Origin of the sequence: Arachnia rubra (assembly GCF_019973735.1) — a bacterium.
Classification (GTDB): domain Bacteria; phylum Actinomycetota; class Actinomycetes; order Propionibacteriales; family Propionibacteriaceae; genus Arachnia; species Arachnia rubra.
Map to the genome: position 1 here is coordinate 399,415 of NZ_AP024463.1, position 57,671 is coordinate 457,085.

Below are 57,671 nucleotides of genomic sequence, written 5' to 3' on the forward strand. Positions count from 1 at the left end.
GAGGCACCGTGAAGGATCGTGGTCGACGCTAGAGGCGTGGACATGTGCTCCTCCATGCTGCAGAACGATCAAGGATGCGGTGCTCTGCCCTGACGATAGTATGAGTCGGGCTTAGACGATATCTCGACCATCTGACCTGACCAACACCATAACCACGTGACCAGGAGTGCTAAGGAATGGTCCAACCCAAGCAGGAGGAGGCTACCAAGGCCCCTGAGCTTCCCTCCGGGCAGATTGATATCCAGGTTCCCCCTGACCAGCCCGAGGCCGGGGGCATGGGCAATGTCTTGATGACCGTCGTCCCGATGATGGGCTCGGTCGGCGTTATGGTGTTCATGGCGATCTCGCAGGGGCAGAACACCCGGATGCTGCTCATGGCCGGGGCTATGCTCTTCGCGATGCTGGCGATGGTGGGGTTCAACATCTACCGGCAGATCGGCGGCCACCGCCAGAAGGTCGACACCCTGCGCCGGGAGTACATTGCCTATCTGGGCGAGACCCGCAAGAGCGTGCGCACGGTGACCCGCAAGCAACGCGACTACGTCGGCTGGCATCTGCCCTCGCCGGATTCCCTGGTGCTGATCGCCCAGGAGGGCTCCCGTCTGTGGGAACGGGACATCGACGACAAGATGGCGACGCATGTGCGGCTGGGGGCGTCGTCACAGGACCTGGCGATGGAGCTGGTTGAGCCCGAGCTGGCGCCCCTGGCCAAGCCCGATGTGGTGTGTCTGTCAGCGATGCGGCGTTTCATCGACGCCCACTCGGTGGTCGACGACATGCCGTTGGGAATCATGCTTGGCGACTTCAGTCATATCGAGGTGGCTGGTCCGCAGGAGGCGGCACACGCTCAGGTGCGGGCCATGATCATGCACATGGCGACGCTGAGCTCGCCGCAGGCCCTGCGCATGGCAGTTCTTTGCTCTGAGAAGAACAAAGGCGAGTGGGAGTGGATGAAGTGGCTGCCCCATATCCGTTCCACCGAGGCAGCCGATGCTCTGGGGCCAGCACGTATGGTGACGACAGACCCCGGTGAGCTGATGCAACTGCTGGGGGACAAGTTCACTGGGCGCGGCGTGTTCCGGACACGTTCGGAGGCAACGGAGTGGCCGCATCTGTTCCTGCTCTTGGACGATGTGAGCCTGCCTGCTGACAGCTCTCTGGGGCGGATCGGCGGGGTCGATGGTGTGACGGTGGTGCGGACTATGACGTCGTGGGGTCCGATGACCTCGCGCTCAACACTGCGCATGATCCTGCATCCCGGGACGGATGCTGAGGACCGCGGGCAGATGGAGCTGCTGCTACTGGACCAGCAGCCGATCCTGGTGATCCCGGACGCGATGGCTATTCCCCAGGCGGAGGCTATCGCTCGGCGGATGGCTCCCTGGATGGCGGAGGGACGCCCGGAGTCTGAGGCGCCCGTCGGTAAAGCGGATCCGAAACGTTCTCAGAACCTCATGGAGCTGCTCGGCTGCGGGGATGTCCGCGACTTCGACCCCGACCGGCAGTGGAAGCGGCGCGAAGGCCGCGACCGCCTGAAAGTGCCGTTCGCCGTGACCCCCGAGGGGGTGCCAGTTGTCCTTGACATCAAGGAGTCAGCGCAGCAGGGCATGGGGCCGCATGGGCTGCTGATCGGCGCTACCGGCTCCGGCAAGTCCGAGGTGCTGCGCACCCTGGTCCTGGCGATGTCGATGACGCACTCACCAGAACAGCTGAACTTCGTCCTGGTCGACTTCAAGGGCGGCGCCACCTTCGCTGGCATGGCTGACCTGCCTCACGTCTCGGCCATGATCTCGAACCTGGAGTCGGAGCTCTCGCTGGTGGATCGTATGCAGGAGGCGCTGCGCGGCGAGATGGTGCGGCGTCAGGAGATCCTGCGCCAGGCCGGCAACTACGCCAATGTGACGGATTACGAGGCCGATCGCCTGGCGGGCAAGCATAAGTTCCCGCCCATGCCTGCCCTGTTCATTATTCTCGACGAGTTCTCGGAGCTGCTGAGCGCAAAACCGGAATTCGTCGACCTGTTCGTGGCGATCGGACGTCTGGGGCGTTCGATGTCGATCCATCTACTGCTCTCCTCCCAGCGTCTTGAGTCTGGGCGTCTGAAAGGCCTGGATTCTCATCTGTCGTACCGGCTTGGGCTGCGCACCTTCTCTGCGGGCGAGTCTCGGGACGTCTTAGGCGTACCGGATGCCTATGAGCTGCCGGGCTACCCCGGGGTGGGTTACCTGAAGCCGGGAACTGAGGAGATGATCCGCTTCCGCGCATCTTATGTGGCGGCCCCGCCGCCCGTGCGCAAGGAGAATCCGTCGGACCGGGTGAGGCAGAGCAATGCTCCCATCAAGATCGTTCCCTTCACGACCGATCCCGTGATTCAAGAAGAACCCGAAGAAACCATCGAAGCTGAGGTTTCCCCGGACAGGTCTGGTGACGATGAATGGGCCGATATGACCCAGATGGACATCGCCGTCGCCCGGATGAGGGGCAAGGGGGTCCCGGCCCACCAGGTGTGGCTGCCGCCGCTGGAGGCTCCGGACACGATGGACCTGATGATGAAGGACCTCGCGCCCGACCCGCGTCTGGGCCTGGTGTCGATGTCGTGGCGGCTGCGCGGTCCGCTGCGCATCCCACTGGGCATCGTCGACCTACCGTTGGAGCAGCGCCGTGAGGTGCTGGAATTCGACTTCTCAGGCGCCAACGGTCACTTCGGGGTGGTGGGTGGCCCGCTGACAGGCAAGTCGACCGTCTTGAGGTCGGTGGTGATGGCGTTGAGCCTGGTGCACACCCCGCAGGAGGTGCAGTTCTACATCATCGACCTGGGTGGTGGCACGTTCACGCCCTTCGACGGCGCAGCGCACGTGGCAGGTGTGGCCACCCGCGACCGTCCGGATGTGCTGAATCGCATGCTGGCTGAGATCGAGGGCATCATCGACGATCGCGAGAGGTACTTTCGCGCCAACCGGATCGATTCTATGGACACCTACCGTCAGGCCCGGGCGCAGGGACGTTTCGACGACGGCTACGGCGATGTCTTCCTGGTGGTCGACGGCTGGGCCGTGATGAAGACGGAGCTTGAGGGCATGGATATGCGAATCATGGCGATCATGGCGCGGGCTCTCTCCTTTGGCGTCCACGTCCTGTTGGGGAGTAACCGCTGGGCTGATTTCCGACAGCAGGTCTCGGACGCGCTTGGATCGCGCCTGGAGCTGCGCCTGGGCGATGTCACTGACACCCGGCTCGACCGGAATGTTGCGAAGGCGGTGCCTGCAGAACGTCCTGGACGTGGCCAGGACATGGGGCGCCACCATGTGCTAGTTGCCTTGCCACGGATTGACGGCGACCAGGACCCATCGACCCTGGGGCGGGGCGTGACGACGGCTCTGGAGAGCATCAAGAAGGCAGCACCAGCACCGGGGCCGAAGCTGCGCCTGCTGCCGGTGCGCATCACGGTCAAGGAGCTGCTGAAGCAACCCGAGGCATCCCAGGGCATGGTGTTGGGGGTGGAGGAGGCCCGTCTCAGCCCCTTCCTGTTTCGGCCGCGTCAGGACAGCCACATGTATGTGTTCGGTGATGCCAAGTCGGGCAAGACGACATTCCTGCGGTCGGTCGCCCAGGAAATCACGCGTAACTTCACTCCGAAGCAGGCGCAGGTCTTCGTGGTCGACTATCGGCGTTCGCTGCTGGAGCAGGTTCCGGAGGACTATCTGGCCGCATATATGACGAACGCTGATGAGGTCCGGGAGCAGTTGAGTGGCCTGGCTGAGTTCTTGAGGACGCGCATGCCCGACGACTCCGTGACCCCACAGCAGCTGCGTGACCGTTCCTGGTGGCAGGGCGCTGAGGCATGGGTTCTGGTTGATGACTACGACCTGGTGGCGCTTCAGGGAAACAACCCGGTCTCTTTGCTGCAGCCGTTGATGGGCCAGGCTCAGGACGTTGGCCTGCACGTCTTGGTGGTGCGCCGGATGGGTGGGGCGTCGCGGGCGGCGTTCGAACCGGTGTTGCAGTCGATGCGAGACCTGGGGGCTACCGGCATCATGTTGTCGGGAAACCCAGACGAGGGCAGCGTGATCGGGCGGGTGAAGCCGGTGCGGTCGGTGGCTGGCCGGGCTCAGGTGATTTCACGTGATGACGGCTACTTCCTGGCCCAGCTGGCGTGGTCGGGCCAGCGCTGAGTCCGCTGGCTCATGCCCTGCCGGCTGACTGGAGAAATTTTACGATTCTCCTAGTGCGTCCCAGCCAGACTCGCTAAAGTTTCGCCATCAGAGCCAGTGACGGCAGGAGGAGTGGGCGGTGGGCGACATCGAGTTCAATCGCGAGGCATTGGGCGTGAGTGCGAAGAAAGACTGGAAGGATTCGGAGCAGTTCGCGTGGATCGGCCAGTTCATCACTACCTTGCGAGCAAGCGGGGTGGCCACTGACCTGCCTGTGGGTGACAACGGCGGCGTGGGGGCGCTGCGCAAGGCAGCAGCTCATTTCGTGCTGACGATGAACTCGGTTCTTCAAGAGTATTCCGATGCCTGTGCTGCGCTGGGCTCTGGACAGGAGACCGCCGTCTCAAACTATGACGCAACCGAATCGCAGAATACTGATAATTTCCGTGCGCTCGTGGCGAGGATGGAGGGCTGATCCATGGGTGCTCAGGAGAAGATGCCGTTGCCTGAGGATGTCACCGGCGATATCGAAGAGGTGGCGTCCGGTTGGGCGGCGGTAGGCAAGGCGGTCATGAACACTCAAGTGGCCGCAGACCACACTGATGGGGTGCCTGGCTGGATCGGTGCGGCCGCGGATGCTTATACGGGAGCAATCAAGAAACTTGGTGGGCACGCCAGAACCCTGGGCGGGAGCTTCGCGCCGGCGGTCACGGCGCTTCACACCTGGGAAGCTGCTCTGAAAACGATGATCACGACCACGGTTCCCGAGTTTTGGCGCCGCCACGATGATGCCGTGGATGTCTACAACCGGGGTATTGCCGCCCTCAACGATGAGATCGAAGCGGCACGCCAGAGCGGGGAGGTCTATCCGCAGGATGTGATTGATCAGCGTGAGTCGAGCTTGGTCAGCACTCTTAAGGAGACGTGGGATGGGATCATCTCCGAATACCTGGTGGCTATGGATGGGCTGGACACCAACGCCAATGATGCGGCGAGCAAGATCCAGGGCGTTCTCGACTCGATCGTCGATCCGGCGAAACAGGATTCACGCGACAAGATCGGAGCGTCACTGTTTGACGACATCCCCTTGGTCGATGGCCAGGCGGAGTGGGAACAAGCGCAGCACATGGCTCCTGAGATGGCAAATGCCATGAAGGATCCCGACCTCACACCGGAGAAGCTGAAGGCTTTTCACGAGAAATACGGCAGCTTGTTGTCCAATCCTTTCATGGCGAATGCGCTGGTCGAAAAGATCTCCCCACAGCAGATGGTGGGGTTCGGACTGAGAGCGTCTTCCGCGGGCATGTCTATAGGAAACCCTCAGCTTGGCGATGAGGTCAACCGCCAGGTTGGGGCGGCGATAGTGCTTGCAACTGGCGGAATGAATCCTGATCAAGTCAACGCCCACGATCAGGCCTGCTTTGAGACAGTCAGGAAGGGTCTGGTGACTGACGAGGGACACAGCATCTCAGAACAGACCAGAAACTTTGCCGAAGATCTCAAAAAGGCGGGGCGTGCCACCTACAATCCGTGGGAACTCTCGAAATCCTCGGTTCCCTATAACGTTCCAGTTGAGGGCTATGATATATTGTCTCAGCTCATAGGCGAGGCGGGGAGAGCAAATCCGAATCTTGCTCTTGGATCGGGGTTCTTCGACGTTCCTGACGGAGGCCGTTCCATAGCCCAAGACATGGTTGCCTGGGACGCAGAGAAGAGAGTTCGTAATATCGATGCCTATTCTGATGCCGTCTCGATTTTCGCCAGCGATAACAAGATGTGTGATCCTACGCATGCCATGTATACCTTGATGGACAGGCCCGAGAGTCTTGAATCGAATGGTGATCTGGACCCCGTGCTGAAGGCCGCCGACAGGAGTCGCCTCGACAGCGTCCAGAATTTCTTGAATTCCGACACCTCGGCTGGCATGGTCGATACGAATCAGGACGGAATCATAGATGGGCGCGATGAGTCGGTTAATATGACCCGCTACCTCACCGGAGGGCGGTCGCCAGCTATTCCGCCGAGTATGTACTATGGCTTCCAGGATGGGGGCGAGCAATTCGGCAAGGTCATCCAACAGGCCTCAGTTCCAGAGCCCTATGCTCCGGACAACTATGATGAATGGCGGCCGCGAGACAAGAGAGCCACGAATATCGCAGCCAACTTCATGTTCGGGTATCAGGACGGTCTCGACATTCAGCACTATCAAAACGACCAGATCGACGGCCAAGACGTGTTTGGCTACCGTAATCCTCGTTTGCGCTCGTGGGCTGGCCTCATCATGGCGCCACATCTTGAGGGGATCACCGCATCGATGGGTGATGGTAGCATGCCAGAGACTGGTGTAGGTGGCGGCGTCAATGATAATCACTGGATTACTCTGGGTTCAGAAATGCAGCATCGTTTGCTGGGAAAGAATGGCTTCTTTACCGATCTGGCTTTCGACAATCCGGCTGTCAATGACAATGGCACCCCGCATGACCACAGCGACGACTACTATGAGGGCGGGCGTGCCCCTGCCCTCGATAATCTCATGGTGCAGGCGCAGCGAGAGTATGGCCAGACGCTACATGAAGCCGTCGCAGGCAGGGGTAATCTTAGTGTAAAGAATGTCGCGGACCGCTGGGCGCCCCTGTTGGAGGCCTTGTTCACTGCGCCCGCGGATGCCAATGGCCAAGTCCAGGCTGCGATAAGAGCCCACAATGAAAGCTGGCAGAAACTCCTCAGTGCAGGCATTGGGGCGATTCCCTTCGGTGGGATCGTCAAAGATGCAACAGCTGAATATTTCATTGATCAGGTGAAATCAAACGGTACTGCGCCGACGCTAGAGGCGTTTTTCCCCACTGGTGATATCGATGAAAAAAGTCTTGTCGATAAGAAGGATCTAGTTAAGGAATACATGACAAATGCCCTGTATCAAGAGATAACTGAACAGGGTGATTTCTCGGGTGCCGTGCAGTCGCCCCAGGATTACTCATCAAAGTTAGAAAACAACGAGCAGAAGTTTGTGCGTGAGAGTGATAATTCGCTTATGTCGTATTCAGAAATGTCCCCAGCTGCTCGTAAGCAGTTCCGGTTGTATTTGATGGAGATGGGGTCCGGCCTGAAGAATTCTGGTGATTTCATGGAAATCAGAGATGCCGTCGAACGCGCTACCACGTTGCATGGTGATGCCCGCACTCTCACGGAATGAGTATTATTGTGCTGCTCTCTTGCCGTCAGCAAATTCTAAAGACTTGGCGACACTGCCTATCGTGTTTTGCCGTCTCCCTCGCTCTTGCCATCCTAGTTTCTTGTAGCCCAGGGGATAATGGAGTTACGCCATCACCTTCGGTGGTTGTTACTGCTGTTTCGAAGACTGCTGATAGTTTTCGTATTACGCCTCCTGAAGGGTGGGTGGTTGTTCCTGTGAAGTCGTATGAGGCTAATGATTATATAGCTTCTGCGAATGGTGATCCTGGTTTTTCTGCGGCCTCCTTGAGGGTTCAGCACTGGTCCCTAGAAGCTCTTAGAGTTACCCTTGGTAGGGGAGAAGAAAAGCCTGTGATAATTGATGTTAATGGCTATCGTGATGAGGGGATGGCAAGCGCGCGAATGGTTGAAAGAATCAGTGATGTTGCGGTCTTGCCGGATCGTATGATTGCAGGTGAGCACGCTGTTGGATATAGCAGAATTGTCACTGATGATGGTGTTCCTGAAAGATATGATACCTGGCTGGTCGGGCGTCATGATGGGTTGTGGCGGTTTACTTTGAATTCTGCGCCTGGTGAGAGTGCGGTTCCGTCTGAGGCTACGGCTGCTCTTGATACTGTTGCCTGGGGGCCGCCGGAGCCTTCCGCCTCTCCGAGCGCTACGGAATCATGATATCTCTTCAGCGAGCTTTGTCGGCAGCGTTGCTGGCTGCTGCTCTGTTGGTGGGGTGTTCTTCGAAAGACCCCAGTGCGGAGTCTTCGCCCTCGGTGGTTATTACTGCTGTTTCGGAGACTGCTGATAGTTTCCATATTACGCCACCTGAGGGGTGGGTGGTTATTCCTGTGAAGTCGTATGAGGCTATGGATTATATAGCTTCTGCGAATGGTGATTCTAGGTTTTCTGCCGCGTCTTTGCGGATTCAGCACTGGTGGCCAGAAGCTCTTAGAGTTGCTCTTGGAAGGTACTCGGAGAAGCCGTTAGTTATTGATATGTATGGCTATCGAGATAGTGATATAGCGAGTGCGAAAACGGTCGATAATATTAGTGATATTGAGGTCTTGCCGGATCGTATGATTGGGGGCGATCGTGCCGTTGGGTATAGTTATTTGCAGGAAAAGGATGGTGTTGGTCAGCGTTATGAGGATTGGTTTGTTGGCCGGCATGATGGGGTGTGGCATTTTGTTTTGAATTCTGCGCCTGGTGAGACTGTGGTTCCGTCTGAGGCTAGGGCTGCTCTTGATACTGTTGCCTGGGGGCCGCCTGGGAGCGCTACTCCTACAGTTAGGGAGAGCTGATTCGTGCTCTGGAGGGAGCCTGCGTTGTGGGAATGATGGGGTAGCGGTCGTTGTGACCCGGCGGGCTGGTAAAATGATGTATTGAGTCATCTGCCTGCATAAATGGAGTAAATATGACGATCACCTGGGGCGATGTTCAGCGGTGGGATCCGGAGAATCTCAACTCGGCTTCTCGTAAGCTGCGCGAACTGCGACAGGGGCTGATGGCTGAGGCCGACGATACCGATGGTGCCAAGAAGCGGATTCGTTCCACGGGGGCGGCGGTGAAGGCTATGAAGACTTCACTGGGATCTCTGAATGCAAATCTCGACCAGCTGGTGAACGACATTTCAGAGCTCATGATGGCCACCGCCGCTGCCGCGGAGGGGGTCTGGGATGTGAAGACCAAGGTTGCCGAATGCACGTCGTTCGCAGCGGAACATACCTACCTGAAAATAGATGCAGAAGGGAGCGTTACCTATAGCATAGTTTCATCGGGTTCTTCAGCATTTGGGAAAGACCCGGCGGAAGCAAATCGTGTTGCGAGTGCAAATGCCAGTGAGGATTTTGACAGGTACCGTAAATCTGAAGAGCTCAAGGCGCTGATCAAGGCCGCTATCGACCGTGCCGGTGAGGTCGATGACGCCTATGACAAGCGGTTGAAGGCCGTAGGCGATGGCACCTACAGGTCCTCGGAGACTGCCTCCAGTCAATCCCAGGGGCTGCCGGACCTGCCGCAGAAAGGCTGGTCGGCCACCGAGGTGGCTGCTTGGTGGAATGCTCTCACCGATGATGAGCGTAAAAAGATCATTGAGAAGCACCCAGAGGCTATCGGCAACCTCGATGGCATCTCAATGGCAGCCCGCGACCAGGCGAACCGCAGACTCATCGATGGTGAGCTGGAATCAGCGCAAAAGCATCGAGCTGAGGTTCAGAGGAAATACGATGATCAGCAGGCAAAAATCGATGAAGAATTTGAGAAACATAATGGGTATACTACATATAGTTCATTTTCTGTAAAAGAGGTCAATCCTTATGCGGATGAGTTGAAGCATGCTGACCAGAAGGTGAGGGATCTCCAGAAGATCCATGATCTCATAGGGCAGAAGGAGAACGGTGCTCCGAAGTATCACCTCCTCACATTGGATGCATCTGGTGAGAAGGACGTCAGGGCTGCCATTGCGACGGGCGATGTCGACAAGGCAGCCAATGTCGCCACGATGGTGCCGGGAGTCAGTACGACGGTCCGAAACGATATGGACAGCATGCTCGGTAACGCCGAAAAGCTGCGTACCCATGCCGGTGCCGATAGCACGGCCGCAGTGGCGTGGCTCGGCTATGACGCGCCTCCTGCTGCTCCGATTCTTGGCGATACTAGCGATCAAAATGGTTCTGTGGGTGACATTATAACGACGGGTAGGGCCGATGAGGGTGCTCGTTCTCTCAATGGGTTCCATGAGGGGATTCAGGCGTATCGGCAGTCGCAGGGAACTGACCCGCATCTGACCACCGTCGACCATTCCTATGGTTCTCTCACCGCTGGTACGGCTGCGTTGAGCACCAAGACTGGTGTGGTCGATGACATGGTGCTCTACGGCTCGCCGGGTGGCCGGGCCGACGATGTGCATGAATACAACGTTCCAGAAGGACACGTCTACGCCTCCGCCAATAAAGGGGATTTTGTGGCTGGTCTGGGTCCTGATTCTTCCTTCGGTCATAACCCGGTTAAATTGCCTGGCGTCAAGAATATCTCTTCCGATGAGCGCGGACATAGTGACTATTGGGACAATCCGGAATTCGTCGAGGATGTCTCCCAGATTACTGCTGGCGAGAATCCCGAGACTAATCGTCCCGACAACCAGGCGGCGGCAGCCGGGGCTAAGAAGACTGCTGCAGAGTGATTCCAGGCTGGTCCCGAGGACTTCTGCCTGGAACGTCACTACATTGATAATCGCCCGGGAAGGCCTGCCACCAGGGGCAGTATCAGGACTGCCAGAGTGGCCGGCTCCCGGGCGATATCACCTTGAGGCCGGTGCGATTACCAGCTGTCGTTATCACCCGTCTCCATGGGGCGCAGCGAAGAGACATCACCTGCACCAAACAGTGAGGGATCGACGGGGGCAGCCGCAGCCTCGTCATCGATTCGGACCACCTGGTACCCCACCAGGTCACGGGATTTCTTGTCGCCCTTCTTTGAGTTCCTGGCACCCGCGGCACCGTATCCATAACCGCCAGCACCATAGCCAGCGGCGCCGTATCCATAGCCGCCGGCACCGTAGCCGTCAGACATGCCAGCCCCTCCAGGCCGCAAGGTGGAGCCGGCCATGCTGGAGTTGGCCACCCCAGCAGAGGACGAGCCTGCGACCCCTGTGGTTGGTAGGCCAGCGGTACTTCCGATCGCCTGGGTAGCCAAGCCGCCCGCTCCTCGGGCAGCCAGAGTGCCTACCCCAAGAATGCCCCCGATCACTCCACCGGCTTTCACGCCGGTTGCTGCTCCGCCAAGAGCTGGATGGGAGAAGTCGGCACGCCAGCGAGGATCGTCGGGGTTCGTGACGTCAGGGGGAAGGTAGCCCCCCACCGGGCCATCAGGGGTCATACGAGCGCCGATGGGGTACTTGAGCGCGTCCCGAGGCCACTGCGCATCCTTGAAGGACTGGCTGTGCAGCGGATTGAGAGCCCTGCGCAGTATGCCGTCGGATCCAGAGCGGATCTTACTCGCTATATTCTTGGCCTTCTTGGCGACGATCGGTATAGCCCCGGCGGCTACAGCTGAGGCCAGTCCAGGAGCGCCCGCGTGGCCAGCGCCTGACGAGGGGGACGGCGACCCATTGTGGGAATAGGGGGAATTGGAACCGCCGCTTCCTCCAGCACCGCCACCAGAGCCTCCGCTGTCACTGTCTTTGTCTCCTTTGGCGATATCGAGCGCAGCTGCTTTGTGGAGAGCCGCATTCATCTTCGTCAAAGCTGCATTGGCTTGCTGCTCACGTTCTGCGTTTCTATTGTTTGCAACCCCAGTCAGGTATTCCTCCGTCGGCAATGTTATGCCAGCCCAGCTGACCGTTTCGTTGAAGGACTGCAGGGCTGACTCTGCGGGGGATAGCAGAGCTGGCGAAAGTGAGCCGAAGCTATTTTTGGCCTCGGCCATGGCCCGACAGGCTTCTTCGTGGTTGCTGCGTAGCGTCGTGAGGTTCTGCTCTTGAAGCTCAAAACCTGCGATATAACTACTGAGCTTTTCGCCTATAGCCGACTTTATCTGGCCGGTGATTCCGGGATTCTCCTTGACCTTGGCTACTAATTCTTTTGCCGTTTCAAGGTGCGATCGGAGCTTCTCGAGATCGCTTGCGCCGGAATCCTCGTGATTCAGGTGCGCTACTGCTTCTAGCCTCGCGTAGAAGGGACTGTCGGGCATTGGTCAGTTTTCTTTCTCAGATCCGTTGGATGGGTTGGGATATGCTAGATCGCTATTAGAAGGGTTGGTCTGTGAATTAAGATGATTCATCCGCTGGGGGTACGGCTGGCGTGGATGCGTCCAACTTTTTCTGCAGCGCGAGCTGGGCGGACACGATGTCGTCCTCATCGGCTTCCAATGAGTCGGCACTGGCTTTCAAGGCTTCGACGAATGCCCCGAGACGCTGGTTCAGTGCCGTGACCTCACCGTGTACGGCCTGCAGGTTCTTCTCATATTGCGCCTTATATGCCACGGCGCCTTCCTCCACGCCCCATCTGGTTTCGCTCTGGGAGGTGGCCATCGTATTGAGCCCTCCGGCGGCCTGGCTGGTCTCGGCGGTTGCTTCCTGGCTCACAACCCTCTGCGACTCCTGGGTTTGAGCGCGATCATATTCAAGATCGGACATCGAGTGCTCCTGCTGGGGTGAAACGGGTCATGGACCATGATAGAGGCTGGTGGTGTCGCTGCCGAGGTCCTTCGGCCCTCTGGCCTGTACGGCGGGGCTTACGGCGCGCTCTGCTAGCCGGGGTTGGGGCCTGCGACGCTGTATGGGTTGATCGCCCCAGGGTCTGGTGTGCCGTTAGCCGGGATCAATCACCGGGCCTTCCTGTCTCGCCCTGCCCGCGTCGGCGCCTGCGTTGGGGGCAGCCTGCTTTCTTGGAGGGCGGAGGACTGGGCAGTGGTCTGCTGAGCGCACACCTGGTCGTGGTGCACATCAGCTCTTCACCTCTGCTGCATAAGGTGGGGCAGGGTCGCGGGGATTTGGTCGGGCTGGGTGCTACTGCGGTGATCTGAGGCAGTGAGGCTTAGTCAGAATGTGTTTCTGTAGAATTCGAGTGCGGCTACTGTGGTGATTGTTTCTGGGAATGTTGTGAAGGGTCTGCGGTAGTCGGTGTGGAGAATTCTCCAGGTTTTGAGGTTGGCGATGACTCGTTCGATCATGTAGCGTATCGCGTTTACTGACTTGTTGAACCTTTTTTCTTCTTCTGTGTGTTGTTGTTTCGGTTGGGTTCGGATGGGGGTGATCATGCCGAGTCCGATGTATCCTTTGTCGCCGATGAGTTGCCCGGTGGTGATGTGGTCGAGTAGGCCGGTTTCTTTGAGTGCGTGTGCGTCATGGGTGCGGCCGGGCATCGGGTCGGAGATGAAGGCGAGCCGTCCTGTCAGGTCGCATGCAACCTGGACGTTGACGCCGGTGGTTTTGTGTTTGCCGGAGTACAGTTCTGGCATGGTGCGCCATGACCAGGTCGGCAGTAGGGTGCCATCGACGATGAGTGGTTCGCTGACATCGAGGTCGTCGACCGTGGGGGTGCAGTCCTGCAGGGCCTGTCCCAGGATGGGCATCCAGGATGCGATGGTTCGAGAGATCGTTTTCTGGGAGACGTGGAACTGGTCGGCAATCGATGCTTGTGTGCGGTTGGATCGCAGATAGATCAAGGCCACAACAACACACTTGTACAGTCCTAGTGTGGGTTTCCGTCCTGCTCGGGAGGCTGGTGCCTCGCGGAGGTCATGGATGCGTGCGACAAGGTCGGTGATCTGTTCGCTGCTAAGACCTGTGCTAGAGTACATGGGAAGGCTCAACTTTCGATTGACTGTGTTGGTACTATCAATTATTCAGGAAGTTGAGCCTTCCTCGCGCATACCGACACGCACAACACGTCAATTAACTATTGCAGCCACCGATTCTGACTAAGCCTCAGTAGCAAATGATGTGTTTTTGAATATGAAAATAGTATCGGGAGTGTATTTTCAATAATCAAAAGTCGTTATTCCCTGAAATTGGCGTGGAGGTGCAGCTATTTCCTCTTTGGAAGGATATAGTCTAAGGTGACATCTATATGAGGGCGTTATTCATGTGGGTTATTTGGGTTTCTGAAGTGACCCTTTTTGTAGGGCATCGACTGCTCCATGGGAGAATAGGTGTTGCAAACTATCCGTATCTCTCGAAGAAGCAGCCGATGCGTTATCAGTCTACTACAGGTCTTCCCGCTCATGTGATCTATGAGATCGTGACCCGTGTCCATGACGTCGCCCAGGGTCGGGGACTCGACTTTAGCCGCCACAAGATTAAACTCTACCGGCAGGTGGTGATCTCTTTGATGCTCTTGCGTCAGAACATATCCCAGATGGTGATCGCTGACATGTTCGGGGTGTCCCAGTCCACGATCTGCAGGATCTGGCGCAGGATCACCGAGATCCTGGAGACGGTGCTGGTGTTCACCAGTGGCGGAGTGGAGGAGGCGATCGCTCAGGGACAGCTCCTGCTGGTCGACGGCACCTACGTTCCGACCGGGAACCGCCCAGCAAGCGGGCAGGGCGCTGCGAACTACTCCGGGAAACGTAAAGTCCAATGTGTGAACATCCAGATCGCGGCCACCTGCCGGGGCGACCTCGTGGCGGTGTCCGAGCCGTTCCCAGGAGCTCGTCATGATGCCAGGGTGATCCAGGAGTGTGGGTGGAGTGACCTTTTTTCTGAGACAGAGGCCACATGGGTTGCTGACAGTGCTTACACTGGAGTGCTATGGGTTTTGTGGACACTGTTGAAAAATGGGATTTCTAGGCTGCTTTCTGGTGTTGGCTCCATTCTTGGTGGACGTGGTTGGGGGTTCGGTACCCTAACGCCGAGTGAAGTCGTTTCTGATTGTAGCAGTTGCTCGATCCAGGCTGTCACATCCTTTATAGCATGTTTCCGTGTTGGGTAGATCTTCCGGTTCACTACCTCCTTCTTGCAGGTGGCATTAAATGATTCCGCTGCGGCATTGTCGTAACACGACCCAGTTCTACCTACCGAGGCGCGGATGCCATATGTGTTCATGATTTCCGCGTAATCAGCTGAGGTGTATTGCGAACCACGATCCGAATGGAAGACAGTCTCGCCCACGATAGGGGGTTGATTTCTGACTGCCATGTGTAAAGCCTCGGCAACAAGCCGGGTGCGCATATTCCCGGCGATCGCGTAACCGATGATCTTTTTCGAGTAGCAATCCATGACGGTTGCTAGATAAGTGAATCCTTCCCAGGTGGGGATGTAGGTGATATCGCCTACCCATTTCTGCCCTGGTTTGTTGGCGGTAAAATTCCTTTTCACCAGATCCGGGCGGTGGTGAAGATCCTGGGCCGGGATGGTGGTACGGACCCGTTTCCGGGGCTGACAGGCAACCAAGCCAGCCCGGTGCATGAGCTGGCGCACCAGATCTAGGCTCGCGTGGACGCCCCGTTCAACCAGAGCTGCGTGGATACGCCGATACCCGTACGTTTGGTCAGACTCGTGGAAGAAATGCGTAATCAAAATAGTGAGTTCTTCCCGGCGTTTCTGCGTCTCGGATAAACCCTGATTCCGCCACCTGTAATAGCCAGAACGAGACACTCTGGCCCAGCGGCACATCAGATACACAGGATAGCTGCCTTCCTCGCGGAGGTATATAAACATATTTCGCTGCTACCGGGATTCCTGCGCGAAGAAGGCCGCCGCTTTATCTCAAAAACTCGATCTCCATCTTCGCTTCACCCAGCCTCGGCCTGCAAGCGCTTGTTCTCCGCCACCTGATCCGACGAGGCTTCTACCATACCTGAATCGGGATGCTGCTTCCGCCATATCCTCACCCAGTTACCCACAGTTCGCCGGCTCCAGATTGTAGGACTTCGCCACTTCCGCTATCGGCCGAGACCCCTCAAGAACCTCCGCAACGATTTGTTCTTTAAACTCTTTACTAAATTTCGAAGCCGGCATAGTACAGATTTTACCTCACATGTTCGAATAAACTCAGGTTTTTCACCACTGTCCACGAAACGCCGGGCACTCCACACCGCGACCACCGCGATAACTCCGGTCAAGAAATCCCCCAATCAACCCCGAAGTGGCTGGGAGAAAAGATTCAACAAAACAATCGCCAGTCTCCGCGCCGGAATCGAGCACTGCATCGCTCACCTGAAGAACTGGAAGATCCTCGCCAAAGGCTACCATGGACGCCTCGAAGAACTCCCCGCCATCATCCGCATCGTCACCCAACTCGAACTACTACGAACCCGATAACAAAAACCCACATGAATAACGCCCTGAGAGGGGTGGTATCCATGTCCGTATTGAAATCTAAAGCGACTTCGTTGAAGGTCTCCAGGCGGTCTCTCCTCGCGGGGGCTGCGGCAGTGCCCCTGCTGGCTTTCGGCGCCGCGGAGACAGCACATGCCTTTGGCGCTTCCCATGGTCTCACGCCGATTGACGGGTCACCGTGGCAGCGCCCAGAGCTCCGATCGATCGACTTCCGGTTCAAGACCGAAGATGTCGAGATTTTCGATCCGTCGGTGCGGGTCACCCTGCTGGAGAGCTACGATTCCTCCCCGGACCGCCGGTACCCCCGTCCTGTTGCTGCTGCATGGGGGCATGGGAGACTTCTTGGACTAGAGCGACAAGGGAAACGTCATCGAGGCGACCAAAGGCCAGGACGTGATTGTCGTCATGCCTGATGGCGGGGTGGGCTCCTTCTTCATGGACATACATGCCGACTATAAGCCTTACAAGGCTGCTTGGGAGACCTTCATCATGAAACACGTGATGCCCTACGTCCATGAGAACTTCCGCACTGACTCAACCCGGATGGCAATCGCAGGTGCCTCCATCGGCGGGTGGGGGGCGCTGAGTCTTGGTAGGCGTTACCTTGGCCTTTTCAGATCGATCAGCTCCTACTCCGGTCCTGCTGGTTTCCATGATAGTAAGGTTAGTCCCGATGCGTTCGCTGTCGGCTCCCTGATCTACATAGCCCCTTTGGCTGACTCCGTCAAGAATCGAGATAAGGTGAATGTTCCGGGGGCCATCTTCGGATCTTACCCAACTGAGAAACTCACGGAAATGTATGACCCCATTTATAATTCTTCCGTGTATCGCGAAAGGCGTCTATTTTTCCGCTGTGGAAGCGGAAGTCTGCTCGACGTCTTCGCGCCGGTGTCTGAGGAAAGAGATCGGCTTGTCAGCAAAGTAGAAAGACTGCGGAGCCCTCGGGGTTATGGTGGCTACGGAAACGGAAATGGTGGCCAAATCGTCAAGCGTCTTCAAGAATCCCCAGTGCATGCGACAAACGACATGCTTGCCGCCAAGCTGATCAGCCAAGATATAAAACACGACTACAAGCTCCTTCCCGACCGCGCCAACGGCTGGGATCTGTGGAAAGAGTGCTTCGCTGAGGACCTGCCCGGGATCATGCAGTCGCTGAACTCCTGACCAAGTGAGCAGCATGCAGGTTGAAGGGCTGGGCAGTGCTTACCCCGCACAGCGTTTGGGCATCAGCCTGGAGTCGGTGGCGTTGACCGCCCTGGCCTCAGGTGATGCCTGCTGGGGAGGGTGAGCCTGCCCGGCTCATCTGGCCTTCCGGGGCCTGGCGTGATAAAAGGCGACTTATTTTCCAAGTTCAACGTAATTTAAAAACGTCGTATATTTGTCGCAATTTCAATAATCAAATTAAAAATTAATTTCTGGGGTTGATATTTGAGTGGGTGAGTTTTTAAGGTATTGCCTACCTTTCGTCTACGGCGTCGCCGATTCTTTTCTGAGGGGCTGGCGTCAGGATGTCGTTATCAGTAAGGAGTGAGTTTCGTGTCCACTGTGATATCTAAAGCAGCTTCGTTGAAGGTCTCCAGGCGGTCTCTCCTCGCGGGGGCTGCGGCAGTGCCCCTGCTGGCTTTCGGCGCTGCGGAGACAGCACATGCCTTCGGCGCCTCTCACGGTCTCACGCCGATTGACGGGTCGCCGTGGCAGCATCCGGAGCTCCGGTCGATCGACTTCCGGTTCAGGGCCCAAGGGGTTCAGGTCTTCGACCCGTCGGTGCGAGTCACCCTGCCGGAGAGCTACGATTCCTCCCCGGACCGCCGGTACCCCGTGCTGTTGCTGCTGCATGGCGGTAGGGGAATGTTCCTGGACTGGAGCAGGGAGGGAAACGTCATCGAGGCGACGAAGGGCCAGGACCTCATCGTCGTCATGCCCGACGGTGGTGGAGGGTCGTTCTACAGCAACGCTAATTACCCGCTTCCTGGGCGTGAGGCGGCCTGGGAGACCTTCATCATGGAGCGTGTGCTGCCCTACGTCCATGAGAACTTCCGCACCGATCCGTCCCGCATGGCCATCGCGGGTCTGTCCATGGGCGGCTGGGGAGCGCTCGCCCTCGGGCAGCGCTACTACGGGCACTTCCGCTCGATCAGCGCCTACTCCGGTCCTTCCGACTGTCGACCGGGTTCTCCAGGGGGAGGAGCCGTCAGGGCCGTCATCTGGATGGGGCCTGTGGCGGATGCCCTCAATGGGTACTGGCGGACCTCGAATCTTCCCGGCTCCACATGGGGAAACGAGGTATATCCGGAGATCGCCAAGGGGTATAACCCCATGGAGAACATTGAGAAATATCGTGGGAAGCGTCTCTTCATCCGGTCGGGGGATGGGACTATCCTCAGTACTTTCGCACCATTGCCCAGTGATCAGGACCGAATTCTGGATGAGCTGAAGAGGCGAGCTCGTTCGTTCATCGATAATTTCGGTGCAGATATCCAGGAAGCAACTGTGCACACGACGAATGAACGCTTCTCAAACGCCCTGACCAGTGCCGGTATAGATCACGACTACAAGTTCCTTCCCGACCGGACGCACGAGTGGGGTCTGTGGAAAGAGTGCTTCGCTGAGGACCTGCCCGGGATGATGCAGTCGCTGAACTCCTGACGTGGCGTCGCGTACGGATCCGCACTTCGCATCCGGGCGTGCCGCATGACGATGGGGCTCCCACCTGACCCAGGTGGGAGCCCCATCTCGCGTTGTGACGCGGCTATCTGTTCTTGCGTTCGTCGATGATGATCGCGATCACGATGATGGCGCCCTTGACGACCATCTGCCAGAACGCCGAGACGTTCATCAGGCTCAGGCCGTTGTTGATCACACCGATGATCAGCGTGCCGACTATGACGCCCCAGACGGTGCCGATGCCGCCGTTGAACGACGTGCCGCCGATGACGGTGGCGGTGATCACGTCCAGCTCCAGCATGTTGCCCAGGGTCGGGCTGCCGGACCCGGTGCGGGCGGTGAGGATGACGCCTGCCAGGCCAGCCAGCAGGCCGATCAGGGCGTAGATCTTGAACTGCGTCTTCGGCACCGAGATGCCGGAGACCTTCGCGGCCATCTCGTTGCCGCCGATGGCGTAGACGTGGCGGCCGAAGCGGGTGCGGTTGAGCACCAGCCACATGACGATGGCGACGAAGGCCAGCAGCAGGATGGGCATGACGCCCTCGCCAAGCTCATTGAACTTGGGGGCGGTGTTGCTGATCGGCCGGCCATCGTTGTAGATGTTCGCGAAGCCACGTGCGGCGGTCATCATGCCGAGGGTGGCGACGAACGGCGGGATCCTGAAGACCGCGATCAGGCTGCCGACGACGGCGCCAACGAGGGTGCCCATCGCCAGGCCCGCCACCACGGCCAGGGCGATCGGCAGGGAGGGCAGGTTCGGGAAGAACGCACTGGGGCCGGGGACCTGCGCCAGGGAGGCCGACACGATGGCGCACAGCGCCACCGTCGAGCCGACCGATAGGTCGATTCCCTTGGTGATGATGGCAGCCATCATCCCGAGGCCGATGATGCCGATCGGCGCTACCTGCACCACGACATTCAACAGGTTCTGCGTCTGCAGGAACCGGCCCTCGGTGATGATGCTCACCACGATCACAAAGGCGAGCAGGATCAGGACTATCGAGTACTTCCTCAGGGCTTCCCCGAAGTCGAGGCTCGGACGGGCGGTGGTGGCGGTTTCAGACATTGGGGTTTCCTTCGCTCGCGACGACTCCGTCGCCGCCGGTGGCCAGATGCATGACGGACTCCTGGTTGGCCTCCTCGCGGGACAGCTCACCAGAGATGCGGCCCTCATGCATGACTAGGATGCGGTCACTCATGCCGAGCACCTCGGGCAGCTCGGAGGAGACCATGATGATCGCCTTGCCCTGCCGGGCCAGCAGCGACATGAGCCGGTGGATCTCGGACTTCGCGCCGACGTCGATGCCGCGGGTGGGCTCGTCGATCAGCAGCACATCCGGAACCGTCAGCAGCCAACGTGAGATCAGAGCCTTCTGCTGGTTACCGCCGGACAGATTCTTGATGAGTTGGTTCAGCGACGGGGTCTTGATGCGCAGCTTCTCGCGCTGCTCCTGCGAGTCCTTGCGCATCTCGCTGACCTTGAGGAAGCCGCCCGGGCTGTAGCGGGGCAACGCCGCGACCGTGATGTTGTCGCCAACCGACAGCACCCCCATGATGCCGTTCAGCTTGCGGTCCTCGGTCAGCAGGGCCAGGTTCGCCTGGATAGCGTCGGCGGGCTGCCTGATCCTCAGCGACTTACCGTCGAGGATGATCTCGCCGGAATCGGCCTTCTCGATTCCGAAGATGGTCTCCAGGACCTCTGTGCGCCCAGCGCCCATCAACCCCGCGATGCCGAGGATCTCGCCCCGGCGCAGGTCAAAGCTGACGTCCTTGACCACGCTGCCGCGCGTGAGGTTGCGCACTGACAGCACCACGTCGCCGATCTCGGCCTCCAGCTTCGGGAACAGGTCCGTCAGCTCCCGGCCGACCATCAGCTTGATCAGCTTGTCCCGGTCGAGGTCCTTGGCCGCATAGGAACCGACGTGTTTGCCGTCGCGGAAGATCGTGATGTCGTCGGAGATCTTGAAGACCTCGTCCATCTTGTGGGTGATGTAGATGATCGCGACGCCGAAATCGGTCAGCCGCTTGATCATCCTGTGGAGGTGCTCCACCTCGCGTTCCGGGATCGCCGAGGTGGGCTCGTCCATGATGATGATCTTGGCGTCGTAGCTGATGGCCTTCGCGATCTCGACCATCTGCTGCTTGGCGATCGACAGGGTCTTCATCTGAGCCCTGGGATCGATGTCGATGTCCCACTCCTTGAAGAGCTCACGGGTTTTGCGGATCATGATCCGGGGGTCCAGCAGCCCCAGGGGGCCGCGGGGCTCGCGGCCCAGCCAGATGTTCTCCGCCACCATCATCTCAGGCACCGGCGATAGCTCCTGGTGGATCATCGAGATGCCGTGCTCCAGGCCGTCCTTGGTGTCCTTGAAGTTCATCTCCTCACCGGCCAGCTCCACCGAGCCGGAGTCCGGCTGGTACATGCCGATCAGGCATTTCATCAGCGTGGACTTGCCCGCGCCGTTCTCTCCCATCAGGGAGTGCACCGTGCCGCTGCGGACGTTCAGGTCGACCTCGTCAAGCGCCACGACTCCCGGGAAGGTCTTGCGGATGTTGCTCATCCGCAGAATTACCTCTTGCATTGGTTCTCCTGTGAACGGGATAGCGGAGTCGCTCCCGGTCGCTCAATCCTCATCGATTCTGGAATTCGGCCATGTTCTCGGGCGTGACCAGCTGGTAGGGCACGTTGATGACTCCCGGGACCTCCTCACCGTTGACCAGCCGGATGGCGGTGTCCACACCGGCTTTCCCCTGGCCCTTGGCGTCCTGGAAGACCGTTATGTCGAGTTTCCCGGCGCTCATCGCGCCGAGGGCATCGGGTGTGGCGTCGACGCCTCCGATGTGCACCTGGTCCAGCTTGCCTGCGTTCGTGAAAGCCTGGATGGCGCCCAGGGCCATCTCGTCGTTGTTGGAGCAGATGATGTCGATCTGCTGACCGGACTGCAGCCAGTTCTCGGTGATGGCCAGGCCCTTGTCGCGCATCCACAGCCCGGTCTGCTCGGAGACCACCTTCATCTCGGGATGCTCGGCGACGATCTCCTTACAGCCCTGGGTGCGCAGCTGGGCGGCCTCCTGCGTGGCGTCGCCCTGGAGGATCGCGACGTTGCCCTTGTAGTCGGTGAGCTTGGCGAGGGCCTCCATCTCCATCCGGCCGGCGATCAGCGAGTCGGACCCGACGTAGGGGACGCCAGTGGGCAGCTGCTGCGGGCGGCGGTTGACGTATACCAGTGGAATGCCCGCCTCTTTGGCTCGCTGGGTGATCGGGGCGGTGGTGGCGGTGTCCTGGGGCAGCACGATGAGGGCGTCGACGCCGGAGGAGATCATGTTCTCGATCTGGCTGAGCTGCACCTCCGCCTTCTCCTGCGCTGAGTCGGTGCTCACCTCGACCCCGGCCTCCTTGCCGCGGGCCTTGATGGCGTTTTCGACGTTCTGGAGGAACTGGTCGAGCACGGGGAAACTAGCCCCGATCTTCAGCTTCTTCCCATTCTTCGGCTTGACGACCTCCGAAGGCTGGTAGTCCTGCGTGGTGACGGCTCCGGGCTCTCCGTCCGCACCGGCGACTCCGTCGGTCGTCATGCCACATCCGGTCAGGACGAGCACTGCGCCCATGGCCAGCGCGGCGAGCTTGGGTACTGGCTTCATTCCTTCTCACTTCCTCGTGTCGGAGGCCCCGGCGGGACCTGGGGAAGTCGCCTCCCTGCGACCTGACGATACTGTCGCAAAGAAGGTGGAAATGTCAATACAAATAGCCAGAGAGTCCTGCGGGGCGAGACGAGACCCGCGTCCTGACCGCGCATCGTGAGCTGGTGTGCGGGGATGCTCCCACCTCTCCAGGTCTATGGGCAGGCCGGGAGGCCTCGCGGCGGCGGTGGCGCCGGGTGGAGCCACCGAGCCGTATGCCAGCGGGCCGGGGCGGCCGGCCAGTAGGCAGTGGGCGGATGTGGTGCCCGGGGCCTCACTCGTAGGGGAGGTAGCCGTTGCGGTGGATCTCCTCCAGGTCCATGCGGGCCCGAATGATCCTGGCTGTCTCGTCGTCGATCTGGCGCTCACGCACCAGCTGCCCCAGGATCTCCCGTTTCCGGGCGATCACCGCCAGATGGAGGCGTTCCAGGGCGGCGACCTCGGAAAGCCCCTCCGCCTCGTCGTCGTCATCGCCGGCGTTCATGTGTGCGGCGATGGTGTCGATGCGGTCGGCCATCTCCTCCGCGACCCAGGGGGAGACACCAGCTTGCTCCGCCAGATCGGGCAGCTCCGGACGCACGACCGCGAGGATCGCCAGGCGCGCCTCGGTGATTCGCTGCTCCTCGGACAGCTCCTTCTCCTCCTGGTCTCCGGCATGGCCGCCGCGCGCCGCCCAGGCGATGACCTTGGGCAGCAGCGGTCCTTGCACCGCGATGCCGATGATGATCGCCAGGGCCGCGATCAGCACCACCTCGTCGCGGTAGGGGAACGGCGAGCCGTCGTTCATGGTCAGGGGGATCGACAGCGCGATCGCCAGCGAGACCGCGCCCCGGAACGCCGAAACCCCGCTCACAAGCCGCGCCCGGTAGGACATCCGGCGCTGCCGCTGCTCGGGCCTGCGGTCGAGGGAGCGGATGATCATCACCGTGAGCTGCAGGAAGAGGAAACGCGAGACCACTAGGGTCACCGCGACGGCGACGGCTATACCTGCCAGCGCTAGGAGCTCTGCGGGCTGGAAACGGAAGACCAGCGACTGTGTCTCGACGCCGATCAGCAGGAACAGCGCCCCGTTCAGCAGGCTGGTCGCCAGCGGCCAGGCGTGCTCCGCCTGGGTGCGGGACTCCGGGGTGCTCAGCCGGTTCGAGAAGGCCGAGATGATCAGGCCGGCCACCACCACCGCCAGGACTCCCGAGGCGTGGATCTGCTCCGCCGTCAGGTAGGCCGCGTAGGGCGTGACGATGAGGGCCATGTTGAGGACGATAGGGTCGCGCAGCCTCGACAACACCGGGTAGGCGACAGCCGCCATCAGGATCCCCACCAGGATGCCGCCCAGGAACGAGACCAGCGCCATCCGGGTGATGTCCCAGGGGGTGTAGTGCCCGCCGAGCGCTATGCCGACGGCGATGGCGTAGACCACCAAGGCGGTGCCGTCGTTGGTCAGGCTCTCCGCTTTGAGCAGCATGAACTGGCGTTGCGGCAGGCCCTTCGCCAAGGCCGCCGCCGCGGTAGCGTCGGGCGGGGCGACGGCTGCGCCGAGGATCAGCGCCGCCGCCCACGGGATGCCCAGCGACGAGGCGATCCAGGCGACGGCGAAGGCGGTGGCCACCACGAATACCGTCGAGGTGATCAGGATGCCGCGCAGGTCGCGGCGGATGGCGTTCTTCGACGTCGTGAGACTCTCCCAGAACAGCAGCGCCGGGAGGAAGAGCATCAGCACCACCTCGTGCGGCATCCCCAGGTGTTCCAGACCGGGGATGAAGGCCACGAGGAAACCCAGCAGCACCTGGGTCAGAGGCACGGGGAGCCGGAGAATGGGAGCCAGGGCATTGCCAGCCACCACCGCGGCACCGACGCTGACCACGACGATGAGACCTTCCATGGGGTTCCTTTCCGGGGCTCTCGATGCGGGCGAGAAAAGCCAGCCACAATGATTATCCCGGATGACGCAACCCGGACCGTCCCCGACAACACGGTCAGGTCCCTGGAAACGTGAACAACCCCTGCCCGCCAGCGTCCTCACACCATGAAAACCCCTCCGGGCAGTGCCCGGAGGGGCTGGTCTTTGACGACCGGTGGGTCGCTGACCCTACTTCGGGTCCTTCCAGAGGCCCTGTTTCACGATTTTGAGAGTGGCGTCGTCACAGACTCCGGTCGCAGGTAGACCGTTGTCAGTCTGCATTTCAGCGGTCTTTGCGAAAGTATCCGGACCTGCATAGCCGTCGGCTTCACACCCAGGGACTCTCTCTTGAACATGCAAAACCCTGTCGAACAGAGCCTGCTGGGTTTCTGGTCCAGCGATGCCGTCCTCTTCGAGCCCCGCGCGGTACTGCATCCACCGGACTGCCTCCGTTGTCTGGGCGCCGTAGATGCCGTCATCCGAGCCAATCGGCAGGAACCCGAAGTAGATCAGGTCCCGTTGGATCCAATAGGTGGAAAGCTCCTCGGCCTTGGCCTGAGGGGCATTGCTCACTGCGAGGGCGACGCCGAGCGCGCCCAGGGGCGCCATAGTCAGTACGCTACGGCGGCTCAGTCCATGAGAGGTCATGGTTTCTTCCTTTCCGTATGTAACTGAGAGACCCCGCCGGTGGAGATGGTCCGGCCCTTGCCGGTGTCGTGGGCATTCTCCTGTGTGGATTGTCCTTAACGCACTCCTTGGTGCATCCTCCTGGCCCGCCCCTGCCGTGGCGGCGACTGGACGTCACCTGCTCGGACCGGCACTCCTGGCGGCGGAATCTCCAAGAGCAATTTGCTCTCGCAAACACATTACCTCTTGGTGAGCTCGTTTTCCAGGCGTTCACGCATCCTCACGTGGATGGCGTCGGCGTCCTCCTCCCAGCCGAAGACGCACACCGACAGCGGACCGTCGTAGTCGGTCTCCCGCAGGTAGCCGAAGACCTCGTCCCACGGCACCTCGCCGTTGCCGATCTCGTTGTGCTGGTGGATGCGGGCATCAACGCCGGGCGGGTTGATGATGTACCGGTTGCCGACGTTCGCCAGGTGATTCCACACGTCCGCTATGTGGACGTGCTTCAGGCGCGGCCCGGCGTACTCCATCAGCGCCCGCGGGTTTCCCTGGCCCTGGGAGAGGTGGAACAGGTGCGGCAGGCAGAACTCGTAGTTCAGCCACGGCTTGTTCACCCCGCGCACCACCTGCACGGCCCGGTCGTTCGTCTCGACGAAGTCGTACGGGTGGGCCTCGATGGTGCACTCGATGCCGCGTTTCTCGAAGTCCGGGATCAGCTCCTCGATGGACTTGTAGAACTGGTGCTCCGACTTGAGGGGCTCGTTCGGGTCGCCCGAGAACTCGGTGGCGATCAGCGGCACCTCCAGCTCTTCGGCGATCTCCAGCAGCCGCCGGAAGTTGCGCACCTGCGCCTGGCGTTCCTGCTCGTCGGGTGAGGACCAGTTGAACACCGGGTTGAAGGTCCAGATCTTCACGCCGGAGGCGGCCATGGCGTTCTTGACCTTCGCGACCTCTGCGTCGTCGACCTTGGGGTAGTGGTGCCACTCGTGGAAGTCGGCGCGCGGCGACAGCTCGATGTACTCGTAGCCGAGATCGGCGGCCTTGAAGCATTCCTCGGCGACGCTGAGGTGGGGGTGGTACATCGACGGATCCAGCAGGATTTTCACCATGGGGGTTCCTCCTCAGGCGTAGAACGCGGGTTTGGGCATCATCTCGACCGCCACCTCGCCGTCGGCCTCGAGGGCCTTGACGCCGGCGTCGCAGACACAGGCAGCTGCGTAGCCGTCCCACGCGGTGGAGCCGGTGTGACGGTCCTGCGAGACGGCGGTGATCCACTCCTGCACCTCACGCACGAAAGCCTGGCCGAAGCGCTGGTTGTGGTCCATGGTCAGCCGGTTGCGGCGACCCTGCAGGTCGGCGCGCTGCACCAGCTCCTGGTCGCTGAGCCGCACTGCACCGTTCTCGCCGACCAGTTCGCACTGGATGTCGTAGCCGTACTGGCAGTTGACGAAGATCTCGTCGTCGACGCGCACCCCGGAGGTGGTGGTGAGGATCAGCACCAGCGGGTCCTGCAGGTGTGGGAAACGGTTCGTGGTCTTCTTCGGCTTGTCGACGCGGGCCGAGACGAACTCCTCGCCGAGCAGCCAGCGCATGGTGTCGATTTCGTGGATGGCGGTGTCGTTGATCGCCATGTCCCAGGTGTAGCTTTCCGGCACCGTCGGGTTGCGGTGCGCGTTGTGGACCATGAGGGCCTCGCCGATCTCGCCGGCATCGAGGATGGCCTTCATCTCCCGGTAGGAGGCATCGAAGCGACGCATGAAACCGACGGTGACGAGCTTCTTGCCCGCCTTCTGCTCGGCCTCCATGATGCGCGCACAGGCCTCGGCGGTGGGGGCGAGGGGTTTCTCGCAGAAGACGTACGTGCCGGCCTCGACGGCTGCGATCACGTCGGGTTCGTGGGCGGGCCCGAAGCTGCAGATCATGACGGCGTCGACGTCGTTCGAGGCGATGAGTTCCGCGGCGCTCGGGAATACTGTTGCGCCGATCCGGTCGGCGACCTTCCGGGCGTTTTCGGCGTTGAGGTCGGTGACGGCCACTACCCGACCGCCCGCGATGACGCTGTGGATGCGTTCGATGTGCGCCTGCCCCATCCCGCCGGGGCCGATCATTCCGATGCGCAGGGTCATGGTGTCGCTCACTTCACTCCGAGGCCGATGGAGGCCAGGTATTCGCGGACTTTGATGGCGTTGGGCAGCGGGTAGGACGGGTCACAGCCATACATGTCCTGCTCGCAGATGACGTAGAGCTCCTTGTCGAGATCGGCGAGGGCCTCGACGAGGCTCGGCATGTCGGGTTCACCCTCCGGTGGCGGCACGGAGCAGCCCGCCTTGACGGCCTTCACGAACGGCCAGTCCTCGTCGTGGGCTTGTTTGACAAGCTTCGGGTCCATGGCCTTGATGTGGACGTAGGAGATGCGCTCCGGGTAGTCGCGGATCAGGGCGGTGTTGTCGGCCATGCCGTAGACGATGTGGCCGGTGTCCAGGCAGAACCCGACGTACTCGGGGTCGGTGGCCTGGAAGATGCGGTCGATGTCCTCGCGGGTCTCGATGTGGGAGTCGCCGTGCGGGTGGAGGACCATCGTGAGGCCGTAGTCCTCCTTCATCATGCGGCCGAGCCGGTTGGCGTTGTTGATGTACAGATCCCAGGCCTCGCCGTCGAGGTGACGCACATCGGTGAACTCGCCGGTGTGCTCGTCGCGGAACATCGGTGGCAGGTGCACCACGTACTCGGCGCCGACGGCGGCGTGGGTCTCACCGATGGCGCGGAAGGTGCGCTCCGTGTCGGCCCAGGCCTCGGCCTTGTGGAGGACGCCCCAACCAGTGCCGGCGACGACGCGGAAACCTCGCTTGCCCATTTCCTCGGCCAGGCGCGTGGGGTCGGTGGGGAAGTAGCCGAAGGGACCGGTCTCCATCACGGAGAAACCAGCCTCGGCCATCTCGTCGAGGGCTTTCTCCCACGGAATTTGCGCCGGATCCTCGGGGAACCAGACGCCCCACTGGTCAGGACAGACGCCGATGGTCAGCTTGTTGTATCGGGGTTCGGGGTTGCGGGACTTGTCGGCCATGGAGGTCCTTTCTGGCGCGTCGTTGGGCGCCTCCAGACTAGGTTTCAGGCAAATGTCCTGTCAATTGGTTTTGCATTCTCTATTTCGTTAATGAAACTGATTCCCAGGGCTGATTTTTGGGGACTGTCTACGGTCTGGGGCAGGTGATATGTTCGAACAAGTGTGCCACCGCTGAGGGTGGCCCAGACCTGGGAGAAGTGGATGAGCAAGCAGATCGGCGTTGGGGTCATCAGCCTCGGATGGATGGGCAGGCTGCATGCGCGCAGCTACCGCGCCCTGGCCGAGCGGTACCAGGGACTGGAGGCTGACGTGCAGCTCGTTGCCGCCTGCGACCCCGTCGAGGCGGCCCGCGACGAGGCTGTCGCCGCTCTCGGCTTCGAGCGCGCCTACGCCGACTACCGTGAGCTCCTGGCGGACCCAGACGTCGATGTGGTGAGCATCTGCTCCCCGAACTTCCTGCATCACGAGATCGCCCTGGCCGCCATCGCCGCCGGGAAGCCGTTCTGGATCGAGAAGCCAATGGGGGTCTCGGCGGCGCAGTCGCGGGAGATTGCCGAGGCCGCGGAGGCCGCCGGGCTGATCACGGCCGTCGGCTTCAACTACCGGCACACCCCCGCCATCGAGCGCGCCCGGCAGCTCATCCGCGACGGCCGGATCGGGCGCGTCACCAACGTGCGGTGCTGGCTGATCGCAGACTACGGGTCGTCGCCGGAGGGGCCGCTGACCTGGCGGCACAGCCGCGACAAGGGCGGATCCGGCGTCATTGGCGACCTCCTCAGCCACGGCGCCGACCTGGTGCAGTACCTCGCCGGCCGCATCGAGGCCGTCACCGCGACGTCGGCGCAGTTCATCCCCGAGCGCCCCATCCCCACCAAAGCCGGCATCGGACACACCGGCTGGGAGGTCTCCGACGAGCTCGGCGCCGTCGAGAACGAAGACTGGGTGGCGGTCCTGGCGCGTCTTGAGGGTGGGGCGGTCGCGACCCTGGAGGCCAGCCGCGTCGCCGTCGGCCCGCGCGCCGAGTACATCGTCGAGGTCTACGGCACGAACGGGTCGCTCAGGTGGAACTTCGAGCACCTCAACGACCTTCTCGTCTGCGCCGGCCGGGACCAGGAGTTCCAGGGGTACACGCGGGTCATGGCGGGCCCCGACTTCCCCGCGTTCAGTATCTTCCAGCCCGGTGCGGGCACGTCCATGGGCTTCGACGACATGAAGACCGTCGAGGCGGCCCAGTTCATCGAGTCGGTGCTGACGGGCAGGCAGCTCGCCCCATCGGTGGCCGACGGCTGGGCCGCCGCGGAGATCGACGAGGCCGCCGTCGCCTCAGCGGCTGACGGCCAGTGGCACGACGTCCCCGTCGTCACAGGCCGCACGACCTGGCAGGCCTGACAGGCCCGACGGCATCCCGGCGTGGCGGGGCTTGTGACCCCTCAGCGCAGCAGGTATAGCGACGAGACGATGGTCAGCGCGATGATGACGCGGTTGAACCACTTCTGGTCGAGGTGGCGAACTGTGACGCGGCCCAGCCATGCGCCGGATAGCGTCACCGGGACTAGGAGCAGCAGCGGTGTCAGCATGTCGGTGGCAAGCAGCCCGAGGCCGAGCGAGAACGGCAGCTTCGCGATGTTGACCAGGAAGAAGAACCAGGCCTGGGTGCCCAGGAATCGCATCATGTCGAAACGGGCCGCCAGGAAGTACAGCGTCATCACGGGGCCCCCCGAGTTCGCGGCCATCGTCGTGAAGCCGCCCAGGGCACCGTAACCGGCCTGCGCCCAGGGTCCCTGGGCAGCGGCGGAGTCCAGGCCGCGGCGCATGCCCCACAGTGTCAGGGCGGTCAGGGCCAGCAGGATGACGCCGATCGTGCGGCGCATGGTGGTGTTGTCCGCGAAGGCCAGGAAGGCGGCACCCAGCACCACGCCGGCCAGCACCGCAGGTAGGAGGTGTCTGAGGGTGGTGAAGTCGCAGTCCCTGCGATAGGCCCAGATCGCGACGAGGTCGCCGGCCAGCAGCAGCACCAGCAGCGCCGCCGTCGACTCCCGGGCGGGCAGCACGGTGGCATAGGCGGCGACGGCGAGTGTCGCCAACCCGGGCAGTGCCGTCTTTGCGACTCCGACGAGCAGCGCCCCGACCGTCAGGACACCCCAGGCGACGGCGGGCAACTCGATCACCGGGTCAGCCTACTGGGGGCGTGTCACACTGCTGGCGGAGGGTTCGCTGTCGCGTGGCTGGCGTCTTTGCCGGCGGCGGTCCAGGCGTCGGAAGAGTCAGGAAAGGGCGCTGTGAATGTCGGTATGGGTGAAGTCGTCTCCTTTGAACAGCAGCGGCTCGCCCGTCACCTTCGCGGCCGCATAGCTGAAGCAGTCCCCGAAGTTGAGCTTGGCCGGCGAGCCGGAGCCACGTCCGAAACGCTCCTGAGCGCGGATCGCCTCGTAGAGATGCTCAGCATTGATGTCGAGGACTTCGAACCCCATGTCAGCCACGAAATCCTCTGCCAGCCCTGGATCGGCGCGGCTGACAATCGCCATCTCCAAGACAGAAGCCGCTGATATTCGGACATGAGAGGCTGCCGCGATGGTCTTCAAAAACTCTTCGGCCTCCGGTTCGTGTCGCATCACTGCGATGGCCGCTGAAGTGTCGATGATCATTTGGGGAGGCCGTTCTCGTCATAAATGTCGTCATCCGTGAGCCACAGATGTTTGGTCTTGGCTGCTCGTGCCTGGATCTTCTTGATGGCTGCCAGCCGGTTGATGCGCCGCTGTTCCTGCTCGGTCAGCTGCTGTTCGACAGCCTCCCGCACGACCTCCACCGCGGTGGTGCCGCGCTGCTCGGCCAGGGTGTCGATCATCAGCTGCACCCGTGGGTCGTCGATGATGAGTGTTGTCATGGGCCAAGTCTAGTTCGTGGCCCTACCTCCGGTTTGCTGGCCTTGTGTGCGTTTGCCTGTGCTGTGAGGCCAGCAAACAGCGATAAGGCCAGCAGAGTGTGGGAGTGGCGGGAGGTAGTCGCCAGCCCGGGCAGCGCCGTCTTTGCCACTCCGGCGAGCTGTTCCGACAAGCAATGCTGTGCCCCGGCAGTAGCACTGCCCGCACGGTGGGATTGATCTCGATCATCGCGACTTCGAAGAATTCTTAGGTACCGCTAGCCCGGGACGCCTGGCTGCCGAGACGGACTCATTTCGCTCTGACAAGGCATAATGTGGTGAAAACGGCTGCCAAGGTGCGTCGGGCTGACCCGTCGTCGTGCCCATGATGTCCCAAAGGCTGACGGAATCCTGAGGTAAACCTGAGAATCCCGCGAAAGCTTGAGCCGCGCCCATGGAAGGGTTGGGCCGCGAAGGAGGGCCGAGGCTCTCGGCCCAGGAAACTTGACAAGGAGGTCTGATGAGACGATTACTTGCAGCATTAGCGGCCGCGTGCCTCATGGCGTGCGCACCTCTTACCGCCCGGGCGGACTCCATCCCCACCGTCAAGGATGTCAAAGCCCTCATGGCCTCGAAAGGCCTGAGCGGCAAGGTCCGCACGCAGGGGAATGCCACCGCGGACGATGGTGCTGGGACCGTCTGGGAAATCGTTGGCAGCAAGCCGGATAGCGCTGACGGCAACATGGGTGTCCCGACGGCCAACGGAAAGTGGGCCATCCCCGTGGGGATCGCCGACAGCCCAACCGTCGCGAAAGTGAGCTTTACCCTCGACGTCGCCAAGCGTGCCCGCACGTTCGTCGACGCCGGTCGTTCCTTGATCTGGGATCCCCAGCGTAAGACCCCCTTAACAACGAACATAATCGTCCATAAAGAATACAAAGCACCCTACGCGCTGACCTGCTCGTCGTTCGTATAGCCCCGTTAAAACAAAACCTGCTGTCCTGAATAAGCCAAACCCCCGCCGCATGGGCCTGAAAATCAGATAAACATTTAGATTTTGTTAAATGTGAGCTATATCAATGGTCATGAACGGCTGGGACTACAAGCACACCACCTACGTCGATGACAAGAATACCCGCGTCGGCGACTACGTCGACTTCGGCAAAGGTCGCACCCAGGTGGGGCAGGCATACGAGGTCGCGGCGTGGCTGTTCAAGCAGAACCGTGCCTGGACCGATCCCGGCAAGGGCGACTGGCAGCCCGGCGATCTACTGTTCTGGTCGCATCCGGACCCGGAGGGTGCCGGCACCACCGGCGTTTACTTCGCCAACGTCCACCACGTGGCCCTCTACATCGGCGACAACAAGGTCGTTCACTCGTGGGGCGTCGCATCCGGCGCCGGCGTCGTCGAGGAGCCCGTCACGGATCTCATGCGCGACAAGGTGACCCTCGTCGGCCGTCCCAATTGGTTTGACTTTACCGGCAACGCCGACGGCGGCAGTAAGACCCCTGCGTCAAGCGCCGAGTCCCCCTCGGAGTCGACTTCAGCCGAGCTATCGAACGTTGCCTCGAAGCCCGCGGAGAGCGCCCCATCGTCTACGCCGTCCGACTCGGCCTCCGCCTCCGAGGAAGGTTCGGCCAGCGCATTGCCAGGCGGCGAAGCCCTCGCCAGTGTGGCGGCGACCCTGACGTCCTCAGAGACGCCCATCGACCTGGCACTCGCCACAGCGGCATAGGAGGCTGCGCTCTAGTGGGTGTATAAAACGCTGATTTTCGCAGCACTCCGTATTTTGCAGCGCTCCGTCGCCGGCACCCTCGGGATGCCGGCGACGCTGGGTGTGGTGGCCGGATGCCGGTCGGCGCTGCGGAAGCTGCCGGGCACGGCCGATCCCGCGTCACCGGCCCTGGGTCGTCGGCGGGGAAAGCCCCACAGCGACTGGCCCGCCGAGACGGCCCCGCACAGCCACCCCGCCCGCCATGCTCCTACGGGGACCGGAGACGGCCCGGCGCGCGGGTCCGGCAGGATCTGGTCAGCCGGCGTTGAAGGTGACCACCGGCTGGTTGGTGAAACGAGAGTAGTGGCCCTGGAACAGGGCGTCGATCTTGTCGAGCTGCCCGTTGCGGTGCTTCAGGATGTGGAAGGCCGCCTGGCCGCGTTCCTCGTCGGTGGGGTTCTGGGTGTACAGCTCGGGACGGTGCAGCATGATCACGATGTCGGCGTCCTGCTCCAGCGAGCCCGACTCGCGCAGGTCGGCGAGCTGTGGCACCCCGTCCTTGCGCTGCTCGGTGTTGCGGCTGAGCTGCGACAGCGCGATCACCGGCACCTCCAACTCCTTGGCCAGCAGCTTGATCTGGCGTGAGAACTCCGAGACCTCCAGCTGGCGGGACTCCACCTTCTTGCCTGACGTCATCAGCTGGATGTAGTCGATGCAGATCAGCTGAAGGTTGTTGCGCTGCTTCAGGCGACGCGCCTTCGCACGGATCTCCATCATCGTCAGGTTGGGGGAGTCGTCGATGAAGAATGGCTTCCCCGACAGCGTCACGGAGCGGTCGGTGATGCGCTGCCAGTCGTTCTCGTCCATGCGGCCGCCGCGGATCTTCTGCAGCGGCACCGATGCCTCCGCGCTCAGCACCTTCATCACGATCTCCGTGCGGCTCATCTCCAGGGAGAAGAAGACTGTCGCGAGGTCGTGGTGGATGGCCGCGGCGCGGCAGACGTCAAGGGCGAACGTGGACTTCCCGACCCCTGGCCGGGCGGCGACGATGACCATCTGGCCGGGGTGGAGGCCGTTCGTCAGGGTGTCGAGGTCGGTGAAGCCCGTCGGCACCCCGGACAGGGCATCGCCGGAGTTCGCTATCGCCTCCATCTCGTCGAAGGTCGGCTCCATCAGCTCGTTCAGCGACTTGTAGTCCTCGCTGGTCTTGGAGCCCGTGACCTCGAAGAGCGTCTGCTGGGCTTCGTCGACGATCTTGTCGACGTCGCCCTGCCCCTGGTAGCCGAGCTGCGCTATCCGGATCGACGCGTTCACCAGGCGCCGCAGGATCGCCTTCTCGCGCACGATCTCCGCGTAGTAGGAGGCGTTGGCTGCGATGGAGATGGTGGCCAGCAGGTCGTGGAGGTAGACGGCCCCGCCGACGCGCTGGAGGTCGCCGGTGCGGCTGAGCTCAGCGGCGACGGTGATGGGATCGGCTGGTTCGCCGCGGCCGTAGAGGCTGATGATCGACTCGAAGACAGTCTCGTGCCGGGGCTGGTAGAAGTCGCTGCCGCGCAGCACTTCGACCACGTCGGAAATCGCGTCCTTGCTCATCAGCATGGCGCCGAGGACGCTCTGCTCGGCCTGGAGGTCCTGCGGGGGAGTGCGGCCCACAGACTCCTCGGCGTATGCCTCCGAGGTGTAATCCTCCAATTCCTCCAACATGCCTTACCCTTCCTGCCCCCAACCGGGCTAATCAATGTAATCCCGGGCGACGACATCACCGGGAAGGGTTTGTGGAAAACTTCTGTGGAGAGCTGTGGACAGGCGGTGTGTAAGCGACGATGTCCCGCCCCAGAAGTAGAGGAAAACCCTCAGGATCGTTATTTAATCGTTATAAACCCATGGTCAGGACGGTTCTGGTGCCGCTTTTCCCATCTCGTCCCGGGGGCTGTGGATAAAAATGAGGCGGCAAAGGTTAATGGTGAGAATCCGCGCCGGGCGCCATGGGTAAGCCCCAGCCCGGGCGGCCGGTTCCACCGCGTGAGGCGTCTCCGCCGCCTGTGTCATCGCAGCTCTTACCCCATGGACTTCGCCGGCATGCGGCGGTGTTTGTGGGGGCGCGCCCGGGCTGCCGAGGAGTCACTCTTGTTGAATCTATTACCCCTGGGGGGTATTGTCCTGGTCGTGGAAAAGGATCACGAGGGCTGCCATGCGCAGTACGGCTACACCTCCGACAAACAGGCCTATCTGCGGCGTCTGCGCTTGATAGAGGGGCAGACCCGGGGCATCGCCCGCATGATGGAACAGGACGAGTACTGCATCGACATCATGACCCAGATCTCCGCCGTCACCAGCGCCCTCAAGGCAGTCTCGATGGCCCTTCTCAAAGACCACCTGGAGCATTGCGTCGCCGCCGCCGTCAGGGAGGGCGGGGACGCGGCCCAGGAGAAATTCGACGAGGCCATGACCGCGATCTCCCGGCTGGCCCGCTGAGGCCCGCCGCGCCGGTTCATCGTCAACCCGCTCCCGGCGGGAAGCGGGGAAAGCGCCGGGCCCTGCGGCCAGGCCAGAATCCAGAAAGGAAAACCATGAAGACCACCTACGCCGTCAGCGGAATGACCTGCGGGCACTGCGCCTCCCACGTCACCGAGGAGGTGCAGGCAATCAATGGCGTCGATGGGGTCACCGTCGACTGGGATTCCGGCCAGATGGTCATCGACTCCAGCGACCGCATCCCCTTCGACGCGATCGCCGAGGCTGTTGCCGAGGCCGGCGACTACACGGTCACCGAGGCCTGAGAGGACTCCTGTTGACGGGGGCTCAACGCCGGGAAGCACGGCAGGAAGGAGGCGTTCATGACCAGCGTGAGCGTCGCTGAGCGGACGCCGGACACGTCCGCCAAGGGGACCAAGGGGTCGGTGTCCGTCTCCCTCGACCTGACGGGCATGACGTGCGCCTCCTGCGCCAACCGCATCGAGAAGAAGCTGAACAAGGTCGACGGGGTGCGCGCGAGCGTCAACTATGCGACGGAACGGGCCAGCGTCCAGGCACCCAGGGGCACCACCGCCGAAGACCTGATCGCGGTGGTCGAGGCCGCGGGCTACGGGGCGCGTGAGACCACCGTCGAGCCGCGGGAGGAACGCGCCGACGTGCTCCTGCCGCGGGTGCAGCTGGCCTTCACGCTAGCGGTTCCTGTGATCGTGGTGTCGATGGTGCCGGTCCTGCAGTTCCCCGGCTGGCAGTGGCTGGCGCTGCTCCTGACCACCATCGTCGTGTTCTGGTGCGGGCGCAGCTTCCACAAGGCGGCGCTCACCAACATGCGCCACGGCGCCACCACCATGGATACCCTGGTCAGCCTCGGCACCTCGGTGGCGTGGCTGTGGTCGGTGGTGGCGATGTTCTTCGGGCATGCCGGCGTCATCGGCATGACCCACGGGTTCACGCTGACGCTCGACCACGCGGACCCGATGGGCAGCGTCTACTTCGAGGCCGCCGCCGGCATCGTCGCATTCCTGCTGCTGGGACGCTGGATCGAGGCCCGTTCCAAGAGAGAAGCCGGTTCGGCCGTCAAGGCGCTGCTGGAGGTGGGAGCCAAGGAGGCGACGATCCTGCGCGACGGCGCGGAGGTCGCGATCCCCGCGGGTGAGCTGTCGCTGAACGACCTGATCGTGGTGCGTCCCGGGGAGAAGGTGGCCGCCGACGGGGTGGTCACAGAGGGCAGCTCCGCCGTTGACGCCGCCATCATCACGGGGGAGTCGCTGCCCGTCGAGGTCGGGCCTGGATCCACCGTGGTGGGCGGGTCCGTCAACACCACGGGCCGCCTCGTGGTCAAGGCGACGGCGGTAGGCTCGGCCACGCAGGTGGCGCAGATCGCGCGCCTGGTGGAGGAGGCCCAGACCGGCAAGGCGCAGGCCCAGCGTCTCGCCGACCGGATCACGGAGTTCTTCGTCCCCGCTGTGCTGGTCCTGGCCATGATCACCTTCATGGTGCAGCTGCTGGTGGGCTCCGGAGCCACCTTTGCGCTCACCGCCGGGATCGCGGTGCTCATCATCGCCTGCCCGTGCGCGCTCGGGCTCGCGACCCCGTCGGCGCTGCTAGTGGGAACGGGGCGCGGCGCTGAGCTGGGCGTGATCATCCGCGGTGCCCAGGCCCTGGAGAAAGCCCGCTCCGTCCAGGCCGTGGTGCTGGACAAGACGGGAACGCTCACCACCGGGAAGATGTCGGTGCTCTCGGCCGAGCCGGCTGACGGCGCCAGCGAGGCCGAGCTGCTGCGGGTTACCGCCGCGGTGGAGGCCGGGTCTGAGCATCCCATCGCCCGTGCCATCGTGGAGCGCGGTGCGTCGGTGCCTGCCGCGGAACAGTTCGAAGCGCTCCCGGGCATCGGGGCGCGTGCCCTGCTGGACGGTGTGCCGGTGGCCGTGGGGTCCCGGCGACTGCTTGCTGACCAGGGGATCGAGACCGCCAGTGAGCCGACGCCACTCGGCAGCGAGGTGTTCGTGGTCCGTGACGGCGCGCTGCTGGGGCGGATCGTGGTCGGCGACCAGCTCAAGCCCGGCGCTGTGGAGGCCGTCGCTGCCTTGAAGGAACTGGGCTTGCGGCCGGTGCTGCTCACCGGTGACTCGCAGGCCGTGGCCGAGACGGTCGCGGCGCAGGTGGGCATCGAGCAGGTGCATGCTGAGGTGCTGCCCCAGGGCAAGGCGGCCGTGATCTCCGGGTTGCAGGCCGAGGGGATGCGCGTCGCCATGGTCGGTGACGGGGTGAACGACGCCGCGGCGCTGGCCATCTCCGACCTGGGGATCGCCATAGGCGCCGGGACCGATGCGGCCATGGCCGCCAGCGACCTCACCCTCATGCGGGAGGACCTGATGGGGGTGGTGGACGCCGTCCGGCTCTCCCGCGCCACGGACCGCACCATTCGGGGGAATCTCCTGTGGGCCTTCCTCTACAACGTCGCAGCCATCCCGGTGGCTGCCCTCGGGCTGCTGACCCCGATGATCGCCGGCGCGGCCATGGCGTGCTCCAGCGTGTTCGTAGTGCTGAATTCTCTCAGGCTGCGTAACTTCAGTTAGCCCTGCAGCCACTGGTTCACTTCGGCTCCCTGGGGCTCCTCCCGGGAACCCCAGGGCAGGAGCCGATGCCGTCGTGACCTGGGGTTTTGCTCAATAGGAAGGTTCATGTCGCGGACCTCTTGCCCAGCAGGGGTGGATCGTGGCTACAATCTACAGTGCGCAGTCCTGAGAATCTCTCAGGATTCGTTTGGAATTCGACCGCCGCTGGGTTAGGCTGATCCAGCCGGTATGACCGGAAAGTCCTCTACCAGGAAGAGATCAATGGCCAAGAAACATGTGGTGATTGCCGCAGTGGCAGGCGGCGTTGCACTCACGATCGCTGGTGGCGTCGCGGTGGCGGTAGCCATGCACAAGAACGAAGTGACGCTGTCGGTCGATGGGGTGCCCCATACCGTTTCAGTTCGTGAAGACACCGTCGGAAAGGTCCTTGAGGTCGACGGGATCACCATCGGCGAGCACGACGTGGTGAGCCCTGCGGTCGACACCAAGGTGACCAACGGCATGGAGGTCAGCGTCCTCTACGGCCGCCAGCTGCAGCTCACCGTCGACGGCGAGGCCAGCAGCCCATGGACCACGGCCCGCACCGTCGAGGACGCGCTCACGCAGCTCAACCTCAACGATCCCGCGTCGAAGCTCTCCACCGATCGCTCGACCGCCATCGGCCGCGACGGGCTCACGTTCAGCATCGACACCCCCAAGACGGTGACGGTGGATGTCGCGGGCACTCCCACCGAGCTCCGGGTGGCTGGCAACGTCGGTGACGCGCTGACGGCAGCGCAGGTGACCCCCGATGAGGATGACATCGTCACGCCGGCGGCGGACACTGCCCTGGCCGACGGTCTTGGCATCAGCTACACCAACGTCGAGCAGCGCACCACCACCAAGGAGGTCTCGGTTCCCTTCGAGAAGAAGGAGGAGAAGTCCGAGGAGCTTGAGAAGGGCAAGACCAAGGTCTCCCAGGAGGGCTCTGAGGGCGTCAAGACCGAGACCTACGCCGAGGTCTACCACAACGGCACCCTGGTCTCCTCCACTCTGCAGAGCGAAGAGGTCACCAAGGAGCCCGTCACCGAGGTGACCAAGGTCGGCACCAAGGAGGCCAAGTCCGATTCCTCCTCATCCGACTCCTCCGCCAAGTCGGGTTCTGAGTCTGATTCGAAGAAGTCCAAGTCGGATTCCGGCTCTGGCTCGGACAGCAGCAGCCTCAGTCCCGCGACCGGAAACTCCTGCCCGGCCTCCTACTACTGGGAAGGCCAGAAGACCGCCTCCGGTGAGCAGTTCAACCCGAATGACCTCACCGCGGCCCACAAGACTCTCCCGCTCGGCAGCAAGGTCAAGGTGACCAACCCGAGCAATGGCAAGACCGTCGTCGTGCGTATCAACGACCGTGGTCCCTACGCTGGCAACCGCTGCCTCGACCTGTCCAAGGCCGCCATGGAAGCGATCGGCGGCACCTCCGCCGGCGTCATCACCGTCAACTACGAGACTGTCTGACAACTAAAACGTGGCTTTTCAGCCCTTCCTCAATTCCCGCCACCCCCTGCGCCATGACAGCGCGGGGGGTTGGTGGTTCTAGGGGATTTACGCTTGTTTCCCAGGCAGTGCAAGAGATTTTTCTATTTCCCAGGCACCTTCCAGCGCGCCCCGCTACGGTGGTATCGCCGTAGCCGACGGGAGTGGATGATGGGCGACATCGAGTTCAATCGTGAAGCTGTTGGTGTGAGCGCTAAGAAAGACTGGGCGGACGCGAACGAGTTCGCCCGTATCGGTTCCTTCATGGCCTCATTGACGACCTTCTCAGCTTCAGTGGATCTGCCAGAAGGGGACAACAGCGGTGTGACTTCGCTGCGCAGCTGCCTGGGGGAGTTCAGAGAGGTGATGCGCTGGGCGGTGCTGGAGCATTCGGACGCATGCGGTGTGCTGGGCTCTGGGCAGGAGGAAGTGATCTCGAATTTTGATGCAGCGGAGTATCAAGTCACCGAAAACTTCCGTGACCTCGTGTCGAGAATGGAAGGATGAGCCATGTCAGGCGAAGATAAAATGCCATTGCCGCCGGACGTTCGAGCTGATGCTGAGCAACTGGCTGCTGATTTTGAGACGGTCGGTAAGGCGATAGCGAATACTCAGGTTGCCAAGAACCCAGCGGATGGGGTTCCAGGGTGGATAGGGGATTCCGCAGACGTCTATACCGGGTCTATCCAAAAGCTCGGCGTGCATGCCCGGTCACTGGCTGAAAGCTTTGCCCCCGCTGTCGGCGCGCTTCGTACCTGGGCTGAGAACGTCGGTGTGATGATCTCGGTGACTGTGCCTGATCTTTGGGCTCGCTACGACCAGATCCAATCGAATTACACTCACAACATAGCCGATCTGGAAGCTGAAGTGGATGCCAGGCGTCAGGAAGGTCAGACAATCCCGGAACACCAGGTCCAGGAGCGGCAGAAGGCCTTGGCAGAGCTACGCGACGCCGAGCAGGCCGGTGTCCTGTCCGAGTATAAACAGGCCATGGACGGTCTGGATGATGTCGCCCAGGAAGCAGCCAACACGGTCAGGGCTACTCAGGACTCGGTGGTAGATCCTTCGAAGAAGGGATCCCGGGACGAGGTTGGTAGTTCGCTGTTTGATGATATACCGGTGGTTGACGGGCAGGCTGAGTGGGAACAGGTCCAGAAAATCGCCCCTGATGCTGCGAAGCTCATCAAAGAATCCCCACCCTCGATGGACAAGGTCCGGGAGTTTCAGGAGAAATACGGGAACCTGTGTTCAAACCCGTTCTTTGCACAGGCTCTCGCTCAGCAGACGACACCTGAAGAGATGACTCGTTTTCTGGCGTTCGCAGAGGCCTCTAGGGGCCAGTTGGGCGATGATGCCTCCTTGAACTCCCTGTGCTCCTCACTGGGATCCGCAATGGTTCTGTCCACAGGTGGTGTCAATGCCGATCCTGCGATGGCCCAGACGCAGGAAGCGTTCTCAGCTTCCCGCGCTGGGCTGGCCACCGACACTGGCGGCTCTGTCGAGGACCTGATCAAGACCCGGCTCAATGAATGGAAGGGCGTCGGGAATACCCTCCTGAACGCGGATGGCAGCGCTGCTGATCCCCGACTGGGCTACCAGGGTGGACAGATGGGTCAGCATTACGGCTACGAATACCTGGCGACGATGCTCTCTGGATCTGCCAACTCAAATCAGAACCTGGCGCTTGGCCCAGAGTTCTTCGATGGCCCAGATTCCCTGGCCCAGGATATCGTCTCATTCGATCATGCACATGGACATGAGATCAGTCGTACAGGTGGTTACGGGAATTGGGGGCCAAAGCTGCCGCCAGGTGGTGACCGGAATGGTACCGACCCTGTCGAGTCGATGTTCAAGCTGATGGATGAGCCTGCGGCTTTCTCGGACGGCAGTCTCACGAAGGACTCGCCATCATGGGATGCGTTGTCTGCTCAGAATTCGCGGCGCTTTGACGCGGCGCAGAAATTCCTGGCTTCTGACACAAACTTTGAGGCTTAGTCAGAATCGGTGGCTGCAATAGTTAATTGACGTGTTGTGCGTGTCGGTATGCGCGAGGAAGGCTCAACTTCCTGAATAATTGATAGTACCAACACAGTCAATCGAAAGTTGAGCCTTCCCATGTACTCTAGCACAGGTCTTAGCAGCGAACAGATCACCGACCTTGTCGCACGCATCCATGACCTCCGCGAGGCACCAGCCTCCCGAGCAGGACGGAAACCCACACTAGGACTGTACAAGTGTGTTGTTGTGGCCTTGATCTATCTGCGATCCAACCGCACACAAGCATCGATTGCCGACCAGTTCCACGTCTCCCAGAAAACGATCTCTCGAACCATCGCATCCTGGATGCCCATCCTGGGACAGGCCCTGCAGGACTGCACCCCCACGGTCGACGACCTCGATGTCAGCGAACCACTCATCGTCGATGGCACCCTACTGCCGACCTGGTCATGGCGCACCATGCCAGAACTGTACTCCGGCAAACACAAAACCACCGGCGTCAACGTCCAGGTTGCATGCGACCTGACAGGACGGCTCGCCTTCATCTCCGACCCGATGCCCGGCCGCACCCATGACGCACACGCACTCAAAGAAACCGGCCTACTCGACCACATCACCACCGGGCAACTCATCGGCGACAAAGGATACATCGGACTCGGCATGATCACCCCCATCCGAACCCAACCGAAACAACAACACACAGAAGAAGAAAAAAGGTTCAACAAGTCAGTAAACGCGATACGCTACATGATCGAACGAGTCATCGCCAACCTCAAAACCTGGAGAATTCTCCACACCGACTACCGCAGACCCTTCACAACATTCCCAGAAACAATCACCACAGTAGCCGCACTCGAATTCTACAGAAACACATTCTGACTAAGCCTCTTTGGCATCGATCCCGCCAGCGAGGCCAGGCGTGTGCCGCCCTTCACAGACCACGGCCCGATGAACATGACACGCTACCTCACGGGATTCCGTGGGGATGAGCTTTACAGCGGTACGCAGGACGAGGGTAACAGCCTGGGGCGGGTTATCGCTCAAGCCTCCATAGCCGAGCCGATGCCCCAGGGCATCGACCACAGTTCTCCAGAATATCAGGCCTGGAAAGCGCGTTCTGAACGATCAGCGAACATCGCTGCGAACTTCCTGGTCGGCTATCAGGAAGGTCTCGAAGTGGACAACGAACTGATCAATGGCGAAGATCCCTTCGGGAAACGGCATGCCGCGATGCGGAACTGGGTCGGCACGATCTTGGCACCGCATATTGAGGGGATCGCCAACTCCTTGGATCTTCCGGGTGGAGAAAATTTCTCCCTACGTGACCCGCAGCTCAACGATGGCTATCTGATTAATCTTGGCCCTGATCTGGTAAACCGGATAATTGGTAAGAATGGCCTGTTCACTGACCTCGCATTTGATAGGCCGGTCGATATCAACGCAACCCCAGACGACCCGACAGATGACCAGACGGCTGCCGGCCGTGATCCTGCCATCAATACCCTGCTCGCGGCGGCCAATGCCGGATATCACGATGACATGAGGACGGCCCTCTCTGCTGGTGATATGAATGCTCTGGATCAGGTACAGACCAAGTGGGCTCCGTTACTCAACGACCTCACAGTTGCCCCGGCAGGGGCGTCCGAGCAGGTTGGGGCGGCCATCGATGAGAGCAACGCCAGATGGAAATCGCTGATCTCCAAGGGCATTGGGATGCTGCCCTTCGACAAGATCATCGGGGATGGGCATGACATGCAGAAATGGCTCGTCGCCCAGGCCAAAGACGTCGGCCTGCCGCTATCCCTGGAGGCCATGCTGAGTGAGGAACATGCGGCGGCGGCCAACAGGGATGGGCTGGAGGCTCACAATGGTCTGGAAAAGTCGATGCGGGATTCGATCTACCAAGCCATATCCGAGGGAAATTACTGGGGTAATGATCCAGCGCGAACACCTCAGGAATTCCTCGCAGAGACTAGTAAGGAGGATTCCTTCCTAGATGACAATGGCAATGTCATACCGTACGACAAAATGACCGCTGAGCAAGCTGGAAGATTCAGGGATTACGTCCAGAGCGAGGGCGGCCTGGGAGGCGTCTACAAACCGGTGCTGGAGAAGCCCGGGCCGGCTCTGGAGTATGCCGAGCATCGGCGTAAGGTGGCTCTCGGTGAGAAATGATGCTTCTGTAGGGAAAGTCTGTGGTGTCTCAAGTTGTGAGTTGTCTGTTTGGAGGCGGTTTCTTGTCTTTCTGGTAGGTGTGTCTATTGTTCTGGGCGTGTCGGGTTGTGCTGACTCTCCTAGTGACCCTGAGCCGACTGTGACGTGGAGTGAGCGTGAAACGCCGGATATTGTGACCATTGCTGTGCCTAAGGGGTGGTTTCTGGTGGAGCGGAAAGATAAACCCAATCAATATGATTTGGAGATTGCCAACAATCGCGGCAATCTGGATGCTGAGGGGATTACTATCTTTAATCAGAAGCCTTCTATTGCTGGTTTCCATGGCCCGGATATTGATATGAGGGCGAAGCGTGATCAGTGGATGGCGGATGATGTCAAGGTCAACCGAGTGAGGGATCCTGAGCCGATAGGCCCCAGGATAATTGGCGGCTCCCAGGCTTGGGGATATTCGGGAATGTTCACCTTCAACGACAAGAAGACTTACCCGTCCCAGCGTTGGATAATTTGGCGTGAGGATGGCAAGTGGAGTATCTATGTCACGGGGTTTGAGAATACTTCCACGGTTCCGGAGGAGTTGATTGCTGCTCTCGATACCGTCTCATTCTTTCCGCCAAACCCCCGTATCTCCTCAGGTAGCGCCACTCCGAGCCCCAGCGCTAGCGAGAGCTGATGGTGCAGGGGGTTGGTGGTTCTAGGGATTCTTCGGTAGGGCCGCTACCCATCCGGGGGGCGGTTTGCTGGCCTTGGTGATGATGTGCTGGCCTTATGTACGTTTGCCTGTGTTGTGAGGCCAGCAGATGGCAATAAGGCCAGCAAAAAGAGGACAGGGCCAGCAAACGTGAGATAGGACCAGCAGGCGGGCTCAGCTGGCCAGCAGGCCGGGGGCTGGACGGCGGCCCAGCTCCTGGTAGATGCGGAGCATCGCGTCGGCCTGCGACTTCACCGTCCACTGGCCTGCCAGGCGGCGTGACGTGGCAGAGGCTCGGGCCCGCCACTCCGCGTCGGGCAGCTTTTCGATGATCCGCAGGATGGCGGCGGCCAGTGACGCCGGGGTTGGGCTCGCCAGCTCGGCGTTCACGCCCGGCTCCAGCACCAGCTGCAGACCCGGGTCCACCGAGACGATGGGCAGGCCCGCCAGCGCGGCCTCATGCAGGACGAGGGCCTGGGTGTCGGTCTGGCTGGGGAAGGCGTACAGGTCGCTCATCTCGTAGAACGCTCCCAGCGACTCGCGTCTCTGCTCGCCCGGCAGCAGGATGTGGCCGTGGCGCCTACCCGCGTCGAGGACCTTCGCGATCTTCGGGTAGCGCTGCCAGTCGCCAACCACCATGAGCTGCGCGTCCGGACGCTGCGCGACGACGAGCTCGAAGGCCTCACATAGCAGCGGCAGCCCCTTCTCCGGGGCGATCCGGCCGACGTAGGTCACCAGCGGGCCCGGACCGCGTGGCACCGGTGGGGGACCCGACGGCAGCGGATCGACGCCGTTCGGGACCACGATCAGGTTCGCCTCCGGCGCCAGGGCACGGCAGCGCTCCGCGGTCTTCGGCGACGGTGACGTCACCAGGTCCGCGGAGTCCAGCATCTTCTTGCACAGCCCCAGCAGCGTCGCCGTGGAGCGGCCGCGGTCCGCAAACCGGACCGCCGCGTCGCGCAGGTCGTGGGAATTGAGGATCTCCCCGTGCGTCAGTCGTGCGAACGCCTGCACCACCCCACGCAGCAGCGGCAGAACGGCGGCGTAGTGGTCGGCGTAGGCGTCAAAGTCGGTGTGCCAGGTCATCAGCATCGGCTTGTCCAGCCGCTTGGCGGCCCAGGTCCCCAGGACGCCGACCGTGCCCAGCCCATGCACGTGAATGACGTCGGGGTCGAGCTCTCCGACCTTCTCGATGGTGCGTTCGAAATGCCGGCCACTCGCGACCCGCGTGGGCATGTTCGGCACCCGGACCGAAGGCAGCCGCACCTCCACGCGCCCTTCCCGGCCCAGGTGTGGGTTCGGCCCCTTCGCCTTCGGCGCGACGACCACGACCTCGTGGCCGGCGTCGAGAAGGTTCCCCTCCAGCTGCTGGACAGCGAACATCAGACCGTTGCTGCCGGGGCCGTAGTTGTCCGTGAACTGGGCGACCTTCAGGCAACGCGGTGAATGCTCAGACTCTTCAGTCACGTCGACACTCTAGCCGAATTGCACCCTGGGCGAGACTTCCCCTGGAACCAAAGGAAATACTCGATCAATGCCATCCGCCGCCCGCGCTATGGCAGTTCGGCAATTGTCTTCACGTGGATTCCAGGTGCAGGCGGCGCTGACAGGCATCGACGACAGCGGGGTCGTGGCTGATCACCAGCACCGCCCGCCCCTCGGAGGCATGCCACACGTCGGCCATCAGCGCCTCGGCGGTGGCCTGGTCGAGGTGCTCGGTCGGCTCGTCGAGGATCCACAGGTCGCGGTCCGCCACCAGCAGCCGAGCCAGCGCCAGCCGCCGCCGCTCCCCGCCGGACAGGGTGCCGCCGTCCTCACCGACGAGCCGGTCCGGGTCCAGCGGCAGGCCAGCCCGCTCCAGGGCGTTGCGCACCTGCTCGCTGGTGGCGTCCTTGTTGCCGATCCGCACGTTCTCGGCCACGGAGGTCGCGAAGATGTGGGCGTCCTGGGCCAGGTAGCCGACGCGCCCGCCCCGCCGTACCGTGCCCTCCCGCGGCGGGATCAGGCCCATAGCGGTGGCGGCCAGGGTCGTCTTGCCGGCGCCGGAGGCCCCAGTGCATGCCACCTGCTCCCCGGGCCGCACCGTCAGGTCCAGCCCGGACTGGATCACCGGCCCGCCGGGCCAGCCGATCGACACCGCATCGAGCTCTAGGCCGGGGCTGGCCTCGCCGTCGGGGACCACATCGCCTGTCCCGACCGGCTCGGCGTCAAGCACCTCCAGCACCCGCTCCAGGGAGGAGCTGGCCCGGGTCCACGTCTGCGCCGCCGACACGAACGTGGCCAGCACCTCGTGCAGCGCCAGGGGCACCAGCGCCAGGACCGCTAGGAAGGTGGGGTGCATGGTGCCCGCGGCGACGGCGGGGCCGCCGATCGCCAGCCCCGCGACCACCGCGATCCCGGCAGCGACCACCTGCGCCGCCGTCGCGATGCCCCGCACCCACGCGCCGTGCGCCTCCTGCTGCCGTAGCCGTTCGTCGACGTCCAGCAGCTGGTCTAGAGCCTCGCGGTCAGCTCCGTAGGCAACTAGGTCGGGGGCGGTGCGGGCCAGCTCACGGACCACGTCCGCCAGCTCTCCCCGGGTCGGCGCGGCCGCGCGGTCGGCGCTCAGGGTGGCGCGCTGCGCGGCCAGCGGCACGGCCACCCCGGCCAGGAGGACCGTCACGAACAGCGCCAGAGCGGCCCACGGCGAGATGACGGCGAGCCCTGCGGAGGTCCCGGTGATCACCAGCAGCCCCGAGGCGATCGGGAGCAGCACCCGTACCAACACGTCGGTGACGGCCTCGGTGTCGGCGACGACCCGGGTCAGCAGGTCGCCGCGCCGGGCGCCTATCAGGGTGGTGCGGGCCAGCGACTCGTAGGTGCGCAGCCGCAGCCCCGACTGCATGCGCAGCGCGACGTCGTGCCCCACGAGACGTTCTACGTAGCGGAACACACCCCGCGAGATGGCGAAGGTCCGCACCCCCACGGCCGGGGCCTGGAGGTACAGCACCGGCGGCAACAGCGCCGCGAAGCTGATCAGCCACGCCGACAGGCCCATCAGCGCCACCGACGACGCGGACGCCAGGAAGGCCAGCAGAACCGCCAGCCCGAGGCGCAGGCCGCCCCGTGGAATGGCCCGGACCAGGCCCGTCAGCAGCCCCCTCACAGCGTGACCACCTCGTCGGCGGCCGCCAGGACGGCGTTGCGGTGGGTGACCACCAGCGCACTCGCGCCCGAGTCGCGGACGGCCCGGATCACGGCCGCCTCGGTGTCGGCGTCGAGACCCGCGGTCGGCTCGTCTAGCACCAGCAGCCGCGCGCCGCCCTGCCGGATCCTCAGCAGCGCCCGGGCCAGGGCCACGCGTCGCCGCTCGCCCCCGGACAACCCCTCGCCGTCGTCGCCGACAGGCTTGCCGGGCGGGAAATCCGCGCCGGCGTCACGCAGGGCCGCCTCGACCTGCTCAGGGGAGGCGCCGGGGCTGCCGAGGGCCACGTTGTCGTCGACGGTGCCCGCGACCATCCCAGGATTCTGACCCACCCAGGCGGTGCGGGACCGCCACTGGGCGGCATCCATCGACGCCAGGTCCTGCCCGTCGACCAGGACCCTCCCCGTATCGGGTCGTTGGAAGCCCATCACCAGGCTAAGGGCCGTCGATTTGCCGCCGCCTGACGGTCCGGTCAGCGCCACCACGCGTCCCTCAGGCACCTCCAGCGACAGCCCGGACAAGGCTGGGCTGGTGGCACCGGGCCAGGTGAAGCCGACGTCGTCGAGGGCCAGCCGCGACCCCGCCGGTAGGGCGCTGCCGCCGGATGACGCGCCCAGTTCGATGAGATCGAGGGCCGCCTGCGCGGCCGCCACCCCGTCAGCGGAGTCGTGGAAGTGGACGCCCACCTGCCGCACCGGCAGGAAAGCCTCCGGAGCCAGGATCAGCACGAACAGCGCAGCCTCGAACGGCATCTCGCCGCCCGCCAGGCGGAATCCCACCGTCACCGCGACGAGCGCCACCGACAGCGATGCCAGCAGCTCCAGCGCGAACGACGACAGGAAGGCGGTGTAGAGCACCTTGATGGTCTGCCCCCGGAACTGCTCCTCCGTGATCTTCAGGCCCCGGCGCTGAGCATAGGCCCGCGCGAAGGCCTGGAGGGTGGGCAGCCCCTGGATGAGGTCGGCGAAGTGATTGGCGAGCTTATCGGCCCGGGTGAAGGCCCGCCGCGTCGCGGCCTGCGTGGTCCAGCCGATGAGCGCCATGAACACCGGGACCAGCGGCAGGGTGAACGCGACGATGAGGGCGCTGGGCCAGTCGGCCAGCAGCAGCACCCCGCCGACCAGGAGCGGCACCGTCGCCGCCAAGCCAAGCTGCGGCAGGTACTTGGAGAAGTAGCCATCCAGGGCATCGAGGCCGGTGGTGGCCGCCTTCGTCAGCGTCGCCGACGACGCCACCGGCCGGGTGAGGTGCGCGGCGAGCACGTCACGCCGCAGCCGCGACTTGACCGCCGCCGCTGAACGATGGGCCAGCACCGAGTTCACCCAGGCCAGCAGGCCGCGCGCTGCGAAGACCGCGAACAGCAGCGCCAGCATGGCCCCCCAGTCGTCAGGCAGCGCCCGGTAGGTGAAAACGATCGCGACCCCACGGGCCAGCAGCCAGGCCTGGGCGATCACCAGGACTGAGGTCAGGATGCCGACAACAACCGAGGCGACCAGGTAGTTCCTGGTCGCCTCGGCGCGTTTCAGGAGCCTGGGCTCCACGGGTCCAGCCATGCGGTTCAGGCTAGCGTCAGTAGACGATCTGGTCTGGGATGTTCTTGGTGCTAATGCGCTTGCTGAAAACCCAGTAGCTCCACGCCTGGTAGGCCAGCACGATGGGGACGAAGATCACCGCCGCCCAGGTCATGATCGTCAGGGTCGTCTCCGAGCTCGCCGCCGTGATGATGTTCAGCCGGTCCTTCACCGGCAGCGAGTTGTCCTGCGCGAAGCCTAGGTTGCCGTACATCCGCACGAGCAGGCCCGAGATCAGCGCGACGATGGAGACCCCGCACAGGACGAACCCCCAGCCCTCCCGGTGCAGCTGGGTGGTGGCGACGAGCGACGCAGCCAACGCCACGACCGCCAATACGGCCGTAATCCAGCCGGGGATGGTGAGGTCCGCGAACTCGGAGACCGCCGGCCAGAACAGATTCTGGCAGACCACGAACAGCGTCAGGATGGCGGCGACCGGCCAGCCCCAGGACCGCACGAAACCGCGGGCGTGCTCGTGGACCTCGCCGCGTGACTTCAGTGTCAGGAAGGTGGCGCCGTGGATCAGGAACAGGGTGACGAACAGCACCCCGCCCAGCAGGGCGAATGGCCCGAACAGGCCGATGAGGCTGCCGTTCCACCACTTCCCGTCGTTGGCCAGTCCGATCGCGAAGTTCGCGAACCCCACTCCGAGCACCAGCGTGGCGGTGAAGGATCCGTAGGTCGCGAAGACGTCGAACATGCGGCGCCACTTGGCGTCGGGATGCTTGGAGCGGTACTCGAAGGCGACGCCGCGCAGGATCAGGCCCACGAGCGCCAGCAGCAGCGGCAGGTAGAGCGCGGAGAACATGGTGGAGTACCAGGCCGGGAAGGCGGCGAAGGTGGCGCCGCCGGCGGTCAGCAGCCAGACCTCGTTGCCGTCCCAGGTGGGGCCGATGGTGTTGACCATCACGCGGCGCTCCTTGTCATCGCGGCCGAGGATGGGCAGCAGCATCGCAACCCCGAAGTCGAAACCTTCCAGGAAGAAGAAGCCGACCCACAGCACGGCGATCAGCAGGAACCAGACGACGTTCAGCGCCGGCACAGCGGTTTCAAGCAGCGGCATTCGGCTCTCCTCAGTACGCGAAGGACATGGGGGCGTCGGGGTCCTCTGAGACCTTGGGCTCGGCCACCTTGGGCAGCCCCTTGGCCGTGTAGTGGAAGAACAACCCCACCTCGATCACTGCGAGGAGACCGTACAGCAGCGTGTAGACGATCAGCGAGAGCAACACCTCGCCGGCGCTGACGGTGGGGGAGATCCCCGCCTGGGTGGGCATGACCCCCGCCACCAGCCACGGCTGGCGGCCCATCTCCGTGAAGATCCACCCGAATGAGATCCCGAACAGCGGCAGCAGCGGCATGGCGGCCATCAGCGTCGTCCACAGTTTCGACGCCTTCGGTGTGCGGCCGCCGCGGATCACCCACAGCACATAGACCCCGATCAGCAGGCCCAGCCCGCCGAAGGCCATCATCATGCGGAACGACCAGTAGGTGGCGTTCACATTCGGGATCGGGTCGATATGGCCGTATTTTTCCGCCAGCTGCTGCGCGTACTCGCCCTGGATGTTCGTCTGCGACCCGTTCTGCATCGAGTAGCCATGCTCGGCGTACTGCTCACGGATCGTGTCGATGCCCTTGATCTGCGGCACCCCGGCGATGAACGACAGGACCAGGGGGATCTTGATCTCGACGATGGTGCCGGTCTGGTCGGCGTTGGGGATCGTCAGCAGCGAGAAGTCGCCGGTGTCCTCGAAGGCACCCTCAGCGGCGGCGATCTTCGACGGCTGAAGCTGTGTGATGGCTTTGGCCTGTGCGTCGCCAGTGTAGAAGGTGAGCGCGGAGCCGGCGATCAGGACCCAGGCGCCGAACTTCGTCGCCCACCGGTAGGCGCCCGCGTCCTCCTCGGAGACATCCGGCTTCGCCAGGTGCCAGGCGGAGATGCCCGCCACCAGGCCACCCGCCACCATGTAGGAGGCGAAGATGACGTGTGGCAGCGCTGACATCAGCAGCGGGTTGCTCAGCACCTCCAGGAATCCGCCTACGCCGTCGAGCTCGGCGCGGTTCAGCTCCGTGTTGAACTTGGTGCCCACCGGGTTCTGCATCCAGGAGTTCGCCGCCAGGATGAAGATCGACGACAGCATGGTGCCGATGGCCGCGGCGTAGATGCAGGCCAGGTGGATCTTCTTCGGCAGCTTGTCCCAGCCGAAGATCCACAGGCCTAGGAAGGTCGACTCGAGGAAGAAGGCGATCAGGGCCTCCAGCGCCAGGGGCGCGCCGAAGACGTCGCCGACGAAGCGGGAGTACTCCGACCAGTTCATGCCGAACTGGAACTCCTGGACGATGCCCGTCACCACCCCCAGCGCGAAGTTGATCAGGAACAGCTTCCCGAAGAACTTCGTCAGCCTCAGGTACCTCTCCTTGCCCGTGCGCACCCAGATTGTCTGGATAACCGCGACGAGCATAGACATCGCGATCGTGATCGGCACGAAGAGGAAGTGGTAGACGGTGGTAACCCCGAACTGCCACCTTGCTATTGCGACCGGATCCATGGGCGGAACCTACTACGCGGTAATACCCTATTTCAAGATGCCGACAAAATGTCCCGATGAATTGTTGAATACAATGCCGACATGGTGCGTGGTGAGCTGGAGCAGCGTGTGATGGTGCTGTTGTGGCAGGCCGGCGAGCCCCTGTCCGTCGTCGACGTGCAGGGGCTGCTGGCGCGTGACCGGGACCTGGCCTACACCACCGTCATGACAGTGCTGGACCGCCTGGCTAAGAAAGGCCTTGCCAAACGGGAAATGAAGCGCCGGGCCTGGCATTACGAGCCTGCTGACCCGCAGGCCGTGGTGCTGGCGCGCGACATGGCGGGCCTGCTGAGTGACGTCCCCGCCGAGGTGCGCCGGGAGGCGCTGAGGCTGCTGGATGAGACCCTGCTCCGGGAAGCCACGGAATCTGAAGCCCACTGAGGTCCAATCGGCCAAGCCGGCTAGCCAGATATGCCGCGGGAAAGGATCCGTCCAGATTATTGGGACAAAAGTCATCCCCGCGTCTCATAAAATTCCTCGCAATCGTTGTTAACTTTTGTTAAGAACTACAATCTGTAGTAGATGAATACGACAATTCGTAGTAGCGCTTCCCCATTTTCCGGGAATATTCCCGGACGCCGGCCGGGCAGAGAGAACCGCTCCCGCAGGAGGCTGCCGGGAGCGGTCAGCTGGTCTCGTGACTGGTCTCTGGTCAGGCGTCGCGTGAGTTCGACGAGATGCCCGGCTTGCCGTCGTGGACGATCTTGCCCGGATTCAGGTTGCGGCCCGGGTCGACGCCCTCGAACAGCGTCCGCTGGATGAACACGCCGGCGGGGGAGATGTCCTGGTCCATCCAGGGGGAGTGCTCCTCGCCGACGCCGTGGTGGTGTGACACCGTGCCGTGGCAGTCGATGAACGACTGCTGGATCGCGCGTTTGACGCTGTCATAGGTGTCCATGGCGCCGTCGGAGGCGTCGGCGATGGCGAACGTGAAGTACTGGCAGGCGCCCGAGTGGTAGGAGTGCGATAGGTGACAGAACACCACGCCCCTGACGCCCCGCTCATCGAAGACCTGCTGCGCGGCGGCGACGGTCTTGCTGTGGATCTCGGCCGCGTAGCGCCACGGGGTGGAGGTCTCGGAGACGTCGCAGATCATGCCGTGGTCCAGCATGAAGTCGCGGATGTAGGGGGTGTCGTACTTCTTCTGGTCGTAGAGGCTGCCGGGCCCCTTGCCGACGCCCAGCCCACCGTTGGCCCGCACGATCTTGCCGACCAGGCCCTTCTCGTAGGTGACATGGTTGTGCGATCCCTCGAAGCCGACGAAGGCCATCGCGATCTTCTCAAGATCCCAGCCCTTGGCCAGCATCACCTTCTCGATGCCCTTGCTGAGCAGCGACGACAGCTTCGAGGACTGCTTGCCGTTGGCCATGATGTACTTCGTCTCGATGGCGTCCGAGACCCGCGCCATCATGACGGCGGCGTCGGAGGAGACGATCTGCTCGCAGGCCTTCAGGCCGTTCTCGTAGGTGGGGAAGAAGTAGGCCTGGATCTCCCGCACCTCCGGGATGCGGTGCACGTTCACCCACGCCGACGTGATGATTCCCAGCCGGCCCTCCGAGCCCAGCACCATCTCCCGGACACTCGGCCCGGACGACGTCGACGGCAGGGGACGCAGCGACAGGATCTGGCCGGGCATCACCATGCGCAGGCCCCGGCAGATGTCGGCGATGTCGCCGTACTTGTCGGACTGCATCCCCGAGCTGCGGGTTGCGATCCAGCCGCCGAGCGTCGACCACACGAACGAGTCGGGGTGGTGGCCCATCGTCCAGCCGCGGGCCTGGAGCTGCGCCTCCATGTCGGGCCCGAACACCCCCGCCTGGATGTGCGCCAGGGAGGAATGCTCATCGATGGCGATGACCTGGTTCATCCGTCCCAGGTTCACCGACACCACCTGCCGCTGCTCACCGGGCTCGGCCTCCAGCGCCGCGACGATGTTGGAGCCGCCGCCGAACGGGATCACGACGGCGTCGGCCGCGACCACGGCGTCGACGATCCGCGCCACCTCGTCCTCGGTGGCGGGGTAGACCACCACGTCGGGCAGTCTGCCGAAGTCGCCGGCGCGCACCCGCATCAGGTCACGCACACCCTTGCCGAAGCCATGCGTGACGCGGGTCTCGTCGTCGGCCTGCACGTAGGTGGCGCCGGAGATCGCGACCAGGGAGTCACGCAGCGCCGCCTCCAGCCGCGATGGCGGGATCTCCAGGTCCGACAGCCTGGGCAGAGGTCTCACGGGCTCGTTGATGTCGACGCCGACCAGGTTCTTCACGAAGGGCGCGAACTTCGGCTTGTCGTCGTGGTGGTACGACTTGCCCTCTTCACCCCAGCCCCACCATTTGTGCTGCTTGACGCCTTCGATCATTGCTCCTCCTGCTGATCGGCGTGGGCCTTGGCCTCCTCGGCCAAGGTAGTGATCTCGGTCTTAGTCGCCTTCTCAAGGGCGACAGTACGGGCATATTCGTCGAGGGTTTTGGCCCCGTAGGCGCGGGCCGTGGTGTCGTGGAGCTCCAGTATCCGGCGTCTCATCCGCTCGTTGAACTCGTGGGCGATCTCGCCAGGCAGCGGCAGCATCGGACGGCCGATGACGACGTGCACCACCGGACGGCCCTTGGGAAGGTGCTTCTGGGTGCTCGGCCAGGCGGCGTGGGCGCCGATCAGCGCGATCGGGATGGCAGGCACCTTCCGGGTGATGCACAGCGCCGCCACGCCCGGCCTGAACGGGCCCATCGCGCCGGTGCGGGACCGCGACCCCTCGGGGTAGATCAGCAGCGGCACCCCGGCGTCCAGGAGCGCGGCGGACATGCCCCGGACGTTGCGCTTCTTCGGCCCCTCGGTTTCCTTCCCCTTGCTCCGGTCGATGGGATAGCCGTTGAAGAACAACGACATCGGCCCGGCCTTCCACCATTTGTCATAGAAGTAGTCGAGTGCCGCGCCAGCCGCCAGATACTTCGAGATCCGGTTCGGCAGTGCCCCGTAGATCAGGGGGGTATCCAGGTGGGAGGAGTGGTTCGCGAAGACCACGCACGGCGCCTCCAGGCCTTCGAGGTTCGCCTTGCCGTGGACGTGGACACGTAGCAATCGCCACATCGTCGGCTTCAGCAGCAGCATCTGGGCCGCCTGGCGGGTCAATGCGTTCAGTTTGGAGGCGTGCTTACCCGGTTTCGGGACCTTCGCCATGTCTCAGCGCTTCCTTCTGCTAGCGGATAGCTTGTGGGAGAACCAGCGGATGAAGCTGCGGGGCCCGTGGTCTGCGACGAACAGCGCGATCTTCCACTTCAGCGTCGGCACCGATTCGATGCGGCCCCGCGCGACGTCGGCCAGGCACTGCCTGACCAGGACGTCCGCATCGATCCACACGACCGGGGGCAGGTTGGTGGCCTTAATTCCGGCGCGCTGGTGGAACTCGGTGCGCACCCAGCCGGGCAGCAGTGTCGTCACCTGGACCCCCGTGCCCTTCAGCTCCAGGGCCAGCCCGGTGGACCAGGTGCGGGTCCAGGCCTTGATGGCGGAGTAGTTGCCCGTGAAGATCGCCCCCGACGTGGAGGCGACGTTGATGATCCGGCCCCGGCCACGCGCCTTCATGGCCCGGCCCGCAGCCCCGCCGAGGATCAGCATCGCCAGGCACATCACGTCCAGGGCCCGTTCATGGCTCTCGATCAGGGAGGCGTCGAGCAGCGACGCGTGCAGCCCGAATCCTGCGTTGTTGATCAGGACATCGACCGGATCGGCATCCGCCTCCAGGCGCGCCGCGACCTGCAGCACCTCGTCACGGACGGAAAGGTCGGCGGGCAGCACATCCACCGCGACGCCATGCACCTGGGACAGCTCGGCGGCGGTGGCCTCCAGGCGTTCCCGGTCCCGGGCGACGAGCACCAAGTCGTTTCCACGGGAGGCCAGCTCCTTGGCGAAGGCGTTGCCGATGCCGGCGGTCGCTCCCGTGATCAATGCTCGTGCCATGGGGGCAACGCTATCCCCCCTTGCCAAGTGGTGGAAAGTACACCACCGGCGTCGTCGGGATCCAACAAAACCGGGGGATCGGGCTTGTGGCTTTCCCTGCCAGAGAGCCACTTCGTGCGCTGAAATGTCTCAAACGGGTCTGTCCGGTAAAACGGTGTGTGGGGTCCGGTGGTTTTCATTAGTGAGTGGTTCTTTTGAACCGTCTGGTGAAGGTGATCGCGAACGTGTTCAGCGCGGACTTCGCACCTCGCTACCCAGCGTGTCCGTCCTCCGCCGGTGGGGTCAAGGGACCGGGTAGCCAAGTAGAGGCATTTGAGCGCCGCTTGCTCGTTCGGGAAGTGCCCGCGCGCACTCACGGCCCTGCGGTAACGGACGTTGATCGGCACAGGTCGCGTTGGTGGTGCAGATCACCCGGCGGATCACGGGCGTCGTATTCCAGGAACGGCACGATACTGCGCCCAACTATTGCGCCAGAGCTGGATGATCGCCGGATATCGGTTCCCCACTCGGCCGCGAACTCGGCGAAACGGTCCTTCGTCGCGGCCTCGGACGGGGCCGTGTAGACCGGTTTGAGCGAGCGAACGATCGCATCCCGATGCTGCCGGCCGGCGTAACGGAAGCTGTTGCGGATCAGGATGGGCGATGCACTGCTGCACGACCGTCTTCTCCCAGGTGGTGCTGATCACCTCCAGCAGCCCTTTCATCCCGTCGCAGACAGCGACGAACACATCCTCGACACCGCGGTTCTTCAGCTCGGCGAACACCTCCCGGCCAGAACCTGGCACCCTCAGCACCATCGCCGGCGCAGATCCCTGTGGATGTCACGTTCCCCGTTCACGGTGACGCCCATCACGACATAAACGGGGTGTTGCGCACCTGCCCATCCCGGACCTTCACGTGCGAATCGCGCCGAGCGAAGATCACCGGATAGACCGGATCCAGTGGGCGGGATGCCCACTCGGCGAGCTCCCCGGTGATCCGGCTGATGCTCTCCCTTGCAAGACCTTGACCCCATGGACCTCGTCGACGTGCGCCGCGATCTCCCCGGTCGTCAGGCCCCGCGCGGTCAAACACAGCACGATCTGATCGACACCGTCCAGCCGCCGCTTGCGCTTGGGCACGATCGCCGGTTCGAACGATCCGTCACGGTCCCGCGGGACCTCGATCTCGACCGGACCGATCTGGGTCAACACGGTCTTCGCCCGGGTCCCATTGCGCATGTTCTCGCCCAACGGGGTCCCGCCGTGCTCGTGGCCCAGGTGCTCGGTCAGTTCCGCGTCCAGCGCGGTCTCGAGCACGTTTCTTGGTGAGCTGGCTGAGCAGGCCACCCGGGCCGGTCAGGCTCACGCCCTGTTCTCTCGCCTGCGCGAGCAACCGCTGCGCGAGCTCCTTCTGATCGACGATCTCCCCGCTCACGGGATCAATGATCTCGTCTCCCAACAATCCAGTCGTGTCAGCCACGGCCATCTCCTTTCGGATCAAGCCGGACCCCACACACCGTTATTCAGACAGTCCCGGCTAGGCTAGAGGTATCCCTGTGGGTCACAGCCCCTCTGATGTAGGCCGAGAAGCGCTGGAAGGTTGTATCCCTGGTATTGGGGTCCGCGGGCTTCTAGCTCGTCGACCGTCTTTCCTGCCCCAGGGCCGGCCATTTTGATGACACCAGTCATCGCCCGCTACTGCTCAGTCGGGGCTATCGCTAATCCAGCAGGCCTTTTGTTGAATTCGAAAACTTTTGCCTCGCGGCGCGGGAAACTCAGAATGGGTGATTGCTTAGGTATGCGTATGTTTATGGAAATAATGCGTAGCTCGTTATATCTACCTATCTGAGGAGCCGGATCTTGGGTAAAATAAAAACGTCAGTTGTGAATCCGTGAGATGCGTGAGGGCGAGTGTGAGGCGATGATGGTTCGTTTCAAAATGGTCGCGGCGATATTTATGTGGGTTCTTGCGATTATTTGCCTAATACTTGCCGTTGTTAATTTTTCTCAGCGACCCATTGAGACCTTTGCTGGATGCTCACTGCTTGGTGTGGGTATTGTTGCATTAATTGGGGGGTGGCTTATCAGTCGTCCAGTGCATCCTAGAAGCAGATTGAGGTAATTGCGTGAATCCGGTGCGTTTTAAGAGTGGGCTCAATGTGGACGTGTTGAACACGTCTCATTTATTCATGCTCTCGGATAATGACCAGATACTCATCGATAATCGGGCAGCTGCCCAAGTTGCGCAGGTCATCGACGGACACCGGGATACAGCCGACGTTGTAGCCGCAGCTGCTCAGAGCGTAGAGCCTGCTATAGCTTTTGCTGCTCTGCGTTCCATGCTTGAA

51 protein-coding genes and 2 pseudogenes (2 of these 53 only partly in view) are annotated in these 57,671 nt (G+C 62.4%); 24 read left to right on the top strand and 29 right to left on the bottom strand.

Going from position 1 to position 57,671, the window contains the following annotated elements; translation table 11 throughout:
- Positions 1-44: the beginning of a hypothetical protein gene (locus SK1NUM_RS01705; protein ID WP_212324506.1), read on the bottom strand. It extends 1,297 nt beyond the left edge of the window; 44 of the gene's 1,341 nt are visible here — the first part of the coding sequence; it begins with the start codon at positions 42-44; its stop codon lies beyond the left edge, outside the window.
- 132 nt (positions 45-176) lie between these two features.
- On the opposite strand from SK1NUM_RS01705, the gene eccCa reads away from it, so the two are divergent.
- From eccCa to SK1NUM_RS01735, 6 genes are all read left to right on the top strand, one after another.
- The gene (eccCa, locus tag SK1NUM_RS01710; RefSeq protein ID WP_212324508.1) at positions 177-4,172 is read left to right on the top strand and encodes a type VII secretion protein EccCa; all 3,996 of its coding nucleotides are present in this window, start codon (positions 177-179) and stop codon (positions 4,170-4,172) included.
- 118 nt (positions 4,173-4,290) lie between these two features.
- A complete protein-coding gene (locus SK1NUM_RS01715) occupies positions 4,291-4,626 on the top strand; it encodes a hypothetical protein (RefSeq protein ID WP_212324510.1) in 336 nt (111 codons plus the stop codon).
- 3 nt (positions 4,627-4,629) lie between these two features.
- Positions 4,630-7,344 (top strand): hypothetical protein, encoded by a 2,715-nt coding sequence (locus tag SK1NUM_RS01720; RefSeq protein ID WP_212324512.1) that lies wholly within the window; start codon positions 4,630-4,632, stop codon positions 7,342-7,344.
- On the top strand, positions 7,341-8,015 hold the full coding sequence (locus tag SK1NUM_RS01725) for a hypothetical protein (protein WP_212324514.1): 675 nt from the start codon (positions 7,341-7,343) through the stop codon (positions 8,013-8,015). Before SK1NUM_RS01720 ends, SK1NUM_RS01725 begins: the two co-directional genes overlap by 4 nt.
- 95 nt (positions 8,016-8,110) lie before the next feature.
- Entirely contained in the window at positions 8,111-8,638 is a 528-nt protein-coding gene (locus SK1NUM_RS01730) for a hypothetical protein (protein ID WP_212324516.1), read from the top strand.
- 113 nt (positions 8,639-8,751) lie between these two features.
- Positions 8,752-10,518 (top strand): alpha/beta hydrolase, encoded by a 1,767-nt coding sequence (locus SK1NUM_RS01735; protein WP_212324518.1) that lies wholly within the window; start codon positions 8,752-8,754, stop codon positions 10,516-10,518.
- 137 nt (positions 10,519-10,655) lie between these two features.
- Here the strand turns inward: SK1NUM_RS01735 and SK1NUM_RS01740 are convergent, their stop codons facing one another.
- The 3 genes from SK1NUM_RS01740 to SK1NUM_RS01750 all read right to left on the bottom strand — a co-directional run bounded on the left by SK1NUM_RS01740 (position 10,656) and on the right by SK1NUM_RS01750 (position 13,637).
- Positions 10,656-12,026: a hypothetical protein gene (locus SK1NUM_RS01740; protein WP_212324520.1), complete on the bottom strand. Its 1,371-nt coding sequence runs from the start codon at positions 12,024-12,026 to the stop codon at positions 10,656-10,658.
- A gap of 76 nt (positions 12,027-12,102) precedes the next feature.
- Positions 12,103-12,471, bottom strand: coding sequence for a hypothetical protein (locus SK1NUM_RS01745; RefSeq protein ID WP_212324522.1), 369 nt, complete (start codon positions 12,469-12,471; stop codon positions 12,103-12,105).
- Positions 12,472-12,875: 404 nt separating this feature from the next.
- Complete coding sequence (locus SK1NUM_RS01750) at positions 12,876-13,637, bottom strand: transposase family protein (RefSeq protein WP_212324267.1); 762 nt, start codon at positions 13,635-13,637, stop codon at positions 12,876-12,878.
- 557 nt (positions 13,638-14,194) lie between these two features.
- Here SK1NUM_RS01750 and SK1NUM_RS15385 point away from each other — a divergent pair.
- On the top strand, positions 14,195-14,770 hold the full coding sequence (locus SK1NUM_RS15385) for a transposase family protein (RefSeq protein ID WP_396020924.1): 576 nt from the start codon (positions 14,195-14,197) through the stop codon (positions 14,768-14,770).
- Here SK1NUM_RS15385 and SK1NUM_RS01760 read toward each other — a convergent pair.
- Together SK1NUM_RS01760 and SK1NUM_RS15390 are read right to left on the bottom strand one after the other, a co-directional pair.
- Positions 14,734-15,498, bottom strand: a pseudogene (locus tag SK1NUM_RS01760) (IS3 family transposase); the annotation flags it as partial. The gene SK1NUM_RS15385 and the pseudogene SK1NUM_RS01760 sit on opposite strands and share 37 nt — an antisense overlap.
- A 177-nt stretch (positions 15,499-15,675) precedes the next feature.
- Positions 15,676-15,798, bottom strand: coding sequence for a transposase (locus SK1NUM_RS15390; protein WP_212324533.1), 123 nt, complete (start codon positions 15,796-15,798; stop codon positions 15,676-15,678).
- Here SK1NUM_RS15390 and SK1NUM_RS01770 point away from each other — a divergent pair.
- The 3 genes from SK1NUM_RS01770 to SK1NUM_RS01780 all read left to right on the top strand — a co-directional run bounded on the left by SK1NUM_RS01770 (position 15,760) and on the right by SK1NUM_RS01780 (position 18,765).
- On the top strand, positions 15,760-16,101 hold the full coding sequence (locus SK1NUM_RS01770; protein WP_212324535.1) for a transposase family protein: 342 nt from the start codon (positions 15,760-15,762) through the stop codon (positions 16,099-16,101). The two genes, SK1NUM_RS15390 and SK1NUM_RS01770, sit on opposite strands and share 39 nt — an antisense overlap.
- A 411-nt stretch (positions 16,102-16,512) precedes the next feature.
- The gene (locus tag SK1NUM_RS01775; RefSeq protein WP_212324538.1) at positions 16,513-17,283 is read left to right on the top strand and encodes an alpha/beta hydrolase-fold protein; all 771 of its coding nucleotides are present in this window, start codon (positions 16,513-16,515) and stop codon (positions 17,281-17,283) included.
- Positions 17,284-17,655: 372 nt separating this feature from the next.
- Entirely contained in the window at positions 17,656-18,765 is a 1,110-nt protein-coding gene (locus SK1NUM_RS01780) for an alpha/beta hydrolase (RefSeq protein ID WP_212324540.1), read from the top strand.
- Between the two features lie 103 nt (positions 18,766-18,868).
- Here the strand turns inward: SK1NUM_RS01780 and SK1NUM_RS01785 are convergent, their stop codons facing one another.
- The 8 genes from SK1NUM_RS01785 to SK1NUM_RS01820 form a co-directional block, all read right to left on the bottom strand.
- Complete coding sequence (locus SK1NUM_RS01785) at positions 18,869-19,849, bottom strand: ABC transporter permease (protein WP_212324542.1); 981 nt, start codon at positions 19,847-19,849, stop codon at positions 18,869-18,871.
- Positions 19,842-21,365, bottom strand: coding sequence for a sugar ABC transporter ATP-binding protein (locus SK1NUM_RS01790; protein WP_212324544.1), 1,524 nt, complete (start codon positions 21,363-21,365; stop codon positions 19,842-19,844). Before SK1NUM_RS01790 ends, SK1NUM_RS01785 begins: the two co-directional genes overlap by 8 nt.
- Positions 21,366-21,414: 49 nt before the next feature.
- On the bottom strand, positions 21,415-22,425 hold the full coding sequence (locus SK1NUM_RS01795; RefSeq protein WP_212324551.1) for a sugar ABC transporter substrate-binding protein: 1,011 nt from the start codon (positions 22,423-22,425) through the stop codon (positions 21,415-21,417).
- A gap of 313 nt (positions 22,426-22,738) precedes the next feature.
- Positions 22,739-24,343: a Na+/H+ antiporter gene (locus tag SK1NUM_RS01800; protein WP_212324566.1), complete on the bottom strand. Its 1,605-nt coding sequence runs from the start codon at positions 24,341-24,343 to the stop codon at positions 22,739-22,741.
- Between the two features lie 207 nt (positions 24,344-24,550).
- A complete protein-coding gene (locus SK1NUM_RS01805) occupies positions 24,551-25,009 on the bottom strand; it encodes a peptidoglycan-binding domain-containing protein (RefSeq protein ID WP_212324568.1) in 459 nt (152 codons plus the stop codon).
- A gap of 218 nt (positions 25,010-25,227) precedes the next feature.
- Entirely contained in the window at positions 25,228-26,097 is an 870-nt protein-coding gene (locus tag SK1NUM_RS01810) for a sugar phosphate isomerase/epimerase family protein (protein WP_212324570.1), read from the bottom strand.
- A 12-nt stretch (positions 26,098-26,109) separates the two neighbouring features.
- Positions 26,110-27,126: a Gfo/Idh/MocA family protein gene (locus tag SK1NUM_RS01815; RefSeq protein ID WP_223927734.1), complete on the bottom strand. Its 1,017-nt coding sequence runs from the start codon at positions 27,124-27,126 to the stop codon at positions 26,110-26,112.
- Positions 27,123-28,052, bottom strand: a complete 930-nt coding sequence (locus tag SK1NUM_RS01820; RefSeq protein WP_212324578.1) for a TIM barrel protein — start codon at positions 28,050-28,052, stop codon at positions 27,123-27,125. The genes SK1NUM_RS01815 and SK1NUM_RS01820 overlap by 4 nt, the downstream gene beginning before the upstream one ends.
- A 201-nt stretch (positions 28,053-28,253) precedes the next feature.
- Between SK1NUM_RS01820 and SK1NUM_RS01825 the strand changes: the two genes are divergently transcribed.
- Entirely contained in the window at positions 28,254-29,441 is a 1,188-nt protein-coding gene (locus SK1NUM_RS01825; protein ID WP_212324581.1) for a Gfo/Idh/MocA family protein, read from the top strand.
- A 41-nt stretch (positions 29,442-29,482) separates the two neighbouring features.
- On the opposite strand, the gene SK1NUM_RS01830 is transcribed toward SK1NUM_RS01825, so the two are convergent.
- The 3 genes from SK1NUM_RS01830 to SK1NUM_RS01840 all read right to left on the bottom strand — a co-directional run bounded on the left by SK1NUM_RS01830 (position 29,483) and on the right by SK1NUM_RS01840 (position 30,936).
- A complete protein-coding gene (locus SK1NUM_RS01830; RefSeq protein WP_212324583.1) occupies positions 29,483-30,220 on the bottom strand; it encodes a sulfite exporter TauE/SafE family protein in 738 nt (245 codons plus the stop codon).
- Between the two features lie 96 nt (positions 30,221-30,316).
- Complete coding sequence (locus SK1NUM_RS01835; RefSeq protein ID WP_212324589.1) at positions 30,317-30,697, bottom strand: type II toxin-antitoxin system VapC family toxin; 381 nt, start codon at positions 30,695-30,697, stop codon at positions 30,317-30,319.
- Positions 30,694-30,936 (bottom strand): type II toxin-antitoxin system VapB family antitoxin, encoded by a 243-nt coding sequence (locus SK1NUM_RS01840; protein WP_212324591.1) that lies wholly within the window; start codon positions 30,934-30,936, stop codon positions 30,694-30,696. The genes SK1NUM_RS01835 and SK1NUM_RS01840 overlap by 4 nt, the downstream gene beginning before the upstream one ends.
- A 496-nt stretch (positions 30,937-31,432) precedes the next feature.
- Here SK1NUM_RS01840 and SK1NUM_RS01845 point away from each other — a divergent pair, with 496 nt between their 5' ends.
- Together SK1NUM_RS01845 and SK1NUM_RS01850 are read left to right on the top strand one after the other, a co-directional pair.
- Positions 31,433-31,888 (top strand): hypothetical protein, encoded by a 456-nt coding sequence (locus SK1NUM_RS01845; protein ID WP_212324593.1) that lies wholly within the window; start codon positions 31,433-31,435, stop codon positions 31,886-31,888.
- A 109-nt stretch (positions 31,889-31,997) separates the two neighbouring features.
- A complete protein-coding gene (locus SK1NUM_RS01850) occupies positions 31,998-32,648 on the top strand; it encodes an NlpC/P60 family protein (protein WP_212324601.1) in 651 nt (216 codons plus the stop codon).
- A 294-nt stretch (positions 32,649-32,942) separates the two neighbouring features.
- Here SK1NUM_RS01850 and dnaB read toward each other — a convergent pair whose 3' ends face one another.
- The gene (gene dnaB, locus SK1NUM_RS01855; protein ID WP_212324603.1) at positions 32,943-34,331 is read right to left on the bottom strand and encodes a replicative DNA helicase; all 1,389 of its coding nucleotides are present in this window, start codon (positions 34,329-34,331) and stop codon (positions 32,943-32,945) included.
- Positions 34,332-34,757: 426 nt separating this feature from the next.
- Between dnaB and SK1NUM_RS01860 the strand changes: the two genes are divergently transcribed.
- The 9 genes from SK1NUM_RS01860 (at position 34,758) to SK1NUM_RS01900 (ending at position 44,030) form a co-directional block, all read left to right on the top strand.
- Positions 34,758-35,102 carry a metal-sensitive transcriptional regulator gene (locus SK1NUM_RS01860; protein ID WP_317988070.1) on the top strand — a complete coding sequence of 115 codons (345 nt, stop codon included), beginning with the start codon at positions 34,758-34,760 and terminating at the stop codon, positions 35,100-35,102.
- Positions 35,103-35,197: 95 nt separating this feature from the next.
- A complete protein-coding gene (locus tag SK1NUM_RS01865) occupies positions 35,198-35,407 on the top strand; it encodes a heavy-metal-associated domain-containing protein (RefSeq protein ID WP_212324605.1) in 210 nt (69 codons plus the stop codon).
- A gap of 57 nt (positions 35,408-35,464) precedes the next feature.
- The gene (locus SK1NUM_RS01870; RefSeq protein ID WP_212324607.1) at positions 35,465-37,678 is read left to right on the top strand and encodes a heavy metal translocating P-type ATPase; all 2,214 of its coding nucleotides are present in this window, start codon (positions 35,465-35,467) and stop codon (positions 37,676-37,678) included.
- A gap of 261 nt (positions 37,679-37,939) precedes the next feature.
- Complete coding sequence (locus tag SK1NUM_RS01875) at positions 37,940-39,169, top strand: septal ring lytic transglycosylase RlpA family protein (protein ID WP_212324609.1); 1,230 nt, start codon at positions 37,940-37,942, stop codon at positions 39,167-39,169.
- 189 nt (positions 39,170-39,358) lie between these two features.
- On the top strand, positions 39,359-39,694 hold the full coding sequence (locus tag SK1NUM_RS01880; protein ID WP_223927736.1) for a hypothetical protein: 336 nt from the start codon (positions 39,359-39,361) through the stop codon (positions 39,692-39,694).
- A 3-nt stretch (positions 39,695-39,697) separates the two neighbouring features.
- Positions 39,698-41,182, top strand: coding sequence for a hypothetical protein (locus tag SK1NUM_RS01885; protein WP_212324613.1), 1,485 nt, complete (start codon positions 39,698-39,700; stop codon positions 41,180-41,182).
- 120 nt (positions 41,183-41,302) lie between these two features.
- Positions 41,303-42,064, top strand: a complete 762-nt coding sequence (locus SK1NUM_RS01890; protein ID WP_212324267.1) for a transposase family protein — start codon at positions 41,303-41,305, stop codon at positions 42,062-42,064.
- 69 nt (positions 42,065-42,133) lie between these two features.
- Complete coding sequence (locus tag SK1NUM_RS01895; protein WP_212324620.1) at positions 42,134-43,360, top strand: hypothetical protein; 1,227 nt, start codon at positions 42,134-42,136, stop codon at positions 43,358-43,360.
- Positions 43,350-44,030, top strand: coding sequence for a hypothetical protein (locus SK1NUM_RS01900; RefSeq protein WP_212324622.1), 681 nt, complete (start codon positions 43,350-43,352; stop codon positions 44,028-44,030). The genes SK1NUM_RS01895 and SK1NUM_RS01900 overlap by 11 nt, the downstream gene beginning before the upstream one ends.
- Positions 44,031-44,222: 192 nt before the next feature.
- Here SK1NUM_RS01900 and SK1NUM_RS01905 read toward each other — a convergent pair whose 3' ends face one another.
- From SK1NUM_RS01905 to SK1NUM_RS01925, 5 genes are all read right to left on the bottom strand, one after another.
- On the bottom strand, positions 44,223-45,515 hold the full coding sequence (locus SK1NUM_RS01905) for a glycosyltransferase (protein ID WP_212324630.1): 1,293 nt from the start codon (positions 45,513-45,515) through the stop codon (positions 44,223-44,225).
- A gap of 109 nt (positions 45,516-45,624) precedes the next feature.
- The gene (cydC, locus tag SK1NUM_RS01910) at positions 45,625-47,193 is read right to left on the bottom strand and encodes a thiol reductant ABC exporter subunit CydC (protein ID WP_212324632.1); all 1,569 of its coding nucleotides are present in this window, start codon (positions 47,191-47,193) and stop codon (positions 45,625-45,627) included.
- Positions 47,190-48,785, bottom strand: a complete 1,596-nt coding sequence (gene cydD, locus SK1NUM_RS01915; RefSeq protein ID WP_212324639.1) for a thiol reductant ABC exporter subunit CydD — start codon at positions 48,783-48,785, stop codon at positions 47,190-47,192. Before cydD ends, cydC begins: the two co-directional genes overlap by 4 nt.
- Positions 48,786-48,801: 16 nt before the next feature.
- Entirely contained in the window at positions 48,802-49,866 is a 1,065-nt protein-coding gene (gene cydB, locus SK1NUM_RS01920) for a cytochrome d ubiquinol oxidase subunit II (RefSeq protein WP_212324641.1), read from the bottom strand.
- 10 nt (positions 49,867-49,876) lie between these two features.
- Complete coding sequence (locus SK1NUM_RS01925; RefSeq protein WP_212324643.1) at positions 49,877-51,349, bottom strand: cytochrome ubiquinol oxidase subunit I; 1,473 nt, start codon at positions 51,347-51,349, stop codon at positions 49,877-49,879.
- Positions 51,350-51,430: 81 nt separating this feature from the next.
- Here SK1NUM_RS01925 and SK1NUM_RS01930 point away from each other — a divergent pair, with 81 nt between their 5' ends.
- Positions 51,431-51,769, top strand: coding sequence for a BlaI/MecI/CopY family transcriptional regulator (locus SK1NUM_RS01930; protein ID WP_212324650.1), 339 nt, complete (start codon positions 51,431-51,433; stop codon positions 51,767-51,769).
- Between the two features lie 271 nt (positions 51,770-52,040).
- Here SK1NUM_RS01930 and SK1NUM_RS01935 read toward each other — a convergent pair whose 3' ends face one another.
- From SK1NUM_RS01935 to SK1NUM_RS01960, 6 genes and pseudogenes are all read right to left on the bottom strand, one after another.
- A complete protein-coding gene (locus SK1NUM_RS01935; protein WP_212324652.1) occupies positions 52,041-53,747 on the bottom strand; it encodes an FAD-binding oxidoreductase in 1,707 nt (568 codons plus the stop codon).
- Entirely contained in the window at positions 53,744-54,562 is an 819-nt protein-coding gene (locus tag SK1NUM_RS01940) for a lysophospholipid acyltransferase family protein (protein WP_212324654.1), read from the bottom strand. The genes SK1NUM_RS01935 and SK1NUM_RS01940 overlap by 4 nt, the downstream gene beginning before the upstream one ends.
- Positions 54,563-54,565: 3 nt before the next feature.
- The gene (locus SK1NUM_RS01945; protein WP_212324655.1) at positions 54,566-55,342 is read right to left on the bottom strand and encodes an SDR family NAD(P)-dependent oxidoreductase; all 777 of its coding nucleotides are present in this window, start codon (positions 55,340-55,342) and stop codon (positions 54,566-54,568) included.
- 352 nt (positions 55,343-55,694) lie between these two features.
- The gene (locus tag SK1NUM_RS15395; protein ID WP_223927913.1) at positions 55,695-55,973 is read right to left on the bottom strand and encodes a transposase; all 279 of its coding nucleotides are present in this window, start codon (positions 55,971-55,973) and stop codon (positions 55,695-55,697) included.
- Positions 55,855-56,139 (bottom strand): annotated as a pseudogene (locus tag SK1NUM_RS01955) (transposase); the annotation flags it as partial. The pseudogene SK1NUM_RS01955 and the gene SK1NUM_RS15395, both read right to left, overlap by 119 nt.
- 123 nt (positions 56,140-56,262) lie before the next feature.
- Positions 56,263-56,640 (bottom strand): transposase, encoded by a 378-nt coding sequence (locus tag SK1NUM_RS01960; protein WP_244980183.1) that lies wholly within the window; start codon positions 56,638-56,640, stop codon positions 56,263-56,265.
- A gap of 809 nt (positions 56,641-57,449) precedes the next feature.
- Between SK1NUM_RS01960 and SK1NUM_RS01965 the strand changes: the two genes are divergently transcribed.
- A protein-coding gene (locus SK1NUM_RS01965; protein WP_212324664.1) for a TOMM precursor leader peptide-binding protein crosses the window boundary here: on the top strand, positions 57,450-57,671 show its start. Its footprint extends 2,064 nt past the window's final position; only the first 222 of its 2,286 coding nucleotides appear in the window; it begins with the start codon at positions 57,450-57,452; the stop codon falls past the right edge of the window.

Coding starts and splice junctions, on each gene's coding strand:
- SK1NUM_RS01790 (WP_212324544.1), bottom strand. CDS start 21,365: ATGCAAGAGGTAATTCTGCGGATGAGCAACATCCGCAAGACCTTCCCG.
- SK1NUM_RS01725 (WP_212324514.1), top strand. CDS start 7,341: ATGAGTATTATTGTGCTGCTCTCTTGCCGTCAGCAAATTCTAAAGACT.
- eccCa (WP_212324508.1), top strand. CDS start 177: ATGGTCCAACCCAAGCAGGAGGAGGCTACCAAGGCCCCTGAGCTTCCC.
- SK1NUM_RS01930 (WP_212324650.1), top strand. CDS start 51,431: ATGGTGCGTGGTGAGCTGGAGCAGCGTGTGATGGTGCTGTTGTGGCAG.
- SK1NUM_RS01880 (WP_223927736.1), top strand. CDS start 39,359: ATGGGCGACATCGAGTTCAATCGTGAAGCTGTTGGTGTGAGCGCTAAG.
- SK1NUM_RS01720 (WP_212324512.1), top strand. CDS start 4,630: ATGGGTGCTCAGGAGAAGATGCCGTTGCCTGAGGATGTCACCGGCGAT.
- SK1NUM_RS01750 (WP_212324267.1), bottom strand. CDS start 13,637: ATGTACTCTAGCACAGGTCTTAGCAGCGAACAGATCACCGACCTTGTC.
- SK1NUM_RS01885 (WP_212324613.1), top strand. CDS start 39,698: ATGTCAGGCGAAGATAAAATGCCATTGCCGCCGGACGTTCGAGCTGAT.
- SK1NUM_RS01735 (WP_212324518.1), top strand. CDS start 8,752: ATGACGATCACCTGGGGCGATGTTCAGCGGTGGGATCCGGAGAATCTC.
- cydD (WP_212324639.1), bottom strand. CDS start 48,785: ATGGCTGGACCCGTGGAGCCCAGGCTCCTGAAACGCGCCGAGGCGACC.
- SK1NUM_RS01805 (WP_212324568.1), bottom strand. CDS start 25,009: ATGACCTCTCATGGACTGAGCCGCCGTAGCGTACTGACTATGGCGCCC.
- dnaB (WP_212324603.1), bottom strand. CDS start 34,331: ATGTTGGAGGAATTGGAGGATTACACCTCGGAGGCATACGCCGAGGAG.
- SK1NUM_RS01935 (WP_212324652.1), bottom strand. CDS start 53,747: ATGATCGAAGGCGTCAAGCAGCACAAATGGTGGGGCTGGGGTGAAGAG.
- SK1NUM_RS01845 (WP_212324593.1), top strand. CDS start 31,433: ATGAGACGATTACTTGCAGCATTAGCGGCCGCGTGCCTCATGGCGTGC.
- SK1NUM_RS01945 (WP_212324655.1), bottom strand. CDS start 55,342: ATGGCACGAGCATTGATCACGGGAGCGACCGCCGGCATCGGCAACGCC.
- SK1NUM_RS15385 (WP_396020924.1), top strand. CDS start 14,195: ATGGTGATCGCTGACATGTTCGGGGTGTCCCAGTCCACGATCTGCAGG.
- SK1NUM_RS01810 (WP_212324570.1), bottom strand. CDS start 26,097: ATGGTGAAAATCCTGCTGGATCCGTCGATGTACCACCCCCACCTCAGC.
- SK1NUM_RS01895 (WP_212324620.1), top strand. CDS start 42,134: ATGAACATGACACGCTACCTCACGGGATTCCGTGGGGATGAGCTTTAC.
- SK1NUM_RS01785 (WP_212324542.1), bottom strand. CDS start 19,849: ATGTCTGAAACCGCCACCACCGCCCGTCCGAGCCTCGACTTCGGGGAA.
- SK1NUM_RS01820 (WP_212324578.1), bottom strand. CDS start 28,052: ATGGCCGACAAGTCCCGCAACCCCGAACCCCGATACAACAAGCTGACC.
- SK1NUM_RS01890 (WP_212324267.1), top strand. CDS start 41,303: ATGTACTCTAGCACAGGTCTTAGCAGCGAACAGATCACCGACCTTGTC.
- SK1NUM_RS01940 (WP_212324654.1), bottom strand. CDS start 54,562: ATGGCGAAGGTCCCGAAACCGGGTAAGCACGCCTCCAAACTGAACGCA.
- SK1NUM_RS01865 (WP_212324605.1), top strand. CDS start 35,198: ATGAAGACCACCTACGCCGTCAGCGGAATGACCTGCGGGCACTGCGCC.
- SK1NUM_RS15390 (WP_212324533.1), bottom strand. CDS start 15,798: ATGCCGGCTTCGAAATTTAGTAAAGAGTTTAAAGAACAAATCGTTGCG.
- SK1NUM_RS01925 (WP_212324643.1), bottom strand. CDS start 51,349: ATGGATCCGGTCGCAATAGCAAGGTGGCAGTTCGGGGTTACCACCGTC.
- SK1NUM_RS01840 (WP_212324591.1), bottom strand. CDS start 30,936: ATGACAACACTCATCATCGACGACCCACGGGTGCAGCTGATGATCGAC.
- SK1NUM_RS01870 (WP_212324607.1), top strand. CDS start 35,465: ATGACCAGCGTGAGCGTCGCTGAGCGGACGCCGGACACGTCCGCCAAG.
- cydB (WP_212324641.1), bottom strand. CDS start 49,866: ATGCCGCTGCTTGAAACCGCTGTGCCGGCGCTGAACGTCGTCTGGTTC.
- SK1NUM_RS01825 (WP_212324581.1), top strand. CDS start 28,254: ATGAGCAAGCAGATCGGCGTTGGGGTCATCAGCCTCGGATGGATGGGC.
- SK1NUM_RS01745 (WP_212324522.1), bottom strand. CDS start 12,471: ATGTCCGATCTTGAATATGATCGCGCTCAAACCCAGGAGTCGCAGAGG.
- SK1NUM_RS01795 (WP_212324551.1), bottom strand. CDS start 22,425: ATGAAGCCAGTACCCAAGCTCGCCGCGCTGGCCATGGGCGCAGTGCTC.
- SK1NUM_RS01850 (WP_212324601.1), top strand. CDS start 31,998: ATGAACGGCTGGGACTACAAGCACACCACCTACGTCGATGACAAGAAT.
- SK1NUM_RS01740 (WP_212324520.1), bottom strand. CDS start 12,026: ATGCCCGACAGTCCCTTCTACGCGAGGCTAGAAGCAGTAGCGCACCTG.
- SK1NUM_RS01875 (WP_212324609.1), top strand. CDS start 37,940: ATGGCCAAGAAACATGTGGTGATTGCCGCAGTGGCAGGCGGCGTTGCA.
- SK1NUM_RS01835 (WP_212324589.1), bottom strand. CDS start 30,697: ATGATCATCGACACTTCAGCGGCCATCGCAGTGATGCGACACGAACCG.
- SK1NUM_RS01800 (WP_212324566.1), bottom strand. CDS start 24,343: ATGGAAGGTCTCATCGTCGTGGTCAGCGTCGGTGCCGCGGTGGTGGCT.